Origin of the sequence: Micromonospora sp. NPDC049004 (assembly GCF_040649315.1) — a bacterium.
GTDB lineage: Bacteria > Actinomycetota > Actinomycetes > Mycobacteriales > Micromonosporaceae > Micromonospora.
In genome coordinates this window covers 173257-230927 of the sequence record NZ_JBEZFG010000007.1, presented here as the reverse complement: position 1 = coordinate 230927, position 57671 = coordinate 173257, and the positions used below count along the sequence as shown (strand labels likewise).

The following is a 57671-nucleotide window of genomic DNA, read 5'->3' as shown; positions in this document are numbered from 1 at the left end:
AACCGGCTCGGCGTCTCATCCATGGCCGGAGTCTAAGTTACCGTTCAGTAAAAGGAGCTGTGGAAAACCACACAGGTCCATGTCGCGGACGACCGGGTCCGAACGGCTCGCGGTGGCGCTGACCGCCACACCCTGGGCAGCGGGGTGTGGCGGTCAGGGCGCACACTGGACGGCATGCATGACGAGCTGGCCATCTCTGTCCGAGGGCTACGCAAGGCGTACGGCGACAACGTGGCCGTGGCGGGCGTGGATCTCGACGTCCACCGCGGTGAGGTGTTCGCGTTGCTCGGCCCGAACGGCGCCGGCAAGACCACCACGGTGGAGATCCTGGAGGGCTACCGGCGTCGCGACTCGGGCGAGGTGACGGTGCTCGGCACGGACCCGGCCCAGGCCGATCCGGGCTGGCGGTCCCGCGTGGGCATCGTGCTGCAGGGCACCGGGGAGTTCGACGAGCTGACGGTGGCCGAGGTGGTCCGGCACTTCTCCGGCTTCTATGCCGACGCCGACGACCCGGACAAGGTGATCGAGCGGGTCGGGTTGGCCGACAAGGCGAAGGCCCGGACGCACACCCTCTCCGGCGGGCAGAAGCGCCGCCTGGACGTGGCGCTGGGCATCGTCGGCCGCCCCGAGCTGCTCTTCCTCGACGAGCCGACCACCGGCTTCGACCCGGAGGCCCGCCGCGAGTTCTGGGAGCTGATCCGCGACCTCGCCGCAGCGGGCACCACCATCCTGCTCACCACCCACTACCTGGACGAGGCCGAGGCCCTCGCCGACCGGGTCGGCGTGATCGCTGGCGGTCGACTGGTCGAGGTGGCCGCTCCCAACCTGCTGGGCAATCGGCAGGAGGCCCTGGCCACGGTCTCCTGGCGTACCCCGGAAGGGACGGTGGAGAGCGCGCAGAGCGCGACGCCGACGGCCTTCGTGGCCGACCTCGCCGTGCGTTACGGCGGTGAGGTCCCCGGGCTCACGGTGACCCGGCCGACTCTGGAGGATGTCTACCTCACCATGATCGGACACGCGCGATGACGACCACGACCAAGCCGGCGACGCCGGTCGCCACGACTCGCGGCCGGCGGCCGGGTGCGGCTGCGCTCGCCCTGCGCCAGGGCCGGTTGGAGACCACCCAGTTCCTGCGCAGCCGGGAGTCGGTGGTCTTCACGATGGGTTTCCCCATCATCATGATCCTGATCTTCGCGTCGATCTTCCACGGCACGATCGGCGGCGGGGTCAAGTTCACCCAGTACTTCATCACCGGCATGATCGCGACCGGTCTGATGACCGTGAGCTTCCAGAACCTGGGCATCTGGATCCCGGTCGAGCGGGACCGGGGGGTGCTCAAGCGTTACTGGGGCACGCCGATGCCGAAGTGGGTCTGGTTCGCCGGCAAAGTGATCATGGTGGTGGTGATCGGCATCGCCGAGACGGCCCTGCTGTTGGCCGCCGCGGTGGCGCTGTTCGACCTCGACCTGCCCAGCACCGCCGAGAAGTGGTTCACCTTCGGCTGGGTAGCCGTGCTCGGGGTGACCGCGTGCACCCTGTGCGGCATCGCGATCTCGTCGCTGGCCCGCAGCGCCCGCAGCGGCTCGGCGGTGGTCACCCCGATCGCCCTGGTGCTCCAGTTCATCTCCGGGGTGTTCTTCGTCTTCACCGACCTGCCCACCTGGATGCAGCAGGTGGCGGCGCTGTTCCCGCTCAAGTGGATGTGCCAGGGGCTGCGCGCGGTCTTTCTGCCCGAGAGCTTCGGCGCCCAGGAGCCGGGCGGGTCGTTCGAGCTGGGCCGGGTGGCGCTGGTGCTCGCCCTGTGGTGCGTGATCAGCCTGGTGGTCTGCCTGACCACCTTCCGCTGGACCACCAAGCGCGACGGCTGAGCGGTCGACCGGGGCGGGTAACCGCCCCGGTCGTCGCGACTCAGTACGTGTAGAAACCCTTGCCGGTCTTGCGGCCCAGGTCGCCGGCGGTGACCATGCGCTGGAGCAGCTCCGGCGGGAAGAATTTCTCGTCCGCCGTGTCGGTGTAGATGTTCTTCGAGGCGTGCAGCAGCACGTCCACGCCGGTCAGGTCGGTGGTGGCCAGCGGGCCCATGGCGTGCCCGAAGCCCAACCGGCAGGCGGTGTCCAGGTCCTCCGCCGACACCACGCCGGACTCGACCAGCTTGACCGCCTCGACCACCAGCGCGGAGATCAGCCGCGTGGTGACGAAGCCGGCGATGTCCCGGTTGACCACCACGACCGTCTTGCCGATCTCCTCGGCGAAGGCCTTCACGGTGGCCAGGGTCTCGTCGCTGGTCTTGTAGCCGCGCACCAGCTCACAGAGCTGCATCATCGGCACCGGCGAGAAGAAGTGGGTGCCGACGACGGCCTCGGGCCGCTCGGTCACCGCGGCGATCTGGGTGACCGGGATGGCCGACGTGTTGGTGGCGAGCACCGCGTCGGACTTGCAGATCTTGTCCAGCGCACGGAACACCTCGTGCTTGATCTCCAGCCGCTCGAAGACCGCCTCGACCACGATGTCCGCGTCCGCCGCCGCCTCCAGGTCGGTGGTCGGGGTGATCCGCGCCAGCGTCGCCTCTACGTCGGACGCCTCGATCTTGCCCTTCTCGGCGAACTTCTCCAGCGACTTCCGGATGCCGCCGATCCCCCGGGTGGTGGCCGCGTCGTCCAGGTCGCGCAGCGTCACCTGCCAGCCCGCCTGCGCCGCCACCTGGGCGATGCCGGATCCCATCAGCCCGGCCCCGACGACTGCGAGTCGACCCGCCATCTGCTTCTCCCTCGCTGCGATTGAGTGCCTGCCTGCACCCTAGTCCGCGAGCCTGAACGATGACTAAGGGCTCCGGAAGAACGGATCTCGTCGGGTGCCAGCCGCCGCGCCCGTGTGACGGATGCACGACTCGCCAGAGCGAACAAACTTCCGGTGGGGTGCATCGAACCCTACGACAACCCAACAGGCAGACACAGCCAGGAGCTCATGATGCGCGCAACGTCGATGGTCGGAACCCTCACCTGCCTCCTGCTCGCGGCGGGGTGCTCGTCACCCGCACACCAGGACGGCAACGCCGCGCCGGCCGGCTCGCCGGAGCCGACGACCAGCGCGGCCACCACCGGCACGCCCACCCCGTCCACCCCGCCCAGCTCGTCCCCGTCGTCCCCGTCGTCCGCCCGACCGGCCAGCGACCCGACCCGCCCGGCGTCGCTCGTCCTGGGCCCGGACGGCATCGGTTCGCTCAAGCTCGGCATGACCCGTCAGCAGGCCACCGGAACGGGCCTGCTGCGGGCCTTCACGAACAACGCCGGCGGCTGCGCGCCGGCGCACCTGCGGGCCGCCCCGACCGGGGATGAGGTCGTCCTCCTCTCGCCGACGCTGGGAATCGCCACAATCGACGCGTACGCGGGCATCAGGACGCCCGAGGGAGCGCGGATCGGCATGTCGAGCGCCGAGATGCTGCGGATCTACCCGACGTGGAAGGCAGCCGACGGAGACGCGACGAACGGTCGCGGCACCGCCAAGACCCCCGGCAACAGCAAGGCCGTCTACCGCATCGAGACGAAGAACGGCAAGGTCATCAGCCTGACCCTGCAGTACGCGAACCAGGACTGCTACGAGTAGGCGGACCCGAAACGGCCGGCCTGCGGCGCCAGCGCGCTGGACACCCGCAGGCCGGCCAGGATCTCGTCGGTCAGGTCCTCATCGCCGACCTGCTTGATCTGCAGGTAGACGCCACAGCGGCGCTGCGGCACGGCCAACACCACCTCGCTGAACGACACCGAAGCGCCACACGACGTCCACCGTCGTACCAGTGCCCTGTCCCCACCCACGTCCACTGTGCGGTCGGGCTGCCGGACGCAGGAGGCGTGGCTGGGCAGCGCCGGTTCCGGACCCCCGGCGAGCAGGGACCTGCTCGCGCCGACGAACACGCCGGGCATCCCGCTCGCCGGATCCGGCCACACAGCGAGATTCGGGGCGACCACGACACCCGGCGCCTGGCCGGCGGGAAGTCGCAGCACCGAAGGATCCCAGCCGGCGTCCTTCACCTGACCGGCCCAGCTCGCCGGCACCGCGACCGACAGAGCACCGGAGGCGTCGTCCACGCGCACCCAACCGGACCGTGCCGACGGCGTGGAACTGGAACCCGTGGTGGCCAGCAGCGCGGTCAGCGCGACACCGACGCCGACGACCCGCCCCACCTGCCGTACGAACCGGCCACGGCCGGCGTCCCGCTCCAGCGACGCGATGACCCGGTGCAGTTCGTCGCGCATCACGGCGGCGGACGCCCAGCGTTGCCGCGGGTCGGGATGCAGCGCCCGTCGCACCAGGTCGTCCACTTCAGAGGGAAGGCCGGGACGAAGCTGGGACGGCCGGAGCGCTGTGCGCCCGGCCCGGCCCGAACGGCTGCCGTTGGACCGTGCCGGCTCGGGAGCGCGGCCGGTCACCATGTGGTAGGTCGTCGCGCCGATCGCGTACACGTCGGCGCGGATGTCCAGACCACCACCGGCGGTGGCCTGCTCGGGTGGCATGTAGCCGGGTGTGCCGGCCGCGATCGTGAACCCGGACGCGTTGGCGAGCGCCTTGGCCAGACCGAGGTCGGCGACCAGCACCCGATCCCGGTCCGCAGCCGGCTGAAACAACACATTGGACGGTTTGAGATCCCGGTGCAGCACGCCGCCCTCGTGCAGCACCGTGACGGCGCTGGCGATGTCGGCCGCGATGAGCAGGGCCTCGCGTACGGGCAGCGGCCCCGAGACGAGTCGGTCCGCGAGGGTGCCGCCAGCCGCGTACGGCATCACCAGGTACGGCCGTCCATCAGGCAGCTCACCGACGTCGAGCACACGCATGAGCAGACTGGAATCCGTCCGCCGCATGATCCGCGCTTCCTGCTCGAACCGCTCCCGCAGATCGGTGTGGTACGACCAGTTGTCCGCCAGCACCTTGATCGCGACGGAAGCGTCCAGAGCATCGTCGGCGCCGAGCCACACGGTGGCGAACGCTCCGGAGCCGATCCGCCCTACCACGCGGTATCGACCGATCTTGCCGGGTACTGACACGCCCGTATTATGGCCGACAAGACGCTGAGGAACGGGGCCTGAGCTTGTCAGACGATCTTGCTGTCGAGGATCTCGCCGGCCGTGCCGCCCGGGGCGACGCCGCCGCACTTGACATGTTGCTGGCCAGGATCGAGCCGCAGGTCATGCGGCAGTGCCTGCGCCTCCTCCCCTGCCGCCAGGATGCCGAAGAGGCGTGCCAGGATGCCCTCCTGCAGGTCGCCCGCAAGATCGACAGCTTCGCCGGCCGGTCGAAGTTCTCCACCTGGCTGCACATCGTCACTGCCAACTGCGCCCGTCAGACGTACCGCAGCCTCAAGCGCCGGGCCGATGAGCAGTCCACGCCACAGCTTCCGCTCGACGCCGCCGACCCGCGCACCACAAGCGTGATCGCGGGTTCCCGACTCGACCTGCTGGACGCGCTGGAACGACTGGAGGCCCACCGACCCGAACTGGTCGCCCCTCTGGTGCTGCGCGACCTGTGCCAGTTGACCTACGACCAGATCGCCGACCACCTCGCCATTCCGGTCGGCACCCTGAAGTCACGCATCCACGACGCACGACGGCACGTGCGCGCCTCGCTTCAGGCCACCTGACACTGCGCCACCCACAGCGGCGTCGGCCCGGTGGAACGCCGGCCAGGGCGTCAGATCTCCAGCGACGGCTCGTCCGGCGCGGTGCCCCGCTCCACAGCCACACCGAGCGCGCGCAGGTCGGCCACGAAATCCGGGTACCCCCGGTCGACGTGGTGCACGTGGGACACCTCGGTTGGTCCGTCCGCGCACAGGCCGGCGATGATCAGCCCGGCGCCGGCGCGGATGTCGGTGGCCCGGACCGGCGCTCCGGAGAGTCGTTCCCGCCCCCGGACCACCGCGTGGTGCCCGTCGGTCTTGATGTCCGCGCCGAGCCGCATCATCTCGTTGGCGAACATGAACCGGCCGTCGAAGATGTTCTCCGTGATCAGTGAGGCGCCGTCGCTGACCGCGGCCAGTCCGATCGCCATGGGCAGCAGGTCGGTGGCGAAACCGGGGTACGGCAGCGTCACCACGTCCACCGCCCGGGGCCTGTCGTCCATGCGCACCCGGAAGCCGTCACCGTGCGTCTCGACCAGGCCGCCGGCCGCGACGACCTTGTCCAGCGCGACCTCCAGGTAGGCCGGGTCCAGCCCGGTCACCGTCACGTCGCCGCGCGTCATCGCGGCGCCGAAGGCCCAGGTGCCCGCGACGATCCGGTCCCCCACTGTGGCGTGCCGCACCGGGCGCAGGCCGGCCACGCCGGTGATCCGCAGGGTGGACGTGCCGGCGCCGGAGATCCGCGCGCCCATCTGGTTGAGCATCGTGCAGATGTCCACGATCTCCGGCTCGCGGGCCGCGTTGTCGATCATCGTGGTGCCCTGTGCCAGCACGGCCGCCATCACCAGGTTCTCGGTGGCGCCCACGCTGGGGAAGTCCAGCACGATGTCCGCGCCGCGCAGCCCGTGCGGAGCCTCGGCGATCACGAAGCCGTGCTCGCCGGAGATCTCCGCGCCCATCCGGGTCAGCCCGGAGATGTGCATGTCCAGTCCCCGCGAGCCGATCGCGTCGCCGCCGGGGTGGGCCACCCGCACGTACCCTCGGCGGGCCAGCAGCGGTCCCAGCACGCAGATCGATGCGCGCAGCCGCCGGACCAGGTCGTAGTCGGCCTCCGCGCCGGGTTGCTCGGGCACGTCGATGGTCACCGAGCGGGACCGGGCGACCCCGCCGCGGGCCACCATGGGATCGACGGGGTCGTCCGCGTCGAACCGGACGTCGCAGCCCAGCCGTCGCAGCACCTCCCCCATGATCGCGATGTCGGTGATCCGGGGAACATTGGTGATCACGCTGCGCCCGGGGGCGAGCAGCGCGGCGGCCATCAGCTTCAGGGCCGAGTTCTTGGCGCCGACGACGTGTACGGTGCCCGCCAGCCGGGCGGCACCGCAGACCCGGATGACGTCGACGTCGTTGACCGCCGGGTCACCGGCGTCGCCGGGACCCACCACCGCGGGCCAGCCGGCTGTCGCCTCCGGCCGTGCGGGGATCGTCAGGTCCGGTATCCGTAGGCTGTGCGTCATGGCCGTCCACCTCACGCGCATCTACACCAAGGCCGGCGACGCCGGCATGACCAGGCTGAGCAACAACGAGCAGGTCCCGAAGACCGATCCACGGATCGCCGCGTACGCGGATGTCGACGAGTGCAACGCGGCGATCGGTGTCGCGCTCGCTCTCGGCCAGCTCGACGAGGAACTGCGGGGCGTGCTGGCGTCGGTGCAGAACGACCTGTTCGACGTCGGCGCCGACCTGTCCACCCCGGTCGAGCCGGAGCCGAAGTATCCGCCGCTGCGGGTGACCGAGGAGTACGTCGAGCGCCTGGAGGGCTGGTGCGACGAGTACAACGCACGCCTGAGCACGCTCGACTCCTTCATCCTCCCCGGCGGCACCGCGGGCGCGGCGCTGCTGCACGTGGCGCGGACCATCGCCCGGCGTGCCGAGCGGGCGGCGTGGGCGCTGGTCAACCACGATCCGGACCGGACCAGCCCGCTCCCGGCAAAGTATCTCAACCGGCTCTCCGATCTGCTCTTTATCCTGTCAAGAACGGCAAATCCGGCGGGAGACGTGCTATGGGTGCCGGGCGGCAAGCGCTGAACGTCGACGCTGTGCAGGCGTGGGTTCCCCATCTGACCGCGCCCACGCGTCGGCGCAGCCGACTCCTCGGACAGGGCTGCGCTCCAAGGCGGAGCTGACTCCGGTCAACGCCCTGATCAACCCCGGTTCCTTGACGTCGGGGTGTCCCTGCCACGAGGACACCCCGGCATCAGGAAAGTCGAGTCGATCAACGCTGGGGCAGGACGCAGCTGCATCGGTAACGGCAGCTGACAAAAGGACGGCGCCAGAACGACGCACAGCGCCGGAAACCCCAAGAGCAACCACCGAAAGGCGGGTCAGGCAGCCGGCCAGTCCTGGGAGGCCATACGCGGCGAGACCGCCCCCGGAGGGGCGGCCTCGAGCCAGGAGAGGAAACCGGTCACGGTAGATCGCGCCATGGCGATCTCCACCGGTGCGTGGTGACTGGTACAGCGGAGGATCACCCAGTCGGCCGGCATGGAGAGCCGCTCCTGCCCTTCGGGCAACCGGCGGCGCTCGACCGCGAGATCCTTGCGGGAGAGAACCCGCTTGGGACGGAGCGCGAAGCTGAACATCCGATACCAGCGCAGCTCGTCACCGGCGAACCGACCGAAGCCGGGCGACCAGCCACGCCCGTCGAGCACCGTGGTGACCCGGACGCTGAGCCGGATGATGCCACCGCTGCGGGTCACGACGGCCCGCCGGACGAAGAGCACGAGAAGCGCGACGAGGATGACGGCGACGCCGATCCCGAAGCCCTCGACGATCTCCATCCGCGGTGTGACTCAGCGGCTCTGCGCGGAAACCGGGGTAGCGCTCTCGGCCAGCACGGTGACGCCTTCGGCGCTCACCGAGAGGAAGCCGCCGGCCACCTCGTAGGAGACCTGCTCACCGCCGGCCAGCTTGATGCGGACCTGGCCGGGCTCGGCGAGCTGGCCGAGCAGCGGCGCGTGCCCCGGCAGGACACCGAGCTCGCCCTCGGTGGTCCGGGCGACGACCATCTCGGCCTCACCGGACCAGACCTTCTCCTCGACGGCGACGAGCTCGACGTGAAGCTGCTGTGCCACGCTGTCTCCTTGCTGCGGCGACGGATTGCCGAAAGTCTAGTCGTGCGGGTGAGCCACCCCCAACGCGGGTGGGGAGAGCTGCGCCACGGCTACTTGGTCTTGTTCTGGAATTCCGGGTGCTCCAGCAGGAACGGGTCCAGTTGTTCATTGTGCAGGGCGGTGAAGAAGTCCGGGACACCTGCCTGGAACTGCTCACCCTTGTAGGTCTTGCCCTCGAAGACCGGACCGCCGGGGAGCTTGATCATCTGGATGGTGTCCGGGCGGATGTTCTTCAGGGCCAGCCCGTAGTCGACCACGCTGTTGCCCCGCCCGTTGAAGATCAGCGACTGGCCGGCGGCGCGAAGCACCTTGTCGAGCTTGATCGGGTTGGCGACCACGTCGGCACTGAAGGCCTGGCCGACCATCGCCTTGACGAACTGCTGCTGGTGGCGCTGCCGGCCGTAGTCGGCGTCCGGCACACCGTTCTTCGGGTAGCGCTGCCGGACGTAGTCCAGGGCCTGCCACCCGCTGAGGTGGTGGTTGCCCTTCTTGTAGATCGCCTGCGGGCCGACGTAACCCTCGCCGCGCGTGTTGCCCGGTCGGGGCTTGCCGTCCGGCTGCTTGTGCTCGGACTTCACGTCCCGCTCGACGTACATGTCGACGCCGCCCATCGCGTCGACGATCTTCTGGAAGCCGGTGAAGTTGATGATCGCGCCGGCGTCGAACCGCTTGATGCCGGTCACCCGCTGCACCGTGGTGGCCAGCAACTCGAAGCCGCGCGCCGCGTCGGGGTTGCCGTTGGGCACTCGACTGCCGAACGACATCGCCGCGTTGATCTTCGTCGTCTCGCCGGGGAAGTTGGCCTTCTTGAACGCCGGGATGTCGACGTAGAGGTCGCGCGGCAGCGAGAAGAGGTAGGCCCGGTCCATCGACGCGGGCACGTGCAGCACCATGATCGAATCGGCCAGCGGCGCCGCCGTCGGCGTACGAGGGTCGATGCCGACGAGCAAAAGGTTGAGCGGACCCTTGATATCGCTCTTCTTTTCCTTGGCGCCCGCCGCCTGGTCACCGAAGAGGTCGGCCTTGCCGACGGCGCCCTCGTAGCGGGCCATCAGCACCTCGCTGCCGACGAGAACACCGCCACTGAGCATGGCCAGCACCAGACCGAACACGGTGCACACCTTGGCCCAGCGCGGCACGCCCCGCCAGATGGACGACTTGCGGCCACTCTTGCCGGCCTTACCCACGCGCATCTCCGTTCGTTACGCCCACGAAGAGGAGACGGGCGCACGTCGTCGAAAGGTTGCAGAAGTCAGCGCTCGTTCAGGTGAACGCGCGAACCGACCGTATCTCGCGTGCCGCCGGAGTGACGACAACGGGTAACGGGACCGCGACGATGATAAGGCGTGAAGATGAACAAAAGACTGCCCCGACGTTGCCGGGGCAGTCTTTTGCGGTACGGATGAGCGGGCTGTCAGCCCTTCATCAGCTCCTCAGCCTTCTTCTCCAGGTCCTCGAGACCGCCGCACATGAAGAACGCCTGCTCGGGGAAGTGGTCGTACTCGCCCTCGCTGATCTTGCGGAACGCCTCGATGGTCTCCTTGATCGGGACCGTCGAGCCCGGCACGCCGGTGAACTGCTCCGCCGCGTAGGTGTTCTGCGAGAGGAAGCGCTCGATCCGCCGGGCACGGGCCACAGTGATCTTGTCTTCCTCGGAGAGCTCCTCGATACCGAGGATGGCGATGATGTCCTGCAGGTCCTTGTAGCGCTGCAGGATCCGCTTAACCTCGGTGGCGACCTGGAAGTGCTCCGGACCGACGAACTCCGGGGCGAGGATCCGGGACGAGGACGCCAGCGGGTCCACGGCCGGGTAGATGCCCTTGTCGGAGATCGACCGCTCCAGGTTGGTGGTCGCGTCCAGGTGGGCGAACGTGGTGGCCGGAGCGGGGTCGGTGTAGTCGTCCGCCGGCACGTAGATCGCCTGCATGGAGGTGATGGCCTGGCCCCGGACGGAGGTGATCCGCTCCTGGAGCTCGCCCATCTCGTCGGCAAGGGTCGGCTGGTAACCCACGGCGCTCGGCATGCGGCCGAGCAGGGTGGACACCTCGGAACCGGCCTGCGTGAAGCGGAAGATGTTGTCGATGAAGAGCAGCACCTCCTGCTTCTTCACGTCCCGGAAGTACTCAGCCATGGTCAGCGCGGAGAGCGCCACCCGCAGCCGGGTGCCCGGCGGCTCGTCCATCTGGCCGTAGACCAGCGCGGTCTTGTCGATGACGCCGGACTCGGTCATCTCGGCGATGAGGTCGTTGCCCTCACGGGTGCGCTCACCCACGCCGGCGAACACCGAGGTACCACCGAAGTTGCGGGCGACACGGGTGATCATCTCCTGGATGAGCACCGTCTTGCCCACGCCCGCGCCGCCGAACAGGCCGATCTTGCCGCCCTTGACGTACGGGGCGAGCAGGTCGATGACCTTGATGCCGGTCTCCAGCATCTCGGTCTTCGGCTCCAGGTCCGCGAAGGCCGGGGCCTTGCGGTGGATGCCCCACCGGTCGTCGGCCTCGAACGTTTCGCCCTCTTTGAGGTTGAGCACCTCGCCGATCGCGTTGAACACCTTGCCCTTGACCGCGTCGCCCACCGGCACGGTGATCGGCTCGCCGCGGTCACGCACCTCAGCGCCGCGAACCAGGCCGTCCGTCGGCTGCATCGAGATCGCGCGGACCAGGTTGTCACCCAGGTGCTGGGCAACCTCCAGGGTCAGCGTCTTCTCACCGCCGGACAGGTTCACGTCGACGTTGAGCGCGTTGAACAGGGCCGGCATGGCGTCGCGCGGGAACTCGGCGTCGACGACCGGGCCGATGACCCGGACCACGCGACCCGTGGCCGTCTTGGTCTCTACTGGTGCAGTCATCACACTTCACTTCCCGACGCGGCCAGCGCGTTCGCGCCGCCGACGATCTCGCTGATCTCCTGGGTGATCCCGGCCTGCCGGGCCGAGTTCATCTCACGCGTGTACTTGTCGATCATGTCTTCGGCGTTGTCGGTGGCGCTCTTCATCGCTCGCCGCCGTGCCGCCGACTCGCTCGCCGCCGACTCGATCAACGCCGCGTAGATCCGCGTGTTGATGTACCTCGGCAGGAGCGCGTCGAGCAGCGCCTCCGCCTCCGGCTCGAACTCGTACGCCGGCAGCAGCCCCTCGGAGCGGGGCCGATCCTCCACCTGCATCGGCCCGAGGATCTTGGCAACCGGGGTCTGCGTCATCAGCGAGTGGAACTCGGTGTAGACGATGTGCAACTCGTCGACGCCGAGCACCCCGTCCGCGCCGGCCCCGCCGTCGACGTCGTCCGCACCGGCGGTGAACGCCTTGATCAGCGTCTCACCCACCATGCGGGCGTCCTCGAACGACGGCTGCTCGCTGAACCCCGTCCAGTTCGCCTCGATCGGCCGGTCGCGGAACCGGTAGAACCCGACGCCCTTACGCCCGATGACGTAGAGCACCGGCTCCTTGCCGTCCGCCTGGAGCCGCGCGATGAGCGACTCCGCCGTCTTGATCGCGTTGGAGCTGTAGCCGCCGGCCAGGCCACGGTCGCTGGTGACCAGCAGGACGCCCGCCCGCCGCACCCGCTCACGCGGGGTGAGCAGCGGGTGGTCGATCCGCGCGTTGGACGCCAGCGCCGTGAGCACACCGGTGATGGCCTGGGCGTACGGCAGGGACGCCTGCACCCGGGCCTGGGCCTTGGCGATCCGGCTCGTCGCCACGAGCTCCATCGCCTTGGTGATCTTCTTCATCGACTTCGCCGAGCGGATCCGTTGACGAAGAACGCGTACCTGGGCCGCCATCGGATCAGCTCTCGGCCGGGCGGTCGGTCGTGCCGTCGCGGAAGCGGGTCACCGTCTCGCGGTTCTGCTCACCCTCCAGCGGCGCGGCCGGCGCGTCGTTGACCTTGCGCTCGTCCGCCTTACCGAGGAAGACCTGCTTGAACTCGGTGATCGCGGTGTCCAGGGAGCCGATGATGTCGTCGCCCCACTGGTTGTCGGCGATCGACGCCAGCACACCCGCGTGCTTGTGCCGCAGGTACTGGAGGAACTCCGACTCGAAGCGCCGGATCTCCCCCACCGGGATGTCGTCCAGCTTGCCCTCGGTGCCGGCCCAGACCGTGACGACCTCTTCCTGCACCGGGAACGGCGAGTAGTTCGGCTGCTTGAGCAGCTCGACAAGCCGGACACCGCGGTCCAGCTGGGCCCGGGATGCCTTGTCCAGGTCGGAGGCGAAGGCGGCGAACGCCTCCAGCTCGCGGTACTGGGCCAGGTTGAGCCGCAGCGAACCGGCGACCTTGCGCATCGGCTTCACCTGCGCGGCGCCACCGACCCGGGAGACCGAGGTGCCGACGTTGATCGCCGGACGGACGCCCTGGTTGAACAGGTCGGTCTCCAGGAAGATCTGGCCGTCGGTGATCGAGATGACGTTGGTCGGGATGAAGGCCGAGATGTCGTTGGCCTTCGTCTCGATGATCGGCAGACCGGTCATCGAGCCGCCACCCAGCTCGTCGGAGAGCTTCGCGCAGCGCTCCAGCAGGCGGGAGTGCAGGTAGAAGACGTCACCCGGGTACGCCTCGCGGCCCGGCGGGCGACGCAGCAGCAGCGACACGGCCCGGTACGCCTCGGCCTGCTTGCTCAGGTCGTCGAAGACGATCAGGACGTGCTTGCCGCCGTACATCCAGTGCTGCCCGATGGACGAGCCGGTGTACGGGGCGATGTACTTGAAGCCGGCCGGGTCGGACGCCGGGGAGGCCACGATGGTGGTGTACTCCATCGCGCCGGCCTCCTCCAGCTGGCCCTTGATCGAGGCGATCGTGGAGGCCTTCTGGCCGATGGCGACGTAGATGCAGCGAACCTGCTTCTTCGGGTCGCCGGTCTTCCAGTTGTCCCGCTGGTTGAGGATGGCATCCAGGGCGACTGTGGTCTTGCCGGTCTTGCGGTCGCCGATGATCAGCTGCCGCTGACCCCGACCGATCGGCGTCATCGCGTCGATCGCCTTGATGCCGGTCTGCAGCGGCTCGAACACCGACTGCCGGGACATCACGTTCGGAGCCTGCAGCTCCAGCTCGCGGTAGCCCTCGTCGGCGATGTCGCCGAGACCGTCGATCGGCTGGCCGAGCGCGTTGACCACGCGGCCGAGGAAGGCGTCGCCGACCGGAACCGAGAGCACCCGGTCGGTGCGCTTGACGCGCTGCCCCTCCTCCAGCTTGGCGGAGTCACCCAGGACGACGACGCCGATCTCCCGGACGTCGAGGTTCAACGCCACGCCGAGCGTGCCGTCCTCGAACTCCAGGAGCTCGTTGGTCTTGGTCGAGGGAAGGCCCTCGACGTGGGCGATGCCGTCGCCGGTGTCGGCGACGGTGCCGACCTCCTCGCGGGAGACGTCGGACGAGTAGGAGGAGACGTAGCGCTCCAGGGCGCCGCGGATCTCCTCCGTCGAGATGGTCAGCTCGGCCATCCTCTGCTTCCTTAAAATTCAGGGGCCCGGGATACCTAGTACCAACCGGTCCGAATGGCGTCTGTCAATCCAGGCGTTGGGCGGCGGAGCCACCCCGGCACTGTGCGGCGGAGCCGCTCAGCCGCGGGGCGGCGATGCCGTTCAGCGCTTCGCGAGCGCGTTGCGGGTCTCGTTGAGGCGGCGCAGGATCGTGCCGTCGTACAGGTCGGAGCCGACCCGGACGCTCACGCCACCGAGGACGGCGGGGTCGACCGTCTGCTTGACGGAGACCTCTCGACCGTATATCGCGGTGAGGCTCGCACCCAGCCGACGCTCGTCCTCGTCACTCAACGGGGCCGCGACGGTCACGTACGCCACCTGCCGGTCCCGCCGGTCGGCGGCCAGTTCGACCAGCCGGGTGAGCGCCCCGATGAAGGAGCGTCCACCGAACCCGCTCAGCGCCACCTCGACGAGGCGGACGGTGACCGGGTGGGCCTTGTCGGCGAGCAGCTCACGGGCCAGGGTGGCCCGCCGCTCGACCGGGGCGGCCGGGTCGGCCAACGCGTTGCTCAGCGCCGACTGACCCGTCACGACCTGACCGAAGCGGAACAGCTCGTCCTCGACCTCGCCCAGCTCGCCGGCGGAGTCGGCGCTGGCCAGCAGCGCCTCCACGCCCAGGCGTTCGGTGCCGTCGAGCAGTTCCGACGGCGCCGACCAGCGGCCGGAGACCAGCGACACGAGCAGGTCGAGCGCGTCGGCGCCGATCCGCCCGCCCAGCATGTCGCCGAGCAGAGCGCCGCGGTCCGCGCCGGAGCGGGCCGGCTCGGACAGCGCCCGGCGCAGCCGCGGCTCACGCCGCAGCAGGGTCGCCACGGAGAGGATGGCGTCGGCGGTGGAGGCCACCGCCGACGGCTCCGCGCCGCGGACGTACGCGTCGAGGCGCTCGGCCGCGACCTTGTACGACTCCCGGCTGGCGGCCTGCATCAGCGGGCCCCCGTGCTCTCGAGGCCGCTCAGGAACCGGTCGACGGTGCCCTTGCGTCGCGCCTCGTCGGCCAGCGACTCGCCAACGATCTTGCTGGCCAGGTCCACCGCGATCGTGCCGACCTCGGCACGCAGCTCACGCACGATGGTGGCCCGCTCGGCGGCGAGCGCGTCCTTACCGGCCTGGATGACCCGGTCGGACTCTTCCCGCGCCTTGGCGAGGATGTCCTGCCGGATCCCCTCGGCGTCGGCCCGCGCGTCGTCACGGATCTTGGCGGCGTCGGTGCGGGCCTCAGCGAGCTGGGCCCGGTACTGCTCAAGCAGCTGGTTCGCCTCGGCCTGGGCGGCCTCGGCGCGCTTGATGCCACCCTCGATCGCGTCGACCCGGGCCTGGAACGTCTGCTCCATACGGGGGAAGACGAACTTCATCAGCACGAAGCAGAGCACGGCGAAGGCGACAGTGCCGACCACGATCTCTTGCCAGATCGGAATGATCGGGTTGTGGTCTGACTCACCACCCTCGGCGGCGAGGAGGAACAACATGGGTGACCTCCCGGTCGGAAGGGGTGGAATCAGCCGGCCCAGATGAAGCCGAAGGCGATGCCGAACAGCGCCAGCGCCTCGATGACGGCGAAGCCGATCCAGACGTACGGCAGGGTCATGCGCGACGACTCGGGCTGCCGGGCGGTCGACTGGATGTAGGCGGCGAAGACCAGGCCAACGCCGATGCCCGGGCCGATGGCCGCGAGGCCGTAGCCGATGGCGGCGGTGCTGCCCTCTACCGCGGCGACGTAATCCATTAGTGGTTCCTCCTGGTTATCACGCGTGACTCTCACGCGGGACGACAACGGTTGGTGCGTGGATCAGTGCTCTTCGGCGAGCGCGCCCTGGATGTAGCTGGCGCTCAGCACCGTGAAGACGTAGGCCTGCAGGACGATGACCAGCGCCTCGAGAAGGGTCAGCGCCACGGTCATCACCCAGGAGACCACCGATACGGGCGCCAGCCAGGCGTTGGCGTTGAGCATCGCGAAGCCGCCGAGCGTGAAGACCAGCAGGAGCATGTGGCCGGCGAACATGTTCGCGAAGAGACGGACGGCCAGCGAGAACGGCCGGATGATGAAGGTCGAGAACGCCTCGATCGGGATCAGCAGCGGCAGGATGTACCACGGTGCCGGCGGGATCAGGGCGTGCTTGAAGTATTTGCCGAACCCGTGGTGCCGGATGCCGATGTAGTTGAACAGCACGTAGCTGATCACCGCGAGGATCGCCGGGAAGGCGATGTGCGAGTTCGGCGAGATCTGGAAGAACGGGATGATCGCGAACGCGTTCGTCAGCAGCACGAAGCAGAAGAGCGTCGTGAAGTAGGGGGCGAACCGCACGCCCTGGTGCCCGATCATGTCGACCGAGATGTTGTTGCGCACGAAGCCGTAGATCGACTCGGCGAACCACTGCTTCTTGGTCGGCACCAGCTTCGGGTTCCGATAGGTCGCCAGGAAAAAGATGATCAGGACGCCGACCGCGAGCCAGATCATCAGCGTGAACTTGGTGAACCACGGCGCGTTCTCCGCGCCCCAGGGCACGATCGCGGGCAGGTAGAAGTCGTCCACGCTGGGTGGGAATGCCGCCTGGCCCGCTGCCAGGACGTTCGCCTGTCCGAACACCGCGTCCCTTCCTAAGTAGGCGTGCCGAGTCGGCGGATGACCAGGATGACTCCCCCAGCCATGCCGAGCACGAAGCCGATCCCGGTGGCGACGCCACCGGTGTCGAGCCACTGGTCGACCAGCCAGCCGATGAAACCCCACACGAGCATGCCTCCGATGAGGTAGCTGAGCGCGGTCCAACCCTGACCGGCGCCGGACGGATAGTCGTCCGGTTCACCGGCGGGGCGGGGGGTTTGGTCATCAGCCATGACGGGGCGAACGATATCAGCCGGGAAGACGAGGCTGTGCCTCACCCCCCGCACAACCATCGTTGTGTGGGCATCTCGTGGGCGCCGTCGTCTGTGGGCACGCTACTCCCCTTCCGCCCGTCGGAAAATGACCGGAGGCCGACACATTGCGGCGCGTCCGCTGGTTGGGACGGCGGGCCGGCCGATCGCCAGGTCAGTCCCGTGGCCGGTGGGCGTACACCCTGGTCAGCCACCAGAGGTGCACCGCTGTCCACACTGCCACCCCGGCGACGATGCCGAGGCAAAGAGGAATCAACCCGGCCCAGCCGGTCGAGGCCACCGCCACCAGCACGACACCCAACAGGGTGAACTTCAGCACGTACAGGCCCACGCCGAGCGGCAGCAGCAGCTGCGGGTTGACCTGGTCCGCCCGGGCCAGCACCACCGTGGTCAGCGTGTAGCTGAGCACCGTGACGCCCACCCCGGCCGCCGCGCCGAACGCCGCTGTCGCGCCGCCGGTCACCGCGCCGACGACCGCCGCGACAACGGCCAGCGCCAGCGACGCGCCCAGGAGCACCGGCAGGTGCCGCAACCGCCACCGCCGGTCGGCGGCGGGCTCGACCACCCCGGGCTCAGCCACGGGGGTACGCCGGGAAGGCCGCGGCCAACTCGGCCACCTCGGCGCCGATCCGGGTCAGCGCGTCGGCGCCACCGGGTGCGCCCGGGTCGGCGCGCACCGCACGCGCGATCAGGGCGGCCACCTGCCGCAGCTCACCCTCGCGCATCCCCTGGGTGGTGACGCTCGGCGTGCCCACCCGGATGCCGGAGGCCACCAGCGGCGGCTGCGGATCGTACGGGATGGCGTTCTTGTTGAGCGTGATCGCGGCGGCGTCGCACCGGGCCTCGGCCTCCGCGCCGGTCACCCCCAGCTCCCGCAGGTCGATCAGGGCCAGGTGGCTGTCCGTGCCGCCGGACACCGGGCGCATCCCCTCGTCGGCCAGCCCGGCCGCGAGCGCCTGCGCGTTGCTGACCACCTGGCGGGCGTACGTCTGGAACTCCGGCTGGGCGGCCTCGCGCAGCGCCACCGCCTTCGCCGCCACCGCGTGCATCAGCGGGCCACCCTGGGTGAACGGGAAGACCGCCTTGTCGATCCGCTGGGCCAGCGACCCGCGGCAGAGGATCATGCCGCCGCGCGGGCCACGCAGGACCTTGTGGGTGGTGGCGCAGACGACGTCGGCGTACGGCACCGGGGACGGAATGGCCCGCCCGGCCACCAGGCCGATGAAGTGCGCGGCGTCCACCATCAGGTACGCGCCGACCTCGTCGGCGATCTCCCGGAACCGGGCGAAGTCGATCAGCCGGGGGTACGCGGTCGCGCCACAGATGATCAGCTTGGGCCGGTGCGTCCGGGCCAGGTCGCGTACCTCGTCGTAGTCGATCAGCTCGGTGTCCGGCCGGACCGGGTAACCGACCGGGCGGAACCACTTGCCGGAGAAGTTCACCCGGCTGCCGTGGGTGAGGTGCCCGCCGTGCGGCAGGTCCATCGCCAGCACCGTGTCCCCCGGCTGCACCAGCGCGGCGTACGCGGCCAGGTTGGCGCTCGCCCCCGAGTGCGGCTGGAGGTTGGCGTGCTCGGCCCCGAAGAGCTCCTTGGCGCGGGCGATGCCGATCTCCTCGGCCCGGTCCACCTCGGCGCAGCCGCCGTAGTAGCGCCGGCCCGGGTAGCCCTCGGCGTACTTGTTGGTGAGCGTCGATCCGAGCGCGGCCAGCACCGCCGGCGAGGTCAGGTTCTCGCTGGCGATGAGCTGCAGGCCGCCGCGCAACCGGTCCAGTTCGCCGAGGACCACAGCGGCGATCTCCGGATCAGTGGCCCTGAGCTGCGCGAAATCCGGCCCCCAGAAGGTGCTCGTCTCGGTCTCCACAGCGAACGAGTCTAGGGGGCCGCAGACTGGGAGCCGTGAGATGCCTCGTCACCGGAGCCACCGGATACATCGGCGGGCGGCTGACGCCGCTGCTGCTCGCCGACGGGCACACCGTGCGTTGCCTCGCCCGCAAGGCGGTACGGCTGCGTGACGTGCCCTGGGCCGCGGCGGCCGAGATCGTCGAGGGCGACCTGAGCCGCCCGGAGACGCTGCCCGCCGCGTTCGCCGACGTCGACGTCGCGTACTTCCTGGTGCACTCGCTGGGCCGCGCGGACTTCGAGGCCGCCGACCGGGAGGCGGCGACCAACTTCGCGGCGGCGGCCCGCGCTGCCGGCGTACGCCGGATCGTGTACCTGGGCGGGCCGGAGCCGGCGGCCGACGCCGAGGTCCCGTCGCCGCACCTGCGGTCCCGCGCCGAGGTGGGTCGGATCCTGCTGGCCAGCGGGGTGCCCACGGCGGTGCTCCGCGCTGCGGTGATCATCGGGTCCGGCTCGGCGTCGTTCGAGATGCTGCGCTACCTGACCGAGCGGCTGCCCGCAATGGTCACCCCCCGCTGGGTCGGCAACCGGATCCAGCCGATCGCGGTCCGCGACGTGCTGCGCTACCTGGCCGGCTGCACCACGCTGCCGCCCGAGGTCAATCGCGGCTTCGACATCGGCGGTCCGGACGTGCTCACCTTCCGCGACATGATGCAGCGGTACGCCCGGGTGGCCGGCCTGCGCCGGCGGATCATCGTGCCGGTCCGCCCGCTCACCCCGTCGTTGTCCTCGCACTGGGTCGGGTTGATCACCCCGGTGCCGAACAAGATCGCCCGACCGCTGGTGGAGAGCCTGATCCACGAGGCCGTGGCGCACGAACACGACATCGCCCGGTACGTGCCCGACCCACCGGACGGCCTCACCGGGTTCGACGACGCGGTGGCGTTGGCGCTGGCCAAGGTGCGCGACGCCCAGGTGGAGACCCGCTGGTCGACCGCGAGCGGTCCGGACGCGCCGGCCGAGCCGCTGCCCACCGACCCGGACTGGTCCGGTGGCACCGCGTACACCGATTTCCGGGAGCAGACGGTGGACGCGTCACCGGCGGCCCTCTGGCGGGTCATCGAGGGCGTCGGCGGCGAGCACGGCTGGTATTCGTTCCCCCTCGCCTGGTCGGTACGCGGCTGGCTGGACCGGCTGGTCGGCGGGGTGGGGCTGCGGCGGGGCCGGCGTGACCCGCACCGCCTCCAGGTCGGCGAGGCGCTGGACTTCTGGCGGGTGGAGGAGATCGTCCCGGGCGAGCTGCTGCGGCTGCGCGCGGAGATGCGCCTGCCCGGCCGCGCCTGGCTGGAGATGCGGGCGCTGCCCGCCGACGACGGACGCAGCCGCTACCAGCAGCGCGCGGTCTTCCTGCCCCGCGGGCTGGCCGGACACGCCTACTGGGGGTCGGTGGCCCCGTTCCACGCGGTGGTCTTCGGCGGCATGGCCCGCAACATCGCCCGCAACGCCGAACAGGCGCCCTGACCCGCCCGCCGGGACCGGTCAGTTGCCGGTGCGGGCGCCGGTGACCTGGAAGGCGGCGCGTTCGCTCGGCGGGACGAAGTCGCGTACCGGCTGGTCGCGCAGGGCGACGCCGAGCACCTCCCCCACCGCGGTCACCATCTGGGCCTGCACCGCCTGACCGACCGCGTCACGCGGGTCGTCGGGGTTGGCCGCCATCGAGGCGACCGCCAACTGCGGGGTGAAGGCCACCACCGTCTCCGTCTCGTAGCGCTCGGAACTGCCGGTCTTGCCGGCCACCGGGCGGCCCAGCCGGGAACGCAGGTCGGGCGCCGTGGCTCCGTCGCACCGCCCGTACATCGACTGGTCGCCCACCGGGCAGCGGGCCGCGTCCGCCGCCGCCCGCGCCACGTCGGCGTCGAGCGCCTGTCGACAGTCCGGCTTGGCGGCGTCCACCGGCCGGCCGGCCGAGTCGCTGATCGAGACCACCGGCAGCGGCGCGCACCAGGTCCCCTCGGCCGCCACCGTGGCGTACGCCGTCGCCAGGTCCAGCGGGGTCGTCGCGGCCACGCCCAGGGTGAACGGGCCCCAGTCCTTCGCGCCGTAGCGGGCCAGCCGCTCGTCGGAGTCGGCCCGCAGCACGATGCCGAGCCGCTCGGCCATCTCCACCACCCGGTCGGCGCCGACCCGCTCGGTCAGCCACGCGAAGTACGTGTTCACCGACCTGCCGAACGCGGTCCACATGGTGCGCGGGCCGTCCATCGACGAGGGGTTGGCGTTCGACGGGCACCAGCGGCCGTCGCAGCTGCCCGCCCCCGTCACCGGGAACCGGGTGAGCAGTTGGGTCGGCGCCGTGAACTCGGTCGACAGCGGCAGCCCGGACTCCAGCGCGGCAAGCATGGCGAAGAGCTTGAACGTCGAGCCGCCCTGGTAGCCGTCGATGGCCCCGCCGCCGGCGACGAGCTGGTTGACCGTGTTCGGGTGGTTCTTCTGCCCGACCGGGTTGTCCGCGACGCTGTAGGTGCGGTTCACCGACATCGCCAGCACCCGGCCGGTGCCGGGCTGCACCACGGCGGTCGGCACCGCCCGCGCCTCGGTCGGGCGGTAGATCTTGAGCACCTGCTGTGTGGTGGCCCGCTGCACGGCCGGGTCCAGTGACGAGACGATGGAGAAGCCGCCCCGGCGCAACGTGCGCTGCCGCTCGTCGGCACTCGACCCGAACGCCGACTGGCTGCTCCACCAGCGGGTGAACCAGTCGCAGAAGAAGCCCCAGTCGTTGTGCCCGTCGGGCACCCCCGTGCAGTCGTTCGGCGTCTCGCTGGGGCGCAGCTGCAACGGCTCGGCCTGCGCGGCCGCCGCCGCGTCGGCCGGCACCTGACCGGTCTCGACCAGCCGCTCGAGCACGTACGTCCGTCGCCCCAGGGCGGCGTCGGCGTCCCCGTTGATCGGGTCGTCGCTGTCCGGCGAGCGGACCAGCCCGGCCAGCAGCGCGGCCTGGGCCAGGGTCAACTCGGCCGGCGAGCGGGAGAAGTAGCGCTTGCTGGCCGCCGCGATCCCGTACGCCCCGGCCCCGAAGTAGGCGATGTTGAGATAGCGGGTGAGGATGTCCTCCTTGCTCAGCTCCCGCTCCAGCGCCAGCGCGTACCGCATCTCCTGGAGCTTGCGGGCGGTGGTGACCTCGGTGGCCGCCTGCCGCTGCCGCTCGGTGAGCCGGGGGTCGCTGCTGAGCACGTTGCGGACGTACTGCATGGTCAGGGTGGAGGCGCCCTGCCGGGTCTTGCCGTCCCGCTTGTTCACCGTGAAGGCGCGCACCACGCCGCGCAGGTCCACCCCGCTGTGCTGGTAGAACCGCACGTCCTCGGCGGCCACGATGGCCTGGCGCATCACCGGGGCGACCTCACGCAGCGGAACGTCCACCCGATCCTCCTGGTAGAAGGACGTGATCAGGGTGGTGCCGTCGTTGGCGTACAGGTTGGAGCGCTGGGCGGTGGGCGGCGTGCGCAGCGTGCTGGGCAGCTCCGAGTAGGGCGTGGACAGGGCGCTGAAGCCGATTCCGAAGACCAGGGCCGCGGGTAGGGCGGCTCCGGCCAGCACCAGACCGGCCAGCACACCGGCGATCACCACGGTCATCAGTTTGTCGAGTCGGGCCCGGATCATCAGCTCTCCCCGCAGGAGCCGGTCACGCTAGGACCCGTTCAGAATGACCCGGAACGCCCCTTTCGCCCCTGGTTTTCCCCAAACCCGGAGGAAACTCGCACGACGCTCAGGGCAGCAGCGCGGCGGCCAGCGGGTGGACCGTCTCCTCGATCTCGTCCGCGACCCGGGTGAAGCACTGGTCGCCGCGCCCCCAGGGATCGTCGAGATCGTCGGTGGGCAGCGCCGAGGCGCCCAGCCGGTTGTCGTGCGCCGCCGCCACCACCGCCACGCCCCGGGCGTACACCGCCTCCGGGGTCGCCTCGGCCGCCGGCAACGCGGCGGCGTCCACCGCGGCGAGCAGCCGGCCGAACTCACCCAGCACGAAGGTGCGGGCCGCCGCGTCCGGACGGAGCGCGACAACGTACTCCTGCTGGTCGGCCGTTGCCGTCAGGATCAGGTCGGCGGCGTCGATGTGGTCCGAGCGCAACTTGCGCGCCGCGAACCCCTCGACGGCGCCGCCACGGTCGATGACCTGTCGCGCCGCCGGCGGGTTCATCTCCTCGCCCGCGTGCCAGCCGCCGGTGCCGGCGCTGTGGCTGTGCACCAGCTCCTCGGCGGCGGCCGGGTCCTGCGCACGCCGGGTCAGCCGCTCCCGCACCGCGAGGGCGAGCAGTCGCTCGGCCATCGGCGAACGACAGATGTTGCCCATGCAGACGTGCAGGACGGTGAACGGGGGCACTCAGGCCCCCTGGACGTCGAGGAGGTCCGGGACGACGTCGCGCAGCTTCTCCAGCGGGATCGCGCCGGCCCGCAGCAACTGCGGCACCTCGCCGGTCAGGTCCACGATCGTGCTCGGCACCGGATCCGGGCAGGGCCCGGCCTCCAGGTACGCACGCACCGAGTAGCTGAGCTGGTCACGTGCCTCCTCGGCGGTCACCGCCGCCGGCTGGCCCGTCTTGTTGGCCGAGGAGACCGCCATCGGGCCGGTCTCCCGCAGCACCTCCAGGGCGACCGGGTGCAGCGGCATCCGCACCGCCACCGTGCCCGTCTTGTCGCCCAGATCCCACTGGAGGCTCGGCGAGTGCTCGACCACGATCGTCAGCGCACCCGGCCAGAACGCCTCCACCAGGTCCCGTGCCGCCGTGGGCAGCGAGAAGACCAACCCGTCCAGGGTGTGGCGCGAACCGATCAACACCGGCGGCGGCATCTGCCGGCCCCGGCCCTTCGCGTCCAGCAGCGCCTTGACCGCGTAGGGCGTGAACGCGTCCGCGCCGATCCCGTAGACGGTGTCCGTCGGGAGGACGACCAGCTCGCCGTTCTTGACCGCCTCGATGGCCGCAGCGATGCCGCGGTCCCGATCGGCGGGCGACCGGCAGTCGTAGAGCATCACGAGGAGTCAGTCTGCCACGCCGGCCCGGACCCGGTGTGCTGGCCGTCCGCCCGTCGGGACGCGGTGGCGTAACGAGGGCGGCCGGTGAGGTCCGGATGCTCCGTGACGGCCTCGAAGCGGCCGTCGGAGGCGAACAGCGCCGGCACCGCCACGTCGTGCGTGTCGTCGTGCTCGACCCCGATGACGCCGCCGGGACGCAGCAGCGCCGCCGCCCGGCTGATCACCGGCCGGATCACCGCCAGACCGTCCAGGCCGCCGAAGACCGCCTCCGCCGGATCGTGCGCGGCCACCTCCGGCGGCACCACCACCTCCACCGGCACGTACGGCGGGTTGCAGAGCAGCACGTCCACCCGTCCCACCAGGTGCTCCAGCAGGTCCGGCGCCGTCACGTCGGCCTCGACCACCTCGATCGGCCGGTCGCCCGCGGCGGCCCGCTCGGCGGCGTTGCGGCGCAGCCACACCAGTGCCGCCGCGGACCGCTCGACAGCGATCACCCGCGCGCCGGGCAGCTCCTGCGCCACCGCCAGGGCGATCGCGCCGGTGCCGCTGCACAGGTCCACGACCAGCGGCCCGGGTCTGCCCCGGCCCTGCTCGACACCCCAGCCCGCCAGCAGCTCCGTCTCCGGGCGGGGCACGAAGACGCCCGGACCGACAGCCAGGTCCAGATGCCGGAATCCGGCCCGACCCGTCAGGTGCTGCAACGGCTCCCGACCGGCGCGACGGCCGACCAGCTCGTCGAGCCGAGCCAGCTGGGTGTCGTCCAGGTCGTCGGCGAGCGCCAGCCGACCCCGGGGCACCCCCAGCACGTACGCCGTCAGCAGCTCGGCCTCCACGCGCGCCGGACCCACCCCGGCGGCGGCGAGCGCCCGCGCCGCGCGGGCGACCGCGGCGGACGGACGGGTACGGCCTGTCCCTTCGGGGGGGTGTTGCGGCAGAGTGGTCACGCGACAATCATGAGGCGTCACGGACGACGCCACGAACGGGTGCGTCAAGACGCACACGGCAGGAGGTTGTGGGTGGGCTGGCTCGACCGGGTCGAGGACCAGGTTGACACCCTCACGCAGGCGCGGGCTTTGCAAGAAGCAAGTCGCTCCGCGGAGTCGTACGCGTTGCTGGAGCGGGTGATCCGCACCACCACCGACCCGGCGGCCCGTGCGGACGCCCTGGTGCAGCGCCTCTCGGCGCTGATCAATCTCGGTCGGACGGCGGAGTTCACCAGGGCCATCGAGGAGGCGTCGGCGGCCGTTCGCGATCTCGCCGAGCCCTACCTGCACGGGCACCTCAACGCGCTGGCCGCGCTCGCCGCGCACCATCAGGGCGCACTGGACCGCTGCGTCACCCACCTCGTCAAGGCCGCCCGGGCGCTCGGCGCCGTGGAGGACCCGGACCGGGACACCGCGTGGGGCTGGCACGACCTCGCGATGGCCTACAGCTACCTCAGCTTCCACGGCTACGCCCTGGGCGCGATCGAACGCGCACGGCAGCTCGGGGTGACCGCCGGAATCCCGGAGGAGACGTTCGCGGCACCGGGCATCCGACTGCGCAACGCGGTGGCCCTGGACCACAACGGGGACAGCGACGGCTGCCTGCGGGTGCTGCGGGACGTCGCCGCCGACCTGGCCCGGTTCGTCCGCAGCGGGCGGGCCAGCCGACTGCGCCCGAGCAGCCTCGCCGCGTACGGATACTCGGCGGCACGTCAGGCCGCGCTCGGCGACCCGCTGGAGCCGACCGGCGAGACCCAGCCGTCCCACCTGCTCAGCCACGGCGGGGACAGCGCCCGCGCGCGGGACATGCGACAGCTCGGCATGGTCTGCCTGGCCGTCGCGGACGGTCGACCCATCGAGGCGGTCGCCCGGCTGGACACCATCCGGGTGTCCACCGAGACGCTCGGCGCGGCCGAACCGGCCCGGCTGCGCAGCATCGCGCTGGCCCGCGCCGGCGACCACTCGGCGGCGCACCGGGCGGACCGGCTGGCGTTCCGGCTCGCCGCGCAACGCAACGACCGGCTGCGGGACGTCTACATCGACGGCATCGCCGCCCGGATCGACCACGAGGAGATGCGTCGGGAGGCCGCCCGGTACGAGGGCGAGGCGCTTACCGACCCGCTCACCGGGCTGCCGAACCGGCGCAGGCTGGAGCGGTACATCACAGCTGTCGTCACCCGGGGCGAGCGGGTCGTCATCGGCGTCTGCGACCTGGACGGCTTCAAGGCGGTGAACACCCGCCACGGGCACCACTCCGGCGACCTGGTGCTGCAACGCATCGCCGGGGTGATCAACCGGGTGATGCGCCGGGGCGACTTCGTGGCCCGCTACGGCGGGGACGAGTTCGTGGTGGTGCTCCCAGAGACCGGCATGACCGAGGCCGCCGAGGTGGCCCGCCGGATCGAGGCGGCGGTACGCAACGAGGACTGGGAGTCCCTGGTGCCGGGCACCCCGGTCGGGGTGAGCATCGGCTTCGCGGAGGTCTCCGGCGGCGGCGGGTTGCGCGACGCGCTCAGCGTCGCCTTCGAACAGGCCGACCGGGAGATGCTGCGCGCGAAGTCCCGCCCCCGCGCAAGCTGACCCGCTCAGGGATCGGCAGCGGGGGTGTGGTCAGCGGCGGGTGAGTTCGGTGTCGCCGGCCAGCCGGGCGGCGCGGTCGGCCTCGGCCAGGGCGTCCAGCACCCCGTCCAGGTCGCCGGCGAGCGCCAGGTCCAGGTTGTACGCGGTGTAGCCGATCCGGTGGTCGGTGATCCGGTTCTGCGGGAAGTTGTACGTCCGGATCCGCTCCGAGCGGTCCACCGTGCGCACCTGGGCCTTGCGGGCGTCCGAGGCGGCGGCGTCGGCCTGCTCCTGCGCGGCGGCGAGCAGCCGGGCCCGCATGATCCGCATCGCCTGCTCCCGGTTCTGCAACTGGGACTTCTCGTTCTGGCAGGAGACGACGATGCCGGTCGGCAGGTGGGTGATCCGTACCGCCGAGTCGGTGGTGTTCACCGACTGGCCGCCCGGGCCGGACGAGCGGAACACGTCGATGCGCAGGTCGTTCGCGTCGATGGTGACGTCGACGTCCTCGGCCTCCGGCAGCACCAGCACCCCGGCCGCGCTGGTGTGGATCCGGCCCTGCGACTCGGTGACCGGGACGCGCTGCACCCGGTGCACGCCGCCCTCCCACTTGAGCCGCGACCAGACGCCGTTCCCACCCTCGGGCACGCCCTTCGTCTTGATCGACAGCGACACGTCCTTGACGCCGCCGAGATCCGAGTCCTGCGCGTCGATCACCTCGGTGATCCAGCCGTGCCGCTCGGCGTACCGGGTGTACATCCGCAGCAGGTCGCCGGCGAACAGCGCCGACTCCTCGCCGCCCTCACCGGCCTTGATCTCGACGATCACGTCCTTGGCGTCGTGCGGGTCACGCGGGATGAGCAGCTCGGCGAGACGCTCCTCCAGCCCCGGCAGGGACGCAGCGATCGCCTCGGTCTCGGCCGCGAACGAGGGATCCTCGGCGGCCAACTCGCGGGCCGCGGCCAGGTCGGCGCGCGCCTGCTCCAGCTCACCGGCGGCCTTGTGCAGCGGCACCAGCTCGGCGTACCGGCGGCCCACCCGGCGCGCGGTGGCCTGGTCGGCGTGGATGGCCGGGTCGGCCAGCCGCTTCTCCAGCTCCGCGTACTCGTCGAGGAGGCCGGCCAGACGCTCGCTGCTCATGCTGCGGATGCTCCTTCGACGGTGCGACACCGGGCCGGCCCGACAGCCGACGGCGCGTGGAAACAGGCGAAACGCGGACGGCGCCCGCGTCCGGCAGAAAACCGGACGCGGGCGCCGAACGGGGAGTTACTTGGCCTTCTTGGCCTGAACCTTGGCGTACTTCTGCTGGAACTTCGCGACCCGGCCGGCGGTGTCGAGAACGCGCTGCTTACCGGTGTAGAACGGGTGGCAGGCGCTGCAGGTCTCGACGTGGATCGCCCCGCCCTTGGCGGTGCTGCGGGTCGTGAACGTGTTGCCACAGGAGCAGCTGACCTCGGTGGTCACGTACTCCGGGTGGATGTTTGCCTTCATCTCGCCTCGGTCCTCTCGTTGGTGGTCGCCGGGTCGCCGTCATCGCTCGTCGCGCCGTACACGACGGGCTCGGGCGTGAACCGGAACCGGTGGCCGATTGACCAGTGTGCCATGGGCCTGAGCCAACCCGGCAAGCGGGCCGCACACCTCGTCCGGCATCGTCAACACGTGCCTCCCCGTCCGCATTCCCGCCGCCCGGACGGGCATTCGCCCACCCGGCGGACCACCGCCAGGTACCCCGCCGGGGGTACGCCCGTCGAGCCCGAGGGGCGCCCATGACCCGCCTGATCGCCACCCGGGGACTGCCCGCCTCGGGCAAGACGACGTTCGCCCGCACGCTTCAGCCGTCAGTCGTCCGGGTCAACCGGGACGACCTGCGCCGGATGCTGCACGGCGAGCGGCTCTTCACCCAGTGGGCCGAGGCGCAGGTGACAGTCGTACAGCGGGCCCAGGTCGAGGCGTTGTTGCGGGCCCGGGCGGACGTCTGCGTGGACGACACCAACCTGCGCTCGCGGACGTTGCGCGACTGGGCCGAGCTGGCCGCCCGCCACGGCGCGGATTTCGAGGTGCACGACTTCACCGACGTACCCCTTGACGAGTGCCTGCGCCGCGACGCCGCCCGCCCCGCGGCCGAGCAGGTCGGGGGCGGGGCCATCCGTCGGCTGCACGAGCGGTACCTGGTGGGCCGGGCCCTGCCGTTGCCGGTGCCGCAGGCCCGCACGGGGCGCCCCGCCGTCGTGCACCCGCCGTCGACCGAACCACCCGAGATCGTCCTGGTGGACATCGACGGCACCGTCGCGCTGGCCGTGTCCCGCAGCCCGTACGACATGACCCGGGTGGGCGAGGACGAACCGAACACTGCGGTGATCGCGGCGGTCCGGGCGATGCACGCGGCCGGGTACGGGGTGGTCTTCTGCTCCGGGCGGGACGCCTCCGCGCGGGCGGCCACCGAGGCGTGGCTGGCCCGGCACGTCCGGGTCCCGTACCTCGGCCTGCACCTGCGGGCCGTCGGCGACTCCCGCAAGGACTCGATGGTGAAGCGGGAGATCTACGACCGGGAGATCCGGGACCGTTACCGGGTGGCCGGCGTCTTCGACGACCGTGTCCAGGTGGTCCAGATGTGGCGAGCCCTCGGCCTCACCGTGTTCCAGGTGGCCGAGGGCGACTTCTGATGTGCGTCCGGACGGCCCCCCGCGCGTACGGAGGGCCGTCCGGACGGCTCACCGGGTGAGGGCGACGGTGGCCTCGGCGAGGACGCCGTTGACGGCGACGGTGAGGCGTACCGGGGCGCCGGGCCGCAGTGCCGTCAGGGTGCCGGTGGCCGGGTCGAACCGGGCCGTGTGCCAGGGACGCACCCCGGCCGCCCCGCCGATGTGCACCGCGGGCGAGGCGGACCAGTCCGCGCTGACCGGTGCGGCCACCGGGACCGTACGCCCGCCGGGTTGGGTCAGCGTGGCGGTGACCGTCGCCGGGGCGCCTACCGCGACGCTGGCCGGGGCGTTCAGCGCGAGCCGGTCGGTGTGGGCGTGGAACTCCGCGTCCACCCAGCGTGGCCCCTCGGCGAGCGGGTCGCGACGGGCCCGGTCGGCCTCGGCCGGAGTGACCGGATCGACACCGAACTCCGTCCAACCGGTGAACCCGCCCTGGTCGGCGGGGGTCGACGGCGTCTTGCCCGAGTTGCCGTTGATCACGTACGGCACCCCGTCGACCCGGTCGGCGTGGAAGGTGCCGACGTGCCCGCCCACGAACAGCGCGCCCTTGCCGGTGCGGTGCTGGAAGTCGGCCAGCCACTGTTCCAGCAGCGCCGCCTCCTTGCGGTCACCGAGCTGGCTGGCCTGCGCCGGGCTCGGGTCCCGCGGCGGGTGGTGGTGCAGGACGACGACCGAGCCGACGCGCGGATCGGTGGCCGCCGCGTCAAGCGTCTCGCGCAGCATCCGTACCTGGTCGAAGCCGCCACCCCGCAGCGTCCCGGTGGACGAGTTCAGCGTGACGAACCGGGTGCCGGCGTGGTCGAACACCCGTGAGGTGGCGCCGAACGCGGCAGCGAAGTTGCTGATCGGGGCACCCATGATCTCGTGGTTGCCGGGGACGTAGTACCAGGGCAGAGCGTCGCCCAGCTCCTCGTCGAGGATGCGCCGGGCCAGCGCGAAGTCGGCCGGATAGGCGGTGTCCACGAAGTCACCGTTGATCAGCAGGAAGTCCGGCCGGGCGGCCTTCACCTCGCGCAGCGTCCGCCGGGCCTGGGCGACCAGGTCGCTGTCCGGGTCGGCGGCGACGAACTGGGCGTCGGAGAGCACCGCGAACCGCCAGGGGGCACCGTCCACCGTGCCGTCGCGGACCACCACCCGATCGGTACGCGGGGCCACTGCCGGCACGTCGATCGTCGGCGGCACCTTCGCCACCAGGTCATCGATGATCACTTCGCTGCGGTACTGCGCGGCGGCGTTGGTCTCGGCCACGTAGAAGCGGCGCACCCGTACCGGGTACTGCACGCCGGCCGGCACCGCGAACTCCACGTACCGCCAGCCGGTCCAGGTGATCAGCGGGCCGCGCAGCACGTGCTGGGTGTCCTGCGCGTCGTGCAGGTGCAGGCTCGGCCACTCCCCGGTGCCGTTGCCGTGGATCCACATGCCGAAGGCCTGCGGCTGGCCGGGGACCTCGACCCAGGCCGGCGGGTCGGCGTACGCGGCCCGGGTGCCGGTGGACTGGCTGAAGTCGTACGACATCTTCAGGCCGGTGCCGGTGTGACCCGGTGCCGGCGCGACCGAGCCGCTGGCCCGGGCCTGGCTGAACCGCCAGGACGCCGCGTCGTCGAAGCCGGCGACCGGCACGTCGGTCAGCCCGACCGTGACCGGCAGGACGGTGCTCGTCCGTCCGACGCGGACGGTCACCAGCGCGGAGCCGGTGTCGCGCAGGGCGGTGACGGTGAGGTTGCCGTCCCGGTTCGGGGTGATCCGCAGCAGGTCGCGGTCGTAGTCGAGGGTGAGGTCCGCCGGCTCGATCGGCGCGGTGTTGCCCTCGGCGTCGTAGCCGACCACTCCGACCAGGGCGTTGCCGTCCCGGCCGGTCAGCCCGATCCGTGGCACCGTGGCGCCGAGCCGGGTCAGCGGGCCCAGGACGGTCAGGCCCAGCGAGCCGGTCGCCCGACCCCGGGCGGCGGTGACCGTGCTGGTTCCCGGAGTGCCGGCGTGGAAGACACCGTCGCGGTCGACGCGGCCACGTACCGCCGGGGTCGCCCGCCAGGTGGGCGCACCCGCCGCCGGGCCGTACGTCTCGTCGTAGCCGGCCGCGGTGAGGGTGCGGGTCAGCCCGGGGAAGACCCGGTCGGGCCGGCCGCCGCGCACCGGGGAGACGCCCGGGGCGGCGGTGGGGTCGCTGGCCGTCTCGACCCAATAGCCGGTGAGCCGGCCGCTGCCCTTGGGCGCGTAGATCGCCAGGCCGTTGGGCACCGCCCGTTCGCTGCCGTCGGAGGGGCCGTTCTCCACCTGCACGGTCGACGCGCCGGGCTCCCGGGCCAGCAGCGTGGACGATCCGCCACCGTCGAGGTTGAGCGCGTCCCGGGCGCCCAGCTCGGCCATCATCCGGCCCATCTCGGTCTGCGTCACGCCGCGGCTGTCGACCTGCCGACCGTCCACCGTCAGCATGATCATCTTTCGGCCGTCGGCGCTGAACCCGACAGCCGTACGCGGGGCGAGGGTCGCGTCGGCGATGCTCTGCACGACGCCGTCGCGGACCAGGACGTTGCCGCCCCCGACCGCCGCGTGCAGGGCGCTCCCGTCGGACGACTTCGGCCGCCAGGTCACCGAGACCGGGTCACCGACGTGCAGCCCGGCCAGCGCGTCCGCTCCGGCGTCGCGACCGAGCAGCACCGTGCTGCCGGCGACGACCGGGCCGCTGCCGGCCACGCCGGCCACCGCGGCCACCCGGCCGCCGGTCACGGTCACCTCGACCACCCGGGCCGCGCCCTCCACGGCCCGCTGGCGGGAGTACGTCCCCCACAGCTCGGTGAACGCGCCGATGCCGTCGGCCTGCACCATGTTGTTGAACTGGGTCAACGCCACCGGCCCGGTGGGCAGGGTGGCGCTGCCGTCGAAGTTCACCTCGACCACCCGACCGATCCCGGTGGCGGTGACCGCCACGGCGTTGGGGTGACCGCCGACCGCCGACTGGATCAGCTCGCCGTCGCGGATGCCGACGCCCTGTGCGGCCCCCGAGTTGTTGATGTCGAAGAAGTCACCGTTGACCGCGGCGACCGCCCGCGAGTCGTCCACCGCCTTGCGCAGCGGCTCGGCCCGGCTGACCGCGCCGGAGTTGACGTAGTCGACCGTGGACCCGCCGGCGAGGTCGGTGGTGAGCGCGTCGGCGCGCAACCAGCCGTCGGCGTCGTACCTGTCGAAGGAGGTGAGCTGCACGCCCGGCGCGACCGGACGGGTGGCCTTCGTGGTGTCCAGGCCGCCGGCCGGCTCCAGCCCGCCAGCGGCGGCGGCCGGGGCGGCCGGGGCGGCCGGGGCGGCGGCGAGGCTGAGCGAGTCGGCCGGGTGGGACGACGCGGCGGGTGCGTCCTCGGCGGCGGTGGCCGGGAGCGCGGGCGGCGACGCCACGGGCCGGGCGGCCACGGACGGCGCCGGCGGCGCGGCGGTGGCCGGCGGCGACACGGCCAGGGCGAGCAGCGGCGTCAGCAGCAGGACACCGGTGCGACGGGCGGATCGTCTGCGGGTACGCATGGACGACAGTCAACCCGGCAGTGAATAGAAGTTTCAAGACCTGTCGACTGAACCGAAGGAAAATTCCGCCATCCCCGGCTCCTGGCCCCCGCCGAACCCCCTCTGGTGGCGTGCGAGCAGGGTCGGCCGCCCCCTCTCGCTCCCCTTTGCTCTGCTTCAACGGAGGCAACACAAAGCGCCCCGAAGTGTTGCGCCGGTTGAAGCAGAGCAAAGGACGATGAGCGGGCACGACCAAGGGGCACGGCCGCGATGGGCGGGCACGACCAAGGGGCACGGCCGCGATGGCCGTGCCCCTTGGTCGTCGGTCAACCGGGAACGGTTACTCCCCCGGCGTCGACTTCGCGATCTGCATCAGGAACTCGATGTTGGTGCGGGACTGCTTGAGCCGGTCCAGCAGGAGGTCCATCGCCGCCTGCGAGTCCAGCGAGTGCAGCACCTTGCGGAGCTTGTGGATGATGGCCAGCTCCTCGGGCGCGAGCAGGACCTCTTCCTTGCGGGTGCCGGACGGGTTGATGTCGATGGCCGGGAAGGTCCGCTTGTCGGCGATCTTCCGGTCCAGCTTCAACTCGGCGTTGCCGGTGCCCTTGAACTCCTCGAAGATGACCGTGTCCGCCATGGACCCGGTCTCCACCAGCGCCGTGGCGATGATGGTCAGCGACCCGCCGTTCTCGATGTTGCGGGCCGCGCCGAGGAAGCGCTTCGGCGGGTAGAGCGCGGTGGAGTCGATACCACCCGACATGATCCGGCCGCTGGCCGGCGCCGCCAGGTTGTACGACCGACCGAGCCGGGTCACCGAGTCGAGCAGCACGACGACGTCGTGGCCCAACTCGACCAGGCGCTTGGCCCGCTCGATCGCCAGCTCCGCCACCGTCGTGTGGTCCTGCGGCGGACGGTCGAACGTGGCCGCGATGACCTCGCCCTTGATCGACCGCTGCATGTCGGTGACCTCTTCGGGCCGCTCGTCGACCAGCACCACCATGAGGTGGCACTCCGGGTTGTTCCGGGTGATCGCGTTCGCGATCGCCTGGAGCACCATCGTCTTACCCGCCTTCGGCGGCGACTGGATGAGTGCCCGCTGGCCCTTGCCGATCGGCATGACCAGGTCGATGACCCGGGTGGTCAGGATGTGCGGCTCGGTCTCCAGCCGCAGGCGCTCCTGCGGGTAGAGCGGCGTGAGCTTGTAGAACTCGGGTCGCCGCCGCGCCTCGTCCGGCTCCATCCCGTTGATCGTGTCCAGCCGCATCAGCGGGTTGTACTTGTCCCGCCGCTGGTCACCGGTGTTGCCGCCGTCGCGGGCCGCGCGAACCGCGCCGGTGATCGCGTCACCGCGGCGCAGGCCGTACTTCTTGATCTGGGACATCGAGACGTACACGTCGTTCGGGCCGGCCAGGTAACCGGTCGTCCGCACGAAGGCGTAGTTGTCGAGCACGTCGATGATGCCGGCCACGGGGACGAGTACGTCGTCCTCGCCGACCTGCGGCTCACGGCCACCGGTGTCACCACCGGTCTCCGCCCGCTCGCCACGGCCGCGCCGACGGTCCCGGAAGCGGCTGCGCCGGCCACGTCGACCGCCGCCCTCGCCGTCGTCGTCGTCGTTGTCCCGCTCGACACGCTGACCACGGTCGTTGCGCTCCGAACGGTCGTTGCGTTCGGCACGCTCGCCCCGGTCGTTGCGCTCGTTACGGTCGCCCCGCTCGGCGCGCTCGCCCCGGTCGTTGCGCTCGGCACGCTCACCACGGTCGGCACGCTCGCCCCGATCGTTACGCTCGCCCCGCTCACCGCGATCGTTGCGCTCGCCGCGATCGTTGCGGTCGGTCCGGTCGGTGCGCTCGGCCCGGTCGGTGCGCTCGGCCCGCTCACCACGGTCGGCACGCTCGCCACGGTCGGCACGCTCGCCACGGTCGGCACGCTCGGCGCGGTCGTTGCGCTCGGCGCGGTCGCGGCGGTTCTCGCCACGGTCGGACCGCTCGCCGGCCTCCACCTCGTCGGTGCGGGCCTCAGCGGGACGGACCTCGGAGGAACGCGCCTCCGCGGCGCGCGGCTCGGAGGTGCCAGCCTCGGCGGTACGGGATTCGGCCGGGGCCGTCCGGCTGCGCCGGGTACGGCCACGGCCCTCGGTCGCGGTAGCCGGCTCGGCCGGCGTCTGGTCGGTGCTGCGGCTCTCGGCCGCCGGGCGATCCACGGTCTCCCGCACCTCCTCACGGGCCGGAGCGGCCGCAGCCGCGACCTCGGCTCGCGGTCGAGGGGTCCCGGCGGCGTTGCCGCCCTGCCGCTCGGAGATCGCGGCGATCAGCTCACCCTTGCGCATGCGAGCCGTGCCGGAGATGCCGAGCGACGCAGCCAGGCTCTGCAGCTCTGGCAGCAGCATCGCCGACAGACCGGTGCCGCTGCGCCGACGACGGGCGGGAGCGGCAGCGGTGGCATCGCCAGCGACGTTGGAAACATCCGACGTCACGTCGGTGGTGTCGCTCAATGGATTCCTTCCCTCGATAAGGCCGGGACTGCCCGGAGTCGGAACTCAGGTGGCCGGGCGGCCTCGGTGCACCCGCCTCGCAAGGACGCGTCGCGGGAGTCTGTGACACAGCAGCCGGTGGTTTCCCGACCCACCAAAAGTCGGTGGGCAGGTCTCGCCGTCTGCGGCGACCTGTGGAAACTGCGGTGCGGCGTGGGCCTTGGCAGGGGTGACGGGCTGACCGCCGAGAGCTTCGGGGGTGCGCCGCCCCGCAGGAGATCGCGTGCTTCGCGGCTGTGCTAGGTCTAGAGCGTAATCAACTCTTCCGACCTGCGGCAACAGGGTCCCGCTCGGCGTGTCCAAGTCTACCCCGGGCGACCCGGGCGCCGCTGACGTCTATCGGTAACTGCCAGATCTGCCAGTCTGTTCCCACCTCGAGGCTCGGCGGCGGCGCGCTGAGCGCCAGCACACTCGGCCCGGCCCCACTGACCACAGCCGCCACACCCGCCGCTCGCAACTCGCTGACCAGGGCCGATGTGCCCGGCATCCCGGGTGCCCGGTAGTCCTGGTGGAGGCGGTCGACGGTCGCCGGCAGCAACAACGCCGGGTCGGTGGTGAGCGCGTGCACCAGCAGCGCCGCCCGCCCGGCGGTCAACGCGGCGTCGGCGTGGGGCACGGTGGCCGGCAGCGCGGCCCGCGCGGTAGCGGTCAGGCCGCGCTCGGCCGGCACGAAAACCGTCGGTCGTACGCCGGACGCGACCGGCAGGGACACCGCGCGGGCGCCGCCCGGCTCGGACCAGGCCACCGTGAAACCGCCGAGCAGACACGGGGCGACGTTGTCCGGATGGCCCTCGATCTCGGCGGCCAGCCGGAGCACGCCGGGCTCGTCCAGCCGGTGCTCGCCGTCGGCGACCAGGGCACGGGCCAGCAGCACCCCGGCGACGATGGCGGCCGACGACGAGCCCAGGCCGCGCGCCTGCGGGATCCGGTTGACGCACTCGACGCTGAGGCCCGCGGGCTGCCCGCCGAGAACGTCGAAGGTGGCCCGCATGGCCCGCACCACCAGGTGCCGATCGTCGGCCGGCAGCTCACCGGCGCCCTGGCCGCTGACAGTCACCTGGACCCCGGCGGACACGACCTCGGCGGCCAGGTCGTCGTAGAGCCCGAGGGCGAGCCCCAGCGCGTCGAAGCCCGGACCGAGGTTGGCGCTGGTCGCGGGGACCCGGACCCGGACCGGCCCGTCGGTGAAGTTCGGCACGCGCCCATGCTAGGGCCCGGCACCGACGATCCGGTCGGTCGCCCGCACCATGGGACCGCCGGGGTTCAGCCGGCCGGGTCGGGAACCGGTTCGGCGACCGGGTCGGTCAGCGACAGCCGGCGGGTGGCGATCCGCCAGCCGACCGCGTACACGAGGGTCACCAGTCCGCAGCCGGCCAGGACCACCCGTTCGTCCACCACGTCCACCACCAGGGCAACCGCCAGTTGACTCACCGAGATGGCCAGCGTCGCGAGCATCATGTCGGTGGCGAAGACCCGCCCGCGCAGCCGGTCCGGCACCTCGCCCTGCAGGGCGAAGTTCGACATCACCCAGTTGCTGCCGCCCGCGAAGTGCGCCACGAAGACCAGCAGCAGCACCAGCGGGAACCAGCGCACCACCGACGTGCCCAGGTAGGACAGGCCGTACAGCGACATGGACAGCGCGAGCCCGGGCAGCAGCCAGGATCGGTTGGTCAACACCCGCCGCATCAGGATCGGCCCGACCAGCGCGCCGGCTCCCCGCACCGCGAAGAGCAGGCCCGCGCCCAGCGAACCGACCCCGTAGACGCCGGCGAGCAGCGGAAACACGGTCAGCACACCGTTGCCCAGGCCGACCGCCGACTTGACCGTGACCAGCGCCAGCACCCGCGGCCGGTGCCCGATGTAGCCGAGCGCCTCGCGGACCGCCGCCGACCAGGTCCGCTGCGCCGGCACCTCCGGGTCCCGGGCCGCCTGCAACGGCCGGCGGATCCGGGTGGCGAGGCCCGCGGCCACCGCCAGGCCGACCGCCGCCACCCAGAAGCAGACGTACGGGCCGGCAGCCGAGCTGAGCACACCACCCAGTGAGGCGCCCACCACAGTCATGGTGCCCCAGGCCGAGCCGGCCACGGCGTTACCGGCGGCCAACTCGTGCGGCTCCAGGACGTTGGGGAGCGCGGCCTGGGCGGCCGGCGAGTAGAACGCCTTGGCGACCGCGACGGCACCGATCGCCACCAGCGCCAGCCAGGCCGTACCGCGGTCGCGGACGCCGAGGAGCAGCAGCACGCCGGCCAGCGCGGCCACGTTCGCGGCGATCATGATCTTCCGCCGGTCGAAGCGGTCGGCGATCGTGCCGGTGTACGGCAGCAGCAGCGCCACGATGCCGGTGTCCACCGCCAGCACCAGGGCGCCCCAGACCCCACTGCCGGTCAGCTGCGGCAGCAGCACCAGCAGTGGCACCATGACGAACCAGTCAGCGCCGAAGACCACCAGCTCGGCGAGGAAGAGATTGCGAAAGCTCCGATTGCCGGTAAGGACCGAGAGGGTGGACGCCACGGAGCGGGACCCTACCCGGTCGGTGTGGGGGCCACACCGGGTCCCAGCAGCGCCGAGACGGTGACGAAGGTGTAGCCGCGCGCCCGCAGCCCGGCGATCATGTCGGGGAGGCCGTGCAGCGCGACCAGACGTCGCCGGTCACCGACGTCGTGCCCGAGAACGATCGTCCCCGGCCGCACGTTGGCCACGATCCGCCGGGCGTGGCCGGCCGGGTCGTCGGGAAACTCCCGCTCCACCATCTGCAACGACCAGAGCACCAGCCGGTAGTTCAGCCGCGATGCCGCATGCAGCACCGCACCACCCAGGTGGCCGTACGGCGGGCGGACCAGCCGCGGTGGCCGGCCGGTCACCTCGGCGATCGTGTCGTGGCTGCGGCGCAGGTCGTCGTACGCCGCGGCGGCGTCCAGCCGGGCGAGGTCCCGGTGCGCCCAGCTGTGGTTGCCCACCTCGTGCTCGCCGAGCCTGTCGCGTACGAGGTCGGCGTGCTTCCGGGCCTGAGCGCCGACCAGGAAGAACGTCGCGGGCACCCGGTGCTGGGCGAGGGTGTCCAACACCATGGGCGTCCACTGTGGCGCCGGCCCGTCGTCGAAGGTGAGCGCGACCAGCCGCTGCGTGGTCGGCCCCGACCAGATGACCGGCACCACGCCCGAGCCGACGTCCTGCGGCCCGTTGCCGACGGTGGCGCTGGCCGGGCCGCCGGCGAGCGGCAACCGCCGATGGGTGAGCCAGACGTCGGTGACGCCCGCCCCGGCGGCCGCCCCGGTCACCACGAGCGCCCCCCGGCGCAGCAGATCGCGCCGGGACCACCCGTGCGCGCTCTCGGTCATCCACCCGCCCCGCTCGCCGTCACCTCGCCATGCCTACCTGGAGTATGCAAGATGTGACGCAAAGTGCAGCATCCGTCGACCGATCGGAGTGTCCGCGGCCGCACGGCCGAACGCCCCCGGCAGGCGAACCTGCCGGGGGCGTTACGGGTCGTCGTCCGACTACTCGGTCGGCTCGGTCGGCTCCGACGGGGGCAGCGGCGAGGTGCGGCTCCGGGGCAGCCGCAGCACCTCGAACTGGTCCGTGCCGTCCACCAACGCGCCCGACGGGGCGGGGCGTGCCGCCGCCGGCTGCGTGCCGTCGGCCGCCGTCGACACCGGTGCGCCCGTCGGCACGGCCACCTGGTTCGGGCCGTCCGCCTCGACGCCCTCCGGCCCGGTCGGCTCGGTCACCGCCGGCTCACCGGATCGCCGCCGACGGCGACGCTCCCGCAGCGACTCCTTGGTGCGCTCGACCATCGTGTAGAGCGTCGGCACCAGGATCAGCGTCAACAGCGTCGAGCTGAGCAGACCACCGATCACCACGACCGCCAGGGGCTGCGAGATGAAGCCGCCCTCGCCGGTCAGCCCGAGGGCCATCGGCAGCAGCGCGAAGATCGTCGCGACCGCGGTCATCAGGATCGGGCGCAGCCGGCGCCGGCCACCCTCGACCACCGCCTCCCGGACCCCCATGCCCTGCGCCCGGTACTGGTTGATCAGATCGAGCAGCACGATCGCGTTGGTCACCACGATGCCGACGAGCATCAGCACACCGATCAGCGCCGGCACTCCCAGCGGCGTCCCGGTGGCCAGCAGCAGACCGATCGCGCCTGTCGACGCGAAGGGGATGGAGATCAGCAGGATCAACGCCTGGGTGAGGCTCCGGAACGTGGCCACCATGATCAGGAACACGATCGCGATGGCGGCCAGCACCGCCAGGCCCAGGTCGCCGAAGGCATCCGCCTGATCGGCGCTGACCCCACCGATGGTGAAGCTCGCCCCCGGCACGTCGATGCCGTCGAGCCGCTTCTGCAACTCCTTGGTGGTCGCGCCCAGGTTCGAACCGGTCGCGGCGCCGGTCACCGAGACGCTGCGCTCACCGTCGATCCGCGTGACCTGCTGCGGCCCCTCGGCCTGGGTGACGTCCGCGATGTCGTCCAGCTTCACCGGCCCGACCGGAAGTGCCCGCAGCTGCTCCAGCGACACCGGAGCGGCCGCGCTCAGCCGCAGCACCACGTTCTGCTGGCGGCCGTCGAGCGCCACCTGCCCCAGCGGAGCGCCACGGAACGCCTGCGACACGAGCTGACCAACGGCGGCCTCGGTGAGGCCCACCCGACCGGCGGCGACCCGGTCGACTGTCACGTCGACCCTCGGCACCCGCTCGGCGAGGCTCGTGGTGACGTCCTCGACGTCCGGGACACCGGCCATCGCCGTCCGGGCCTCCTCGGCGGCGCGGGTCAGCACCTCCGGGTCACTGGCCTGGACGATCACCTCCAGCTGGCTGGTCGAGGCCTCCTGACCACCGCCGAAGCTGACCTCGCCCAGGCTGGTGCCGATCTTGTCGAACTCCCGGCGCAGCTCCTCACGGACCTGCTTGGCGTCGGTGTCGCCGTCAAGCGCCAACGACCAGCTCGCGACGTTGTTGCCTCCGCCGCCCGCCCACGGGTTGTCGCCGCCACCGGCGGTCACCTGGTAGGTCTCGACCCCGTCGACCCGCCCGAGGACCGCCTCGACCTGCTTCGCCGCCGCGTCGGTGGCCGCCAGGCCGCTGCCCGCCGGCAGCTCCTGCCGGAAGCTGAGCGTGTCCTGACCGGAGTCGTCCAGGAAGTTCGTCTCCAGCTTCTGCGCCAACCCGAAGGTGCCGAAGAGCACCAGCAGGCCGAGCCCGACGGTGATCCAGCGGGTCGACCGCTTGCGGGTGGCGAACCCGATCACCGGCAGGTACGCCCGCTGCAACGGATTGCGCAGCTCCTTCTCCTCGGCGTCGCGGCGCACCGCCTCGTCGTCGACAGTGCCGCCGCGCGGCTTGAGGAACCAGTACGCCAGCACCGGGATCACCGTCAGCGAGACGAGCAGCGAGGCGAGCAGCGCCACCGTCACCGTGATCGCGAACGGCGCGAAGAGCTGCCCGACGAACCCGCCGACCAGCGCGATCGGTGCGAACACCGCCACCGTCGTGAGGGTGGACGCGGTCACCGCGCCGGCCACCTCACGGACGCCGGTGATGATCGCCTGGCGCTTCTCCTCGCCGTACTCCAGGTGTCGTTTGATGTTCTCCAACACCACGATCGAGTCGTCCACCACCCGGCCCACCGCGATGGTCAACGCGCCGAGGGTGAGCAGGTTGAGCGAGTAGTCGCCGATCCACAGAGCGAGCAGCGCCACCAGCACGGAGAGCGGGATGGAGACCGCGGTGACCACTGTCGAGCGCACCGACAGCAGGAAGACCAGGATGACGATGACCGCCATCAGCAGACCCAGCAGGCCCTCGGTGGTCAACGACTTGATCGACTTCTCCACGAACGGCGCCTGGTCGAAGACCACCGTCAGCTCCGCGCCGGAGGCGTCCTTCAGGTCGGCCAGCCGGTCCTGGATCTCGTGGGAGATCTCCACCGCGTTGCCGTCCGGGGACGCGGTGACGGCGATGCCGAGGCTGTCCTTGCCGTTGGTCCGGGTGATCGCGGTGGCCGGGGCGAGCTGCTGCTCGACAGTCGCCACGTCACCGAGACGAACCGGTGCCGCGCCGGGCGCGATGATGATGCCGCGCAGGTCGTCCAGGGTCACGACCGGCGTCCCGACCTGCACCGGCAGCGCGAGGCCGCCGTCGGTCACCGCACCTGCCGGCACCGACACGCCGTTGGTCTTCAACGCAGCGCCGATGGCGGTCGGCTGGACCTTCGCCGCGGCCAGCTTCGCCGGATCCGGGGTGACCACCACGACGTCGTCGCGGGTCCCGGTCACCTCGACAGTGCGGACTCCGTCGATGCCCTCCAGCTCCGGCACCACAGTCGCGCGCAGCTTCTCGGCGAGCGCCCGCTCGTCGGCGCCGCCGGCCGCGGCCAGCACCACCGCCGGCAGGTCGTCCGTGCTGCCCGCGATGACCTGCGGGTCGACGCTCTCCGGCAGCTGGGCGTCGATCCGGCTCAGCGCGGTCTGCATCTTGTTGACCACGTCGTCCAGGTCGGTGCCGAACTCGTACTGCACCTGGACGGTGGCCGCCCCCTCGCGGGACGTGGAGGTGACCTTGTCCAGCCCCGGGATGCCCTGCAGGGCGTTCTCGATCGGCTCGGTCACCTGCGACTCGACGATCTCGGGACCGGCACCGGGATAGGGCGCCACGATGAACGCGGCCGGGAACTCGAGCGACGGCAGCAGTTGCTGCTTCAGCGACGGCACGGCGAACGCTCCGAACGCCGTAATCACCACCGCGATGAGGGCGACCAGCCCTCGGTTGGCGAGGCTGAATCTGGCGAGCAGCGACATCGGCCTGGCTCACTCCTGAAAGAGAATGCGGGCGGGGATAGGTGAAAGTGTGCCGGACTCGATCACCTGGACCCCCGCCGCCCCCAGGGCGGCCCACCGCCGGTGGGTCGTACCGCTCTCAGGCCAGGTCGAGGGCGCGGGCCGCGGCCAGCGGATCGTTGCCGATGGTCACCGGAGCGGGCGCGGTGGAGATCGCCCACTCCGGGTCCTTCAGGCCGTGACCGGTCACCGTGCAGACCACCGTCGAGCCGGCCGGAACCGCGCCCGCCGCGGCCTGCTGGAGCAGGCCGGCCACGCTGGCCGCGCTGCCCAGCTCGACGAAGACCCCCACCTCGCGGGCGAGCAGCCGGTACGCGGAGAGGATCTCCCGGTCGGTCACCGCCGCGATCAGACCGCCGGAGGCGTCCCGGGCGTCGAGCGCCTTGGTCCAGCTCGCCGGGTTGCCGATCCGGATGGCGGTGGCGATCGTCGACGGCTCCGGCACGACCTGGCCGGTCACGATCGGCGCCGCCCCGGACGCCTGGAAGCCGTACATCTTCGGCGCCCGCGTGGTCGTGCCGGCGGCGTGCTCCTCGGAATATCCCATCCAGTACGCGGAGATGTTGCCGGCGTTACCGACGGGCAGGCAGTGGATGTCGGGGGCGTCGCCGAGCGCCTCGACGATCTCGAAGGCGGCGGTCTTCTGGCCGTGCAGCCGGTCGATGTTCACCGAGTTGACCAGCGCGACCGGGTGATCCTGGGCCAGCTTGGCGGCGAGCGCGAGGCAGTCGTCGAAATTGCCGCTGACCTGGAGCAGCTTCGCCCCGTGCACCAGCGCCTGGGCCAACTTGCCGAGGGCGATCTTGCCCTGCGGCACCAGCACCGCGCAGGTCAGCCCGGCCCGGGCCGCGTACGCCGCGGCGGAGGCGCTGGTGTTGCCGGTGGAGGCGCAGATGATCGCCTTGTTGCCGGCCTCGACCGCCTTGGAGACCGCGAGGGTCATCCCCCGGTCCTTGAAGGAGCCGGTCGGGTTGGCGCCCTCCACCTTCAGGTAGACGTCGCAGCCGAGCCGGGCCGAGAGCACGGGCGCCGGCAGCAGCGGGGTGTTCCCCTCGTGCAACGTGACGACCGGCGTGGCCGCGGTGACCGGCAGCCGATCCCGGTACGCCTCGATCAGACCCCGCCACATGTCGCTCTCCTCGCCTCTACCTCTGCACCGACCCGAGCATCAGGCCACCCTGGACCACCCTGCCGCAGCCATCGAGGGCACACCCCGGGTTACCCACCTGGCGGGACGGGCGGGCCGCCCCGGTGGTTCAACGACTCAGGCGCCGCCCTCGACCCGCAGCACACTCGTCACCGACCGGACGATGTCCAGCCCGCGCAGCTCGACCACTGTCGCGGCGAGCGCGGCGTCCGGCGCCACGTGGGTGACGATGACCAGCTCGGCGTCGCCGTCCCGGCCGGGCATGCCGCTCGCCGAGCCCTGCCGGACGGTCGCGATCGACACGTCGTGCCGGGCGAACACGCCCGCCACCGCGGCCAGCACACCCGGACGGTCGGCCACGTCCAGGCTCACGTGGTAGCGGGTCAGCGCCTCGCCCATCGGCCGCACCGCCAGGGCCGCGTACGCGCTCTCGCTGGCCGCGCGCACCCCGGCGAGCCGGTTGCGGGACACCGCCACCACGTCGCCGAGCACGGCGCTGGCGCTCGGTGCGCCACCCGCGCCCCGGCCGTAGAACATCAGTTGCCCGGCCGCCTCCGCCTCGACGAAGACCGCGTTGAACGCGTCGCCGACGCTGGCCAGCGGGTGGCTGCGCGGGATCATCGCCGGGTGGACGCGGACACTGACCGTCTCCTGACCGGCCGCGTCGACGCCCCGCGCGGCGATGCAGAGCAGCTTGATCGTGCAGCCCATCGCCTGGGCGCTGGCCATGTCCGCGGCGGTCACCTCGGTGATGCCCTCGCGGTGCACGTCGGCGGCGCCGACCCGGGTGTGGAACGCCAGCGAGGAGAGGATGGCGGCCTTGGCCGCGGCGTCGAAGCCCTCGACGTCGGCGGTCGGGTCGGCCTCCGCGTACCCCAGGGCGGTGGCCTGCTCCAGGGCCTCCGCGAACCCGGCGCCTGTCGTGTCCATCGCGGAGAGGATGAAGTTGCTGGTGCCGTTGACGATGCCGGTGACCCGGTTGATCCGATCGCCGTGCAGCGACTCGCGTAGCGGGCGCAGCAGCGGGATCGCGCCGGCGACCGACGCCTCGTAGTAGAGGTCGCCGCCGCCCTCGGCCGCCGCCTCGTGCAGGGCCACCCCGTCCTCGGCGAGCAGCGCCTTGTTGGCGGTGACCACGCTCTTGCCGGCGCGCAGCGCCTCGACCAGCCAGTCGCGAGCCGGCTCGATGCCGCCGACCACCTCGATCACCACGTCGACGTCGTCCCGTTTGATCAGGCCGAGCGCGTCGGTGGTGAACAGGGCGTCGTCGACCGGAAGGTCACCGCGGTCGCGGCCGAGCCGGCGGACGGCGATGCCGGCGAGCTCCAGTGGAGCGCCGATGCGGGCGGCCAGGTCGGCCGACTGCTCGTGCAGCAGCCGGACCACCTCCTGGCCGACCGTGCCGCAGCCGAGCAGTGCCAAGCGCACAGGTGACGTCATCCCACATCCAATGCCAGCAGATCGTCTTCGGTCTCCCGCCGGACGATCAGACGCGCCTGGCCGTCGCGGACCGCGACGACCGGCGGCCGGGGCACATGGTTGTAGTTGCTGGCCATGCTCCGGCAGTAGGCGCCGGTGCCGGGCACCGCGACAAGATCTCCGGGCTGCACGTCGGCGGGCAGGAATTCATCCTTCACCACGATGTCCCCGGACTCACAATGCTTTCCCACCACGCGGGCGAGCAGCGGCTGCGCTGTCGAGGCGCGCGAGGCCAGCGTCGCCGAGTAGGACGCGTCGTAGAGCGCGGTGCGGATGTTGTCGCTCATCCCGCCGTCGACGCTGACGTACGTGCGGAGGCCGTCGAGGTCCTTGACCGTGCCCACCTCGTAGAGGGTGAACACGGCCGGACCGACGATGGCCCGGCCCGGCTCGATCGACAGGTGCGGCACCGCCAGGTTCTCCGCCGCGCACTCCGAGTCGACGATCTTGCGCAGCCGCTTGGCCAGGTCCTGTGGGGTGGCCGGGTCGTCCTGCGTGGTGTACGCGATGCCGAACCCACCGCCCAGGTCCAGCTCGGGCAGCTCCACCCCGCGCGCGTCGCGGATCTGCGCCTGCAGGGCGAGCACCCGGCGGGCCGAGACCTCGAACCCGCTGGCGTCGAAGATCTGCGAGCCGATGTGCGAGTGCAGGCCGCGCAGCTCCAGCACGTCCTCGTCGAGGATCTTGAACGCGGCGTTGGCTGCCGCGCCGCCGGCCAGCGAGAAGCCGAACTTCTGGTCCTCGTGGGCGGTGGCGATGAACTCGTGGGTGTGCGCCTCGACGCCGACCGTCACCCGGACCAGCACCCGGGGCCGCACCCCGCGCTCGCGGGCCAGCGCGGTGAGCCGGTCGATCTCGGTGAACGAGTCGACGATGATCCGACCCACCCCGGCGTCCAGCGCGCGGCCCAGCTCGGCGACCGACTTGTTGTTGCCGTGGAAGCCGATCCGCTCCGGCGGCATCCCCGCCGAGAGCGCGGTGGCCAGCTCACCGCCGGTGCAGACGTCGAGGTGCAGGCCCTCCTCGGCGATCATCCGGACCACCGCGCGGCAGAGGAACGCCTTGCCCGCGTAGAAGACGTCCTCGGTCGGGAAGGCCGCCCGGAAGTCGCGGCAGCGCGAGCGCAGGTCGGCCTCGTCGAGGACGTACACCGGGGTGCCGAACTCGGCCGCGATGTCGCGGACGCTCAGGCCCGCGACGGCGACCGCGCCGTCCGCGCCGCGCGTCACGCTGCGCGGCCACAGCGCCGGCACGAGGGCGTTGACGTCGGCCGGGGTACGCAGCCAGGCCGGCCCCTGGTTGCTGATGTCCGCGTGCAGCGCACCAGCCTCGTGAGCCCGCATGTCACATCCTCTCGGGTGCGGAGACGCCGAGCAGGTGCAGGCCGTTGGCGATCACCGTGCGGGTGGCGTTGTTGAGCCAGAGCCGGGCCCGGTGCCTGTCGGTGACCTCCTCGTCGCCCAGCGGCAGCACCCGGCAGTTGTCGTAGAAGCGGTGGTAGGAGGCGGCGACGCTCTCCTCCAGGTAGCGGGCCACCCGGTGCGGCTCGCGCAGCTCGGCGGCGGTGGCGACCACCGCCGGGAACTCGGCGAGCGCCTTGAGCAGCTCGTTCTCCTTCTCGTGGTCGAGCAGCTCGGGGCGGAACGCGTCGGCGTCGCCCGGGACCAGCCCCACCTCGGCGGCATTGCGGGCCACCCCCGCCGTCCGGGCGGCCACGTACTGCACGTAGTAGACCGGGTTGTCGCGGGTCGCCCGGGTCCACAGCTCGATGTCGATGTCGATCGGGGAGTCGCTGGAGTAGCGGGCCAACGCGTACCGGGAGGCGTCCACGCCGATCGCCTCGACCAGGTCCTCCAGGGTGATCACCGTGCCGGCCCGCTTGCTCATCCGCATCGGGGCGCCGTCGCGCAGCAGGTTGACCAGCTGCCCGATGAGGATCTCCAGGTTGCGCTCCGGGTCGTCGCCGAAGCAGGCGGCCATCGCCTTCATCCGGCCGATGTAGCCGTGGTGGTCGGCGCCCAGCATGATCACGACCCGCTCGAAGCCGCGCTCGCGCTTGTCGAGGTAGTAGGCGCAGTCCGCGGCGAAGTACGTCCACTCGCCGTTGGACTTGCGCAGCACCCGGTCCTTGTCGTCACCGAAGTCGGTGGTGCGCAGCCAGGTCGCGCCCTCGGACTCGTAGACCCGGCCCTGCTCGCGCAGCCGGGCCAGTGCGAGGTCCAGTTCGCCCCGGTCGTGCAGGTCCTTCTCGTTGAAGTAGGTGTCGAACTCCACCCCGAAGTCGCGCAGCGACGAGCGGATCTCGTCGAACATCAACGCGACGCCCTCGACCCGGAACACCTCCTGGGCGGCGGCGTCGTCGAGGGTCAGCACGTCGGGCCGGCGGGCCTGCACCTCGGCGGCGATCTCGGCGATGTACGCGCCGCCGTAGCCGTCCTCCGGCGCGGGCTCGCCCTTGGCGGCGGCGAGCAGCGAGCGGGCGAACCTGTCGATCTGGGAGCCGGCGTCGTTGAAGTAGTACTCCGTGCCCACCTCGGCGCCGGTGGCCCGCAGCAGCCGGCTCAGCGCGTCGCCGACGGCCGCCCAGCGGACCCCGCCGATGTGCACCGGGCCGGTCGGGTTCGCCGAGACGAACTCAAGGTTGATCTTCTCGCCGGCGAGCCGGTCGCTGCGGCCGTACTCCGCGCCGGCCTCGACGATCAGGCGGGCGAGCTGGCCGGCGGCGGCGGCGTCCAGCCGGATGTTCAGAAAACCCGGACCGGCGATCTCCACCGACTTGATCCCCGGCGCCCGGCCCAGCTCGTCGGCCAGAGCGGTGGCCAGCTCGCGCGGCGGGACGCCCACCTTCTTGCTCAACTGCAGAGCGAGCGTGGAGGCGTAGTCGCCGTGCTCGGGGTTCCGAGGTCGCTCCACCACCGTGTGCTCCGGCAGCGCGGCGTGATCCAGACCACGGTCGGTGAAGACGGCGTGGGCGGCGGTGAGGACGACCGAGGCGAGTTCTGCAGGAGTCACCCAACCATGTTATCGGGGGTAGACTCGGGCACTCGGCGGCAACCCTGCGCGTCATCCGGCCCGCCACTCCCCTGACCGACCGACCTGACGAGGCACGATGAGCATCAGCACCCCGGGCGGCCCTGAGCGCCGCCCGACCGTGGTCAGCACCGGCAAGAAGCCGGCCGCGGGCCGGCCGGCGTCCGGCGCCAAGGCCGGCACCGGCAAGCCGGCCGGCACGCCACGGGCAGGCGGCAAGGGCCCCCGCAAGCCGGTCACCCCGGTCAAGGTGAGCCAGGGCCGGGCCTGGGGCCCGATCGCGCTCTTCGTGACCGTGGGCGTGCTGGCCGCCGGCATCATCGGCTACGGCGCCTGGGCGTCGTTCCAGGGCTCCAAGCCGTGGGACAAGCGGGCGAACTCGATCGACGGCATCGTCAACTACCGCAAGACCGATCCGGACAGTTTGAAGTACGAGGCGCACAAGTCCGGCCCGCTCACCTACAAGTACTCGCCGCCCGTCGGCGGCGTGCACAACGCGGCCTGGCAGAACTGCATGGGTGACGTCTACGACGCCCCGATCGCCAGCGAGAACGCGGTGCACAGCCTCGAGCACGGCGCGGTCTGGATCACCTACCGCCCGGGCCTGCCGCAGGACCAGATCGACAAGCTCGCCGGCAAGGTGCGCGGCGTCGAGAAGACGATGCTGAGCCCGTACGAGGGCCTGGACAAGCCGATCTCGCTCCAGGCGTGGGGCTACCAGCTCAAGGTCGACAACGCCGACGACAAGCGGATCGACGAGTTCATCAAGGACCTGCGGGTGAACGCCTCCGTCGAGGGCCCGACCGCGCTGTGCAACACGGGTATCACCGCCACCGGCACCACGCCGCGTGACCTCCAGCAGCAGCCCCCGACCCAGTAAGGACGGCGATGACAGCCCCCGCCACCACCGACACCGAGCACGACGACGTCGTGGCCGCCCCGGACGAGGGCGGCCCGGCACCGGCGCGGCGCTACGGCGTCGCGGCGCTCGCCATCATGGTGGTGGTGGGCCTGCTGATCGGGTACGCCGGCGGCCTGCTCACTCCTCGCCTCACCCGACCCGGTGACTCGTCGGTCGAGGCGGGTTTCGCGCGGGACATGACGACCCACCACGCTCAGGCGGTGGAGATGAGCCTGATCGCGTACCGGTCGGCGACGCTGCCCGAGGTGCGACAGATAGCCGTCGACATCGCCACCGGTCAGCAGGGCGAGATCGGCGCCATGCAGACCTGGCTGCGCGACTGGCAGCTGAGCCCGACCGGGTCGCAGCCGCCGATGTCGTGGATGTCCGACGGCGCCGCGGTCAAGGACGGGCTGATGCCGGGCATGGCCACCCCGGAGCAGATGGCCTCGCTGCGCGACGCCAAGGGCATCGAGGTGGACCGGCAGTTCCTCGCCCTGATGTACAACCACCACCTCGGCGGGATCCACATGATCGACGCGGCGCTCGCGGAGACCGACAACGCCGAGGTGGTCCGCATGGCCCAGACCATGAAGACCACCCAGCAGTCCGAGCTGAACAACCTCCGGCAGCTCCAGGCGCAGGCCAAGGGCTGACCGGCCGTACGGGCACACCGGGCCCGCGTTCCCGCCGCTCGCCGGCGTGGACGCGGGCCCGACGCCTGTCCACACCCCCCACCCCTGCCGTCCCGCCCTGCCTCAAGATCCGCGCAGTTTCCGGGATGTTGCTGTCTCGCAGCGCCGGGAGGCAGCAACATCCCGGAAGTTGTGCGGATCTTGGCGGCTCCGGGCGGATTCCACCCCCTGCCGACCCACCCACCACCCCTCGGCCGCACCCTTCATGCACTTAAGTCCGGTTTGGTCGATTCGAGCGTCACGGGCGATTACGTTGCTTAGAGAGTTTTCTCCATACATATCGTGACCAGTTGTGATTCGGGCTCGTTGCCCAAGACGTGGGGGTTGCACTCAGAGACGCACGGCGCTCGGTGACCAGTTGGTGCCGACGCCACACCATCGGCGGTGACGGGGCGGTGGCAGCCGTCCGTCGCGGACAGCGGCAGGGCGAGCCGGGAACGCTCAGTCGCGAACAGGAACTCGAACTGATCGACACACTCCGGGGCGTCCACCCCGACGAGTTCGGCCTGGACGAGGAGTTGTGGACGCGGCAGAGCCTCACCACGCTCATCCAGCGCCGGTTCAACCTCCCGCTGGACGCGGGGGCGGTCGGGGCGTACCTGCGGGCCTGGGGGTTGGGTCCGCGGGAACCGCGCGAGCGGGCCTGCGGGCTCTGCGTCAGCGCGGTCGAGCGCTGGGTACGCAGCGAGTACCCGGCGATCACCCGGACGGCACAGGAGCACCTGGCCGAGGTCTACTGGATCGGTCGGGTCCGGCTGCGCGGCACCATGCCGGCGGCGGACGTGATCTCCGCGGTCTCGTCCCGGGGGCGGGTGCGCTTCATGATCACCACGCCGACCGTGGACCCGCCGCTCCCCCGCGACTTCGTGCTGCGACTCAGCGGCGAGGAGCAGCGCACGGTGCACCTGATCGTGGACGGGTCCTGGCCGCGCAACGAGTGGCCACGCCGGCTCCCCCGGCGGATCGTCCTGCACCCGCTGCCCAGTTGTGGGCGGGCCATCGCAGCGGCCTGAGCACGGACGGGCCGATCACCGACACGATCGGCTCGTCCGATACCGATTCGGCGTACGCGGAGGAGGTTTGCTAGTCTTCTCCAGTCGCTGAGCCCCCGTAGCTCAGGGGATAGAGCACCGCCCTCCGGAGGCGGGGGCGCAGGTTCGAATCCTGCCGGGGGCACCAAGAAAAGTTTCACCGCCGGGCGCAGAGGCAGACCGCCTCCACGCGCCCGGTTTTGCGTTTCCGCTCCCCGAAGCCCGCGACGAGCCGTGTGCGCACGGCCGCCGCGCGTCTAGCCGGGCCGGGCCGCGTCGGCGTAGCGGCGGGCGAGACCGCCGAAGGCAGCCTTGAGCTCGGCGGGCCCGATCACCTCGATGTCCGCGTCGAACCTGCCGAGCGCGGCGGCGAGGCCGACCCAGGACCAGGAGCCCTGTACGAGCTTGCAGCGCTCGGGGCCGACCTCTTCGACAAGCCCGTCGCGGGTGTACGCGGCGACGACGACGGCGGGAAGGCCGATGATGACCTCGCCAACGCAGGGCCACGCCGAGGCGTCGGTGGAACCTCGGAAGCGGCCCGTGACGTACGTGGCCACGTCTCCCATGGGCAGTTGTCGTGGGGTGAAGCGTGGTCCGGTCGGGGTACGCGGGCTGACCCGGTCGCAGCGGAAGGTTCGCCAGTCGTCTCGGTCGAGGTCCCAGGCGACGAGATACCAGCGCCCCTTCCAGGTGACGAGGTGGTGGGGCTGCACGCGGCGGGGCGGCGCGTCGGCGGCGGCGCTCGTCGAGGCGTAGTCGAAGCGCAGAACCTCGCGGGCGTGGACGGCCGCGCCGATGGCTGCCAGCACGGTGCCGTCGACCGGGCAGGCCGGCCCGGTCGTGGGTTGTCCGACGGCGGTGACCTGGAGGGCGTCGACGCGGTGCCGCAGCCGGCTGGGCATGACCTGCCGGATGGTGTTCAGCGCTCGCGCCGCGCCCTCCTGGATGTCCGCCCCGGAGAGGGCTGCCACCTGGAGTGCGACGGCGATGGCGACGGCCTGCTCGTCGTCGAACAGCAGCGGTGGCAGTTGGGCGCCAGCGTCGAGCCGGTAACCGCCGTCCGGGCCCTTGAAGGCTCTGACGGGGTAGCCGAGCTCGCGCAGCCGGCCGACATCGCGTCGCACCGTACGCGGGCTCACGTTCAGCCTCTCGGCCAGGAGACCGCCAGGCCAGTCACGTCGGGCCTGGAGGAGCGAGAGCAGCGACAGCAGTCTCGCGGAGGTCGTGGCCATGCCCCCGAGTGTGCCCCGGGTAGCGGACACAACCTGACCGCTACCCCTGCCATCGTCGGCGTTGCACCCGGGCAACAGCCACGGGTCACGTCACACGAGGAGCAGCAATGAGCATCAACACCGTCGCCCACATCAACCTTCGGGGCAACGCGCGGGCCGCCCTCGATTTCTACCGGTCCGTCTTCGACGGGGACCTCGCCGCGGTGACCTACGCCGACGCCCACAACGTGCAGACCCCGGACGAGGCCGACCAGATCATGTGGGGTCAGGTCACGTCCGCCGAGGGCTTCCAGATCATGGCGTACGACGTGCCGTCGGCGCGGCCGTGGAGCCAGGGCGAGAGCCCGTTCTTCGTCTCGGTCCGGGGCAGCGACGCCGACGAGATCACCGGCTACTGGAAGAAACTGAGCGAGGGCTCGACAGTCCTGGTCGACCTCGCACCCGCCGGCTGGGCTCCCCTCTACGGCATGCTCACCGACCCGTTCGGCGTCACCTGGGTGCTGGACGTCGCCGTCGAGTACGACCCGGCCTGACCAGAAGGAGCAAGCCCACCGCCGATCGCGAGGGATCGGCGGTGGGCTGCGGTGCCGCTCAGTGCGCCTCGGCCGGCACCAACCTCGGGTGCACCTCGGGTGCCGCACCCGCATCCGGGTCGCCGGAGTCCGCGCGGCGTTTGAGCCACCTGTCGATCACGAGGTTCAGGACGAGCCCGACAGCGCCCCAGATGGCGATGACCAGCAGGTTCTGTCCAACACCGACGCCGTCGAAGTACCGCAGCGATCGGGCGATGTCGACAGCCGCGGGCAGCGGCAGCACGTCCTGCAGGGGGCGGAACACCTCGGGGACCAGGTATACCGACATGCCACCGCCGGAGGCGGGCACGCCGGCCATCATCAGCACCAGCATCATCGGGATGATGCCGGCCAGGCCGACGGTGCGGGTGAGCACTCCGGTGGCCAGGGAGACCGAGAAGATGGTCAGGGCGCCGTAGGCGATCGTCTCCAGGGCGTTGCCGCTGATCGCGCCGATGACGACGTCGAAGAGGAACCACAGCCAGACGGACATGCCGATCGCCCAGCCGCCCAGCAGCGGCAGGAACTGGGGCACGCGACGCACGTGCGGGGCACCACCGCGCAGGACGGCCAGGAACAGGAAGCCGGCCATGATCCAGGACATCCCGACGTACATGCTGTTGCTGCCGCCGGTGTCGGTATCGCTCAGGGGTTGTACGTCGGTCAGCGTGAGCGGGAGGTCCTGGGCCGCGGTGATCGGCTGGAAGATCGCGCGGATCGCGGACTGCTGGCTGGCGTTGGCGGCGGACGCCGAGTACAGCGTCGCGGGAGTGTCGGGCGCCGACGGCAGGACGAAGGCGGCGACCACTTCACGGGTACGGATCTGCTCGGTGGCCTCGTCCACCGTGTCGGCGACTGTGACGTCGAGGATGCCGTCAAGCTGTGCGTTGAGGCCGGCGGCGGTCTGCTGAGCCTGCCCGGGGGCGGCGGCGACAACGACGACCGGGATGTCGTGCGGTTGCGGTTTGTGCATGGAGAACCCCATGGCGCCCACGACGACCACGAGGATGGCCAGCGGGAAGCCGGCCGCGGCCACGTACCGGAATCGCTTGGAGCGCGGTGGCCCGCCGGCCAGAGCGGGGGCCTTCGCCTCGGGGTCGGCGATCGGAGGGACGCCGGGGATCGTGTTGCCGCTCGCGCTGCGCTCCTTGAGCAGGCAGAGCGCGAGGGCGACCACGAGCCACACGGCCAGGACGATCAGGTGGGCGCCCAGGCCGTTGCCGTCGAAGTACAGGACCGAGCGCAGTGCCTCACCGGCCGCCGGGAGCGGCAGCACGCCGTGCAGGAACTGGAAGAACCCGGGCATGTTGTGCACGGACAGGGCCAGGTTGGACGCGGGCATGCCGAACACGACCCAGAGCAGCATGCCGGGCAGCACCGCGAGGGGTCCGACGAACTTGGAGAGCAGCAGCTGGGCCAGGCCGACGGCCGCGGTGGCGAGCATGCCGACGCCGAGGAAGGTGAGGTAGTGGCCGTCGACGGCTCCCACGACGGGCCCGAGGATGAGCCAGATGATCGAGCTGGTGACCGCGGACCAGCCGGCCAGAACGGGCAGGAACCGGCGCAGCCGCAGCAGGTGGGGGACGCCCATCACCATGATGCTCAGTGGCACGTACCCGGCCAGCATCATGCCCATCGCGGCGAACAGGACCGCGATGCCGGCCGAGTCACCGGCGGGGAGCGGCGCGACGTCCTCGGCGGTGGTCTGCCAGCTGTTCTGGAGGGCCACGGGCGCGAGCAACTGCTGGACCGTGGCGTTCTGCGAGGCTCCGGCCGCCGAGGCGGTGAGGATCGTGGCGTTGGCGCTGCCGTCGGTGGGCAGGACGAGCGCCCCGGCGGCTTCCTGGTCGTGCAGCAGGTCGACCGCGTCGTCGCGGGTGGCCACCAGGGTGGCCTCGGTGCTGTCGGCGGCGTTGAGCCCGTCGACGACGGCCTGTGCCGGGGCGCCGCTGCCGACGACCGCGACCGGCATGTCCCGGGGGTGCGGTGAATGCATGGTCGACATGTAGGTCGCGAACATCATCGTGACGATGAGGAAGGGCATCACGAACAGGGCGACCATTCGGATGATCTGTTCCTTGCGGTCCGCGCCGGGCGGGCGGCCGTCCACCACGTCGGCAGCCTCGATCACGGCTTCGGTATCCATGCACGCTCCAGAGCAGTTTGTACGCCAGTTGACTTACAAACTGTAGGCGGCGGATGCCGGAACCAGGAATCCGGCTAGGTTGACCTGAGTCACATCCGGGCGAAGACACGAGGGGGCCGGGGTCATGAGGCGGTCCGAGGCGGCACGCACCGCGCTGCTGGACGCGGCGGAGCGGCTGTTCGCCGAATCGGGAGTCGCCGAGATCTCCGACCGCCGGGTGGCCGAGGCGGCTGGCAACACCAACCACTCGGCGGTGCGCTACTACTTCGGCGGGCGCGAGGGCCTGCTGAAGGCGCTCATGGCCCGCCACGTGCACGCCGTGGCGGAACAACGCGCTCAGATGCCCCCGACCGACGACTCCATCCTCGGCGACATCCGCGGTCTCGTGGAGCCGAGCATGCGGGTTCTCGATCAGCTACCGCGCCCGAGCTGGCGGGCCCGGTTCCTGGAACACATGCTGCACAACCCCACCACTGTGCCGATCATGCGCGAAGCCCAGGACACCACGCCACAGGCGTTGGAGCTGCGCGAGTCCCTGGCCGCGCGGCTGCGGCACCTCGACCCGGAGGTGGTCGCCGGCCGTGCGCTCCTGATCACCCGCATCGTCAGCACCACGACGGCCGAGGTCGAGGCACGCGCCGAACGCACCGGCGAAGACCCGCAATGGCCCGAGGTCGGCGACTTCCTCGTCGACGCCATCACCGGAATGCTCAGCGCCCCGATCAGCCGGCCACGCCTACCCGAACGCTGATCGCCGGGACCCGGCCCCGGTCCCGGTGAGGCCGACGCCGCTGCCGCGCGCCGGCCCCGGGGGCTCACCTGCCGACGTACGCCGCCAGGTGCTCACCGGTGAGGGTGGAGCGGGCGGCCACGAGATCGGCCGGGGCGCCCTCGAAGACGATCCGGCCGCCGTCGTGGCCGGCGCCCGGGCCGAGGTCGATGATCCAGTCGGCGTGCGCCATGACCGCCTGGTGATGCTCGACGACGATCACCGACTTGCCGGAGTCGACCAGTCGGTCCAGCAGGCCGAGCAGCTGCTCGACGTCGGCGAGGTGCAGGCCGGTGGTCGGCTCGTCGAGGACGTATACGCCACCCTTCTCGGCCATGCGGGTGGCCAGCTTGAGTCGCTGCCGCTCGCCGCCGGACAGGGTGGTCAGCGGCTGGCCGAGGCTGAGATAGCCGAGCCCGACGTCGACGAGCCGATCGAGGATGGCGTGCGCGGCGGGCGTACGCGCCTCGCCGGCGGAGAAGAACGCCTCGGCCTCGCGCACCGACATGGCGAGCACCTCGCTGATGTCCCGGCCACCGAACCGGTACTCCAGGACCGACGCCTGGAACCGCCTGCCCTCGCACTCCTCGCAGGTGGCGGCGACACCGGCCATCATCCCCAGATCGGTGTAGATGACGCCGGCGCCGTTGCAGCCGGGACAGGCGCCCTCGGAGTTGGCGCTGAACAGGGCCGGCTTCACACCGTTGGCCTTCGCGAACGCCTTGCGGATCGGGTCGAGCAGCCCCGTGTACGTCGCGGGGTTGCTGCGGCGCGAGCCGCGGATCGCGCTCTGGTCGACCGACACCACGCCGTCGCGGTCGGACACCGAGCCGTGGATCAGCGAACTCTTGCCCGAACCGGCCACACCGGTCACCACCACGAGCACGCCGAGCGGAATGTCGACGTCGACGTCGCGCAGGTTGTGGGCGTTCGCGCCCCGCACTTGCAGCACACCCGACGGCGTCCGTACGGAGGTCTTCAGGCGGGCCCGGTCGTCCAGGTGCCGCCCGGTCAGCGTGTCGCTGGCGCGCAGCCCGTCGACGGTGCCCTCGAACACCACCTCGCCTCCGCCCGTGCCCGCGCCCGGCCCGAGATCGACGACGTGGTCGGCGATCGCGATCGCCTCCGGCTTGTGCTCCACCACCAGGACGGTGTTGCCCTTGTCCCGCAGGCGCAGGAGCAGGCCGTTCATCCGCGCGATGTCGTGCGGGTGCAGCCCGATCGTCGGCTCGTCGAAGACGTACGTGACGTCGGTGAGCGACGACCCGAGGTGGCGGATCATCTTGGTGCGCTGCGCCTCGCCTCCGGAGAGGGTGCCCGAGGGGCGGTCGAGCGACAGGTAGCCCAACCCGATCTCCTCGAACGAGTCGAGGAGGTGTTGCAGGCCGGTGAGCAGCGGCGCCACCGACGGCTCTTTGATGCCCCGGACCCACGCCGCCAGGTCGCTGATCTGCATCGCGCAGACGTCGGCGATGCTCTTACCCGCGATCTTCGACGACCGGGCCTCGGCGCTGAGCCGGGTGCCGGCACAGTCGGGGCAGGTCGTGAACGTCACCGCACGGTCCACGAAGGCGCGGATGTGCGGTTGCAGCGTGTCGATGTCCTTGGCGAGGAACGACTTCTGGATCTGCGGGATGAGGCCGACGTACGTCAGGTTGATGCCGTCGACCTTGATCTTGGTCGGCTCCCGGTGGAGCAGGTCCTGCAACTCCTTCTTGTTGAACTTGGCGATCGGCTTGTCCGGGTCGAAGTAGCCGCAGCCCCGGAAGATCCGGCCGTACCAGCCCTCCATGCTGTAGCCGGGGATCGTGATCGCGCCCTCGTTGAGCGACCTGCTGTCGTCGTACAGCGCCGACAGGTCGAAGTCGGTGACCGCGCCCATGCCCTCGCAGCGCGGGCACATGCCGCCGAGTCGGTTGAATGTCGCCTTCTCGGTCTTCGTCTTGCCGGCACCGCGCTCGACGGTGATCGCGCCGGTCGCCCGCACCGACGGGACGTTGAAGGAGAACGCGTTGGGCGAGCCGATGTGCGGCTGCCCGAGCCGGCTGAAGAGGATGCGCAGCATCGCGTTGGCGTCCGTGGCGGTGCCGACCGTGGAACGGGCGTTGGCGCCCATCCGCTCCTGGTCGACGATGATCGCCGTGGTCAGCCCGTCCAGTACGTCGACCTCGGGCCGGGTCAGCGTCGGCATGAAGCCCTGCACGAAGGCGCTGTAGGTCTCGTTGATCATCCGCTGCGACTCGGCCGCGATGGTGCCGAACACCAGCGAGCTCTTGCCGGAGCCGGAGACCCCGGTGAACACCGTCAGTCGGCGCTTCGGAAGCTCGACCGTGACGTCCTTGAGGTTGTTCACGCGCGCGCCCTGCACCCGGATCAGGTCGTGCCGGTCGGCGACGTGCGCCGCGGGCGGGTCCGTGGCCTTGCTCATCGTGTCTCCATCTTCTCGGGCGGGCGGGGCCCCGGGGTCGGGGGGGGGGGGGGGCGGGCCGGCCCCCCCCCCCCCCCGCGCGGCCCCCCCCCGCCCCGCCGGGAAGGATCTTCCATGGCAGTCTCCGAGACCGTCGCCGCCCCA

General features: G+C 71.4%; 49 protein-coding genes and 1 tRNA gene (1 of these 50 running past the window's edge). 14 read left to right on the top strand and 36 right to left on the bottom strand.

Going from position 1 to position 57671, the window contains the following annotated elements; genetic code table 11:
• On the bottom strand, positions 1-23 hold the 5' portion of the coding sequence (locus AB0B97_RS22190; protein WP_357496024.1) for a protein meaA. Its footprint begins 1978 nt before the window's first position; 23 of the gene's 2001 nt are visible here — the first part of the coding sequence; it begins with the start codon at positions 21-23; its stop codon lies off the left edge, out of view.
• Positions 24-174: 151 nt separating this feature from the next.
• Between AB0B97_RS22190 and AB0B97_RS22185 the strand changes: the two genes are divergently transcribed.
• Together AB0B97_RS22185 and AB0B97_RS22180 are read left to right on the top strand one after the other, a co-directional pair.
• Entirely contained in the window at positions 175-1026 is an 852-nt protein-coding gene (locus AB0B97_RS22185) for an ABC transporter ATP-binding protein (RefSeq protein WP_234588737.1), read from the top strand.
• Positions 1023-1868 carry an ABC transporter permease gene (locus AB0B97_RS22180; RefSeq protein ID WP_234588736.1) on the top strand — a complete coding sequence of 282 codons (846 nt, stop codon included), beginning with the start codon at positions 1023-1025 and terminating at the stop codon, positions 1866-1868. Before AB0B97_RS22185 ends, AB0B97_RS22180 begins: the two co-directional genes overlap by 4 nt.
• Before the next feature lie 40 nt (positions 1869-1908).
• On the opposite strand, the gene AB0B97_RS22175 is transcribed toward AB0B97_RS22180, so the two are convergent.
• A complete protein-coding gene (locus AB0B97_RS22175; protein WP_234588735.1) occupies positions 1909-2757 on the bottom strand; it encodes a 3-hydroxyacyl-CoA dehydrogenase family protein in 849 nt (282 codons plus the stop codon).
• Between the two features lie 210 nt (positions 2758-2967).
• Between AB0B97_RS22175 and AB0B97_RS22170 the strand changes: the two genes are divergently transcribed.
• Positions 2968-3603: a hypothetical protein gene (locus AB0B97_RS22170; RefSeq protein ID WP_357496021.1), complete on the top strand. Its 636-nt coding sequence runs from the start codon at positions 2968-2970 to the stop codon at positions 3601-3603.
• Here AB0B97_RS22170 and AB0B97_RS22165 read toward each other — a convergent pair.
• On the bottom strand, positions 3594-5039 hold the full coding sequence (locus tag AB0B97_RS22165; RefSeq protein ID WP_357496019.1) for a serine/threonine-protein kinase: 1446 nt from the start codon (positions 5037-5039) through the stop codon (positions 3594-3596). The genes AB0B97_RS22170 and AB0B97_RS22165 overlap by 10 nt on opposite strands.
• A gap of 44 nt (positions 5040-5083) precedes the next feature.
• On the opposite strand from AB0B97_RS22165, the gene AB0B97_RS22160 reads away from it, so the two are divergent.
• The gene (locus AB0B97_RS22160; protein ID WP_357496017.1) at positions 5084-5632 is read left to right on the top strand and encodes an RNA polymerase sigma factor; all 549 of its coding nucleotides are present in this window, start codon (positions 5084-5086) and stop codon (positions 5630-5632) included.
• A 50-nt stretch (positions 5633-5682) separates the two neighbouring features.
• Here AB0B97_RS22160 and murA read toward each other — a convergent pair whose 3' ends face one another.
• Positions 5683-7125, bottom strand: a complete 1443-nt coding sequence (gene murA / locus AB0B97_RS22155) for a UDP-N-acetylglucosamine 1-carboxyvinyltransferase (protein ID WP_357496015.1) — start codon at positions 7123-7125, stop codon at positions 5683-5685.
• Between murA and AB0B97_RS22150 the strand changes: the two genes are divergently transcribed.
• Positions 7124-7696: a cob(I)yrinic acid a,c-diamide adenosyltransferase gene (locus AB0B97_RS22150; RefSeq protein WP_234588729.1), complete on the top strand. Its 573-nt coding sequence runs from the start codon at positions 7124-7126 to the stop codon at positions 7694-7696. The two genes, murA and AB0B97_RS22150, sit on opposite strands and share 2 nt — an antisense overlap.
• Before the next feature lie 296 nt (positions 7697-7992).
• Here AB0B97_RS22150 and AB0B97_RS22145 read toward each other — a convergent pair whose 3' ends face one another.
• From AB0B97_RS22145 to glyA, 13 genes are all read right to left on the bottom strand, one after another.
• Positions 7993-8448: a DUF2550 domain-containing protein gene (locus AB0B97_RS22145; protein ID WP_357496012.1), complete on the bottom strand. Its 456-nt coding sequence runs from the start codon at positions 8446-8448 to the stop codon at positions 7993-7995.
• Between the two features lie 12 nt (positions 8449-8460).
• Entirely contained in the window at positions 8461-8742 is a 282-nt protein-coding gene (locus AB0B97_RS22140) for a F0F1 ATP synthase subunit epsilon (protein WP_234588727.1), read from the bottom strand.
• An 89-nt stretch (positions 8743-8831) separates the two neighbouring features.
• Positions 8832-9974 carry an LCP family protein gene (locus AB0B97_RS22135; protein ID WP_357496010.1) on the bottom strand — a complete coding sequence of 381 codons (1143 nt, stop codon included), beginning with the start codon at positions 9972-9974 and terminating at the stop codon, positions 8832-8834.
• Between the two features lie 221 nt (positions 9975-10195).
• On the bottom strand, positions 10196-11632 hold the full coding sequence (atpD, locus tag AB0B97_RS22130) for a F0F1 ATP synthase subunit beta (protein WP_357496008.1): 1437 nt from the start codon (positions 11630-11632) through the stop codon (positions 10196-10198).
• Positions 11632-12561: a F0F1 ATP synthase subunit gamma gene (locus AB0B97_RS22125; RefSeq protein WP_357496006.1), complete on the bottom strand. Its 930-nt coding sequence runs from the start codon at positions 12559-12561 to the stop codon at positions 11632-11634. The genes atpD and AB0B97_RS22125 overlap by 1 nt, the downstream gene beginning before the upstream one ends.
• A gap of 4 nt (positions 12562-12565) precedes the next feature.
• Complete coding sequence (gene atpA, locus AB0B97_RS22120) at positions 12566-14218, bottom strand: F0F1 ATP synthase subunit alpha (RefSeq protein WP_234588722.1); 1653 nt, start codon at positions 14216-14218, stop codon at positions 12566-12568.
• A 141-nt stretch (positions 14219-14359) separates the two neighbouring features.
• A complete protein-coding gene (locus AB0B97_RS22115; protein ID WP_357496004.1) occupies positions 14360-15181 on the bottom strand; it encodes a F0F1 ATP synthase subunit delta in 822 nt (273 codons plus the stop codon).
• Entirely contained in the window at positions 15181-15720 is a 540-nt protein-coding gene (locus AB0B97_RS22110) for a F0F1 ATP synthase subunit B (RefSeq protein WP_112584053.1), read from the bottom strand. Before AB0B97_RS22110 ends, AB0B97_RS22115 begins: the two co-directional genes overlap by 1 nt.
• A gap of 32 nt (positions 15721-15752) precedes the next feature.
• The gene (locus AB0B97_RS22105; RefSeq protein WP_074314047.1) at positions 15753-15980 is read right to left on the bottom strand and encodes an ATP synthase F0 subunit C; all 228 of its coding nucleotides are present in this window, start codon (positions 15978-15980) and stop codon (positions 15753-15755) included.
• Positions 15981-16043: 63 nt separating this feature from the next.
• A complete protein-coding gene (gene atpB / locus AB0B97_RS22100; RefSeq protein WP_357496002.1) occupies positions 16044-16841 on the bottom strand; it encodes a F0F1 ATP synthase subunit A in 798 nt (265 codons plus the stop codon).
• Between the two features lie 11 nt (positions 16842-16852).
• Entirely contained in the window at positions 16853-17089 is a 237-nt protein-coding gene (locus tag AB0B97_RS22095) for an AtpZ/AtpI family protein (protein WP_124773539.1), read from the bottom strand.
• 193 nt (positions 17090-17282) lie between these two features.
• Positions 17283-17708 (bottom strand): hypothetical protein, encoded by a 426-nt coding sequence (locus tag AB0B97_RS22090; RefSeq protein ID WP_234588719.1) that lies wholly within the window; start codon positions 17706-17708, stop codon positions 17283-17285.
• The gene (glyA, locus tag AB0B97_RS22085; protein ID WP_357496000.1) at positions 17701-18990 is read right to left on the bottom strand and encodes a serine hydroxymethyltransferase; all 1290 of its coding nucleotides are present in this window, start codon (positions 18988-18990) and stop codon (positions 17701-17703) included. Before glyA ends, AB0B97_RS22090 begins: the two co-directional genes overlap by 8 nt.
• Before the next feature lie 35 nt (positions 18991-19025).
• Between glyA and AB0B97_RS22080 the strand changes: the two genes are divergently transcribed.
• Positions 19026-20489 carry an SDR family oxidoreductase gene (locus AB0B97_RS22080; protein ID WP_357495998.1) on the top strand — a complete coding sequence of 488 codons (1464 nt, stop codon included), beginning with the start codon at positions 19026-19028 and terminating at the stop codon, positions 20487-20489.
• An 18-nt stretch (positions 20490-20507) separates the two neighbouring features.
• Here AB0B97_RS22080 and AB0B97_RS22075 read toward each other — a convergent pair whose 3' ends face one another.
• The 4 genes from AB0B97_RS22075 to prmC all read right to left on the bottom strand — a co-directional run bounded on the left by AB0B97_RS22075 (position 20508) and on the right by prmC (position 24935).
• Positions 20508-22622 (bottom strand): transglycosylase domain-containing protein, encoded by a 2115-nt coding sequence (locus AB0B97_RS22075; protein WP_357495996.1) that lies wholly within the window; start codon positions 22620-22622, stop codon positions 20508-20510.
• A 106-nt stretch (positions 22623-22728) separates the two neighbouring features.
• The gene (locus AB0B97_RS22070) at positions 22729-23340 is read right to left on the bottom strand and encodes a phosphotyrosine protein phosphatase (protein WP_234588716.1); all 612 of its coding nucleotides are present in this window, start codon (positions 23338-23340) and stop codon (positions 22729-22731) included.
• Positions 23341-23988, bottom strand: coding sequence for an L-threonylcarbamoyladenylate synthase (locus tag AB0B97_RS22065; RefSeq protein ID WP_234588740.1), 648 nt, complete (start codon positions 23986-23988; stop codon positions 23341-23343). It abuts the gene before it with no gap.
• Complete coding sequence (prmC, locus tag AB0B97_RS22060) at positions 23988-24935, bottom strand: peptide chain release factor N(5)-glutamine methyltransferase (protein WP_357495994.1); 948 nt, start codon at positions 24933-24935, stop codon at positions 23988-23990. The genes AB0B97_RS22065 and prmC overlap by 1 nt, the downstream gene beginning before the upstream one ends.
• Positions 24936-25007: 72 nt before the next feature.
• On the opposite strand from prmC, the gene AB0B97_RS22055 reads away from it, so the two are divergent.
• Positions 25008-26555: a GGDEF domain-containing protein gene (locus AB0B97_RS22055; RefSeq protein ID WP_234588714.1), complete on the top strand. Its 1548-nt coding sequence runs from the start codon at positions 25008-25010 to the stop codon at positions 26553-26555.
• 30 nt (positions 26556-26585) lie between these two features.
• Here the strand turns inward: AB0B97_RS22055 and prfA are convergent, their stop codons facing one another.
• Together prfA and rpmE are read right to left on the bottom strand one after the other, a co-directional pair.
• A complete protein-coding gene (prfA, locus tag AB0B97_RS22050; protein WP_234588711.1) occupies positions 26586-27674 on the bottom strand; it encodes a peptide chain release factor 1 in 1089 nt (362 codons plus the stop codon).
• 126 nt (positions 27675-27800) lie between these two features.
• A complete protein-coding gene (gene rpmE, locus AB0B97_RS22045) occupies positions 27801-28025 on the bottom strand; it encodes a 50S ribosomal protein L31 (protein WP_007464546.1) in 225 nt (74 codons plus the stop codon).
• Between the two features lie 275 nt (positions 28026-28300).
• Between rpmE and AB0B97_RS22040 the strand changes: the two genes are divergently transcribed.
• On the top strand, positions 28301-29197 hold the full coding sequence (locus AB0B97_RS22040; RefSeq protein ID WP_357495991.1) for an AAA family ATPase: 897 nt from the start codon (positions 28301-28303) through the stop codon (positions 29195-29197).
• A gap of 48 nt (positions 29198-29245) precedes the next feature.
• Here AB0B97_RS22040 and AB0B97_RS22035 read toward each other — a convergent pair whose 3' ends face one another.
• From AB0B97_RS22035 to argS, 10 genes are all read right to left on the bottom strand, one after another.
• The gene (locus tag AB0B97_RS22035) at positions 29246-32749 is read right to left on the bottom strand and encodes a phosphodiester glycosidase family protein (protein WP_357495989.1); all 3504 of its coding nucleotides are present in this window, start codon (positions 32747-32749) and stop codon (positions 29246-29248) included.
• A 319-nt stretch (positions 32750-33068) separates the two neighbouring features.
• The gene (rho, locus tag AB0B97_RS22030; RefSeq protein ID WP_357495987.1) at positions 33069-35222 is read right to left on the bottom strand and encodes a transcription termination factor Rho; all 2154 of its coding nucleotides are present in this window, start codon (positions 35220-35222) and stop codon (positions 33069-33071) included.
• A gap of 295 nt (positions 35223-35517) precedes the next feature.
• Positions 35518-36459 (bottom strand): homoserine kinase, encoded by a 942-nt coding sequence (gene thrB, locus AB0B97_RS22025; protein ID WP_357495985.1) that lies wholly within the window; start codon positions 36457-36459, stop codon positions 35518-35520.
• A gap of 65 nt (positions 36460-36524) precedes the next feature.
• Positions 36525-37772, bottom strand: coding sequence for an MFS transporter (locus AB0B97_RS22020; protein WP_357495983.1), 1248 nt, complete (start codon positions 37770-37772; stop codon positions 36525-36527).
• Between the two features lie 11 nt (positions 37773-37783).
• Positions 37784-38599: a polysaccharide deacetylase family protein gene (locus AB0B97_RS22015; protein ID WP_234585872.1), complete on the bottom strand. Its 816-nt coding sequence runs from the start codon at positions 38597-38599 to the stop codon at positions 37784-37786.
• Positions 38600-38758: 159 nt separating this feature from the next.
• Positions 38759-42058: an efflux RND transporter permease subunit gene (locus AB0B97_RS22010; RefSeq protein ID WP_357495980.1), complete on the bottom strand. Its 3300-nt coding sequence runs from the start codon at positions 42056-42058 to the stop codon at positions 38759-38761.
• A gap of 118 nt (positions 42059-42176) precedes the next feature.
• On the bottom strand, positions 42177-43226 hold the full coding sequence (gene thrC / locus AB0B97_RS22005) for a threonine synthase (RefSeq protein ID WP_357495978.1): 1050 nt from the start codon (positions 43224-43226) through the stop codon (positions 42177-42179).
• Positions 43227-43361: 135 nt separating this feature from the next.
• On the bottom strand, positions 43362-44672 hold the full coding sequence (locus AB0B97_RS22000) for a homoserine dehydrogenase (protein ID WP_357496251.1): 1311 nt from the start codon (positions 44670-44672) through the stop codon (positions 43362-43364).
• Between the two features lie 8 nt (positions 44673-44680).
• Complete coding sequence (gene lysA / locus AB0B97_RS21995; protein WP_357495976.1) at positions 44681-46066, bottom strand: diaminopimelate decarboxylase; 1386 nt, start codon at positions 46064-46066, stop codon at positions 44681-44683.
• A 1-nt stretch (position 46067) separates the two neighbouring features.
• Positions 46068-47735 (bottom strand): arginine--tRNA ligase, encoded by a 1668-nt coding sequence (gene argS / locus AB0B97_RS21990; protein ID WP_357495974.1) that lies wholly within the window; start codon positions 47733-47735, stop codon positions 46068-46070.
• A 97-nt stretch (positions 47736-47832) separates the two neighbouring features.
• Here argS and AB0B97_RS21985 point away from each other — a divergent pair, with 97 nt between their 5' ends.
• The 4 genes from AB0B97_RS21985 (at position 47833) to AB0B97_RS21970 (ending at position 50528) form a co-directional block, all read left to right on the top strand.
• Positions 47833-48633: a DUF3105 domain-containing protein gene (locus tag AB0B97_RS21985; RefSeq protein WP_357495972.1), complete on the top strand. Its 801-nt coding sequence runs from the start codon at positions 47833-47835 to the stop codon at positions 48631-48633.
• Positions 48634-48641: 8 nt separating this feature from the next.
• Positions 48642-49310, top strand: coding sequence for a DUF305 domain-containing protein (locus tag AB0B97_RS21980; protein ID WP_357495971.1), 669 nt, complete (start codon positions 48642-48644; stop codon positions 49308-49310).
• Between the two features lie 356 nt (positions 49311-49666).
• The gene (locus AB0B97_RS21975) at positions 49667-50362 is read left to right on the top strand and encodes a winged helix-turn-helix domain-containing protein (RefSeq protein ID WP_234585888.1); all 696 of its coding nucleotides are present in this window, start codon (positions 49667-49669) and stop codon (positions 50360-50362) included.
• Between the two features lie 91 nt (positions 50363-50453).
• Positions 50454-50528 (top strand) — tRNA-Arg (locus tag AB0B97_RS21970).
• Positions 50529-50637: 109 nt separating this feature from the next.
• On the opposite strand, the gene AB0B97_RS21965 is transcribed toward AB0B97_RS21970, so the two are convergent.
• Positions 50638-51612, bottom strand: a complete 975-nt coding sequence (locus AB0B97_RS21965) for a transcriptional regulator (RefSeq protein WP_357495970.1) — start codon at positions 51610-51612, stop codon at positions 50638-50640.
• Between the two features lie 107 nt (positions 51613-51719).
• Here AB0B97_RS21965 and AB0B97_RS21960 point away from each other — a divergent pair, with 107 nt between their 5' ends.
• Positions 51720-52145, top strand: a complete 426-nt coding sequence (locus tag AB0B97_RS21960) for a VOC family protein (RefSeq protein ID WP_357495969.1) — start codon at positions 51720-51722, stop codon at positions 52143-52145.
• 58 nt (positions 52146-52203) lie between these two features.
• Here AB0B97_RS21960 and AB0B97_RS21955 read toward each other — a convergent pair whose 3' ends face one another.
• On the bottom strand, positions 52204-54330 hold the full coding sequence (locus tag AB0B97_RS21955; protein ID WP_357495968.1) for an ABC transporter permease: 2127 nt from the start codon (positions 54328-54330) through the stop codon (positions 52204-52206).
• Between the two features lie 124 nt (positions 54331-54454).
• Here AB0B97_RS21955 and AB0B97_RS21950 point away from each other — a divergent pair, with 124 nt between their 5' ends.
• The gene (locus tag AB0B97_RS21950) at positions 54455-55081 is read left to right on the top strand and encodes a TetR family transcriptional regulator (protein ID WP_357495967.1); all 627 of its coding nucleotides are present in this window, start codon (positions 54455-54457) and stop codon (positions 55079-55081) included.
• 64 nt (positions 55082-55145) lie between these two features.
• Here the strand turns inward: AB0B97_RS21950 and AB0B97_RS21945 are convergent, their stop codons facing one another.
• On the bottom strand, positions 55146-57527 hold the full coding sequence (locus tag AB0B97_RS21945; protein WP_357495966.1) for an excinuclease ABC subunit UvrA: 2382 nt from the start codon (positions 57525-57527) through the stop codon (positions 55146-55148).
• Between the last annotated feature and the right edge of the window lie 144 nt (positions 57528-57671).

What these genes read in the sequence shown, in the direction of transcription:
- AB0B97_RS21980 (WP_357495971.1), top strand. Translation starts at nt 48,642, where the DNA reads ATGACAGCCCCCGCCACCACCGACACCGAGCACGACGACGTCGTGGCC.
- AB0B97_RS22135 (WP_357496010.1), bottom strand. Translation starts at nt 9,974, where the DNA reads ATGCGCGTGGGTAAGGCCGGCAAGAGTGGCCGCAAGTCGTCCATCTGG.
- thrC (WP_357495978.1), bottom strand. Translation starts at nt 43,226, where the DNA reads ATGTGGCGGGGTCTGATCGAGGCGTACCGGGATCGGCTGCCGGTCACC.
- atpA (WP_234588722.1), bottom strand. Translation starts at nt 14,218, where the DNA reads ATGGCCGAGCTGACCATCTCGACGGAGGAGATCCGCGGCGCCCTGGAG.
- AB0B97_RS21950 (WP_357495967.1), top strand. Translation starts at nt 54,455, where the DNA reads ATGAGGCGGTCCGAGGCGGCACGCACCGCGCTGCTGGACGCGGCGGAG.
- murA (WP_357496015.1), bottom strand. Translation starts at nt 7,125, where the DNA reads ATGACGCACAGCCTACGGATACCGGACCTGACGATCCCCGCACGGCCG.
- atpD (WP_357496008.1), bottom strand. Translation starts at nt 11,632, where the DNA reads ATGACTGCACCAGTAGAGACCAAGACGGCCACGGGTCGCGTGGTCCGG.
- AB0B97_RS22105 (WP_074314047.1), bottom strand. Translation starts at nt 15,980, where the DNA reads ATGGATTACGTCGCCGCGGTAGAGGGCAGCACCGCCGCCATCGGCTAC.
- AB0B97_RS22180 (WP_234588736.1), top strand. Translation starts at nt 1,023, where the DNA reads ATGACGACCACGACCAAGCCGGCGACGCCGGTCGCCACGACTCGCGGC.
- AB0B97_RS21955 (WP_357495968.1), bottom strand. Translation starts at nt 54,330, where the DNA reads ATGGATACCGAAGCCGTGATCGAGGCTGCCGACGTGGTGGACGGCCGC.
- AB0B97_RS22115 (WP_357496004.1), bottom strand. Translation starts at nt 15,181, where the DNA reads ATGCAGGCCGCCAGCCGGGAGTCGTACAAGGTCGCGGCCGAGCGCCTC.
- AB0B97_RS22040 (WP_357495991.1), top strand. Translation starts at nt 28,301, where the DNA reads ATGACCCGCCTGATCGCCACCCGGGGACTGCCCGCCTCGGGCAAGACG.
- AB0B97_RS21965 (WP_357495970.1), bottom strand. Translation starts at nt 51,612, where the DNA reads ATGGCCACGACCTCCGCGAGACTGCTGTCGCTGCTCTCGCTCCTCCAG.
- AB0B97_RS21985 (WP_357495972.1), top strand. Translation starts at nt 47,833, where the DNA reads ATGAGCATCAGCACCCCGGGCGGCCCTGAGCGCCGCCCGACCGTGGTC.
- AB0B97_RS22145 (WP_357496012.1), bottom strand. Translation starts at nt 8,448, where the DNA reads ATGGAGATCGTCGAGGGCTTCGGGATCGGCGTCGCCGTCATCCTCGTC.
- AB0B97_RS22170 (WP_357496021.1), top strand. Translation starts at nt 2,968, where the DNA reads ATGCGCGCAACGTCGATGGTCGGAACCCTCACCTGCCTCCTGCTCGCG.
- AB0B97_RS22015 (WP_234585872.1), bottom strand. Translation starts at nt 38,599, where the DNA reads ATGACCGAGAGCGCGCACGGGTGGTCCCGGCGCGATCTGCTGCGCCGG.
- AB0B97_RS22010 (WP_357495980.1), bottom strand. Translation starts at nt 42,058, where the DNA reads ATGTCGCTGCTCGCCAGATTCAGCCTCGCCAACCGAGGGCTGGTCGCC.
- AB0B97_RS21945 (WP_357495966.1), bottom strand. Translation starts at nt 57,527, where the DNA reads ATGAGCAAGGCCACGGACCCGCCCGCGGCGCACGTCGCCGACCGGCAC.
- AB0B97_RS22095 (WP_124773539.1), bottom strand. Translation starts at nt 17,089, where the DNA reads ATGGCTGATGACCAAACCCCCCGCCCCGCCGGTGAACCGGACGACTAT.
- prfA (WP_234588711.1), bottom strand. Translation starts at nt 27,674, where the DNA reads ATGAGCAGCGAGCGTCTGGCCGGCCTCCTCGACGAGTACGCGGAGCTG.
- AB0B97_RS22065 (WP_234588740.1), bottom strand. Translation starts at nt 23,988, where the DNA reads ATGCTCTACGACTGCCGGTCGCCCGCCGATCGGGACCGCGGCATCGCT.
- rpmE (WP_007464546.1), bottom strand. Translation starts at nt 28,025, where the DNA reads ATGAAGGCAAACATCCACCCGGAGTACGTGACCACCGAGGTCAGCTGC.
- AB0B97_RS21960 (WP_357495969.1), top strand. Translation starts at nt 51,720, where the DNA reads ATGAGCATCAACACCGTCGCCCACATCAACCTTCGGGGCAACGCGCGG.
- AB0B97_RS22175 (WP_234588735.1), bottom strand. Translation starts at nt 2,757, where the DNA reads ATGGCGGGTCGACTCGCAGTCGTCGGGGCCGGGCTGATGGGATCCGGC.
- AB0B97_RS22075 (WP_357495996.1), bottom strand. Translation starts at nt 22,622, where the DNA reads ATGATCCGGGCCCGACTCGACAAACTGATGACCGTGGTGATCGCCGGT.
- AB0B97_RS22185 (WP_234588737.1), top strand. Translation starts at nt 175, where the DNA reads ATGCATGACGAGCTGGCCATCTCTGTCCGAGGGCTACGCAAGGCGTAC.
- AB0B97_RS22150 (WP_234588729.1), top strand. Translation starts at nt 7,124, where the DNA reads ATGGCCGTCCACCTCACGCGCATCTACACCAAGGCCGGCGACGCCGGC.
- AB0B97_RS22035 (WP_357495989.1), bottom strand. Translation starts at nt 32,749, where the DNA reads ATGCGTACCCGCAGACGATCCGCCCGTCGCACCGGTGTCCTGCTGCTG.
- AB0B97_RS22125 (WP_357496006.1), bottom strand. Translation starts at nt 12,561, where the DNA reads ATGGCGGCCCAGGTACGCGTTCTTCGTCAACGGATCCGCTCGGCGAAG.
- lysA (WP_357495976.1), bottom strand. Translation starts at nt 46,066, where the DNA reads ATGCGGGCTCACGAGGCTGGTGCGCTGCACGCGGACATCAGCAACCAG.